Genomic DNA, 44,371 nt, shown 5'->3' with positions numbered 1-44,371 from the left:
AAAATTATATCTTATTTACGCCTAATCCCGCTTTATCGTCCTGCTGAATTTATTTCAGCATCTTTTTAGCGTGAAAGACCCTGAAATAAATTCAGGGTGACGACCGTCTTAACAGAAAACTTGATTAAAACGCCACAAAATGAGATTTAATAATCGAACTCAGGTTAATATTATCTGCAATAAAACAAAAGCAGTGATCAACTGTTATCATTTAAATAAAATATAGCTGTCATGAAAAGAAAATTAGTAATGGGTTTATTAACGCTGGCCTTATTTGGAGGTGCAGCCTTAACCGTAAATGCTCAAGAAAAGAAAAAAACTGAAGTAGGTAAAGCATTAGATCATACCGGAAAAGCAATTAGTAAAGGTGCTAAATCTGTAGGTAATAAAACTGCCGAAGTAGCAGTGAAAGGTAGTTCGAAAGTTGCTGATAAAACCTGGAAAGGTAAAATGGCACCAGATGGGTCTGATGTTTATATCAATGCAAAAAATGAAAAATATTATGTAAACTCGAAAGGAGCTAAAATCTGGTTAAAACCTAGTCAGATTAAAAACAGGCCTGAACCTAAGAAATAGAAGAATGTAATTTTAAGAAGTCAAAGTTTTCAAAACTTGACTTCTTTTTTATAAACAAAACGGGTGGTTTAATCTATACTATCGTTCCGTAAAGATCGAAATCTTCAGCCCTGTCTATCTTCACATTAACAAAGCTTCCGTTAGCGGCGTAACCTGTAGCTGCATCGATTAAAACTTCGTTATCAACCTCGGGCGAATCAAATTCGGTTCTTCCAACAAAGAAATCACCTTCTTTTTTATCTACCAGCACCTTGAAGGTTTTACCTACTTTTTCTTGATTAATATCGAACGAAATGCCTTGTTGAATTTCCATAATATCATCAACACGTTGTTGTTTTACTTCGTCAGGAATATCATCAACTAAGGTATGTGCATGTGTTTTTTCTTCATGCGAATAAGTAAAGCAACCCAAACGATCGAATTTGGTTTCTGCAACCCATTCCTTCATTTCTTCGAAATCATGTTCAGTTTCGCCAGGATAACCGCAGATTAGCGTGGTACGCATAGCGATGTTTGGCACTTTATCACGGATCTGATTGACTAAATCGATGGTTTTTTGTTTGGTGGTACCACGGCGCATCGATTTCAACATATTATCGGTAATGTGCTGTAATGGCATATCCAGGTATTTGCAGATGTTATCGCGCTCGTTCATGGCATCTAAAATTTCCATAGGGAAACCAGAAGGGTAGGCGTATTGCAAACGGATCCATTCGATTCCAGGAACATCTGATAAACGACGCATCAACTCATCTAACTTGCGCACACCATAAAGGTCTAAACCATAATAGGTAAGGTCCTGAGCAATTAAAATCAATTCTTTTGTGCCGTTTTTAGCTAGTATTTTAGCCTCGTTAACCAATTCTTCCATTGGTTTACTCAAGTGTTTACCACGCATTAATGGGATGGCACAGAAAGAACACGGACGGTTACAGCCTTCGGCAATTTTGAAATAAGCGAAATGAGAAGGAGTGGTAAGCAAACGCTCGCCAATAAGTTCATGCTTGTAATTCGCACCCAACTCATGTAAAATATTCTGCAGATCGTTAGTGCCGAAAAAGGCATCAACGTTGGTGATTTCTGATTCCAGTTCGGGTTTGTAGCGTTCAGATAAACAACCTGTAACCACTACTTTGCCAATTTTACCGGCTTCTTTTAGTTCACTGAACTGTAGAATGGTATCGATTGATTCTTGTTTAGCATTATCGATAAAACCGCAGGTATTAATTACAACGATATCATCTTTGCCCATCTTGTCTGATTCGTGCACAACATTTAAATTGTTGCCACGCAGCTGGCCCATCAATACTTCCGAATCGTATATGTTTTTTGAACAACCTAATGTAATTACATTAATTTTTGGTTGTTTAATTGCGCTTTTACTTCTTACTATTTTGGTATTCATATTAATTTTATTTACACCTTCCTTGTGGCTTGATTCCACAGATTTGGTGATTCCACTGATTCATTGTGGATATATTTAAAGGACTACACAGCTATTCTTTTCACCTCACAGCTTGTGTTGCCAAAGTTAATCAGTAATCCTATCTTAATTTTACTGGCTTTTAAATAAGATATAAGTTGGTTCTGAAATAATTTAGGTTGATACCCAGTTACAGATTTTAATTCAACAATTACCTTTTGCTCTACAACCAGGTCACATCTAAATTTACCAATAATTTGGTCTTCAAACATCACTACAAACTCCTTCTCAACATCAAATTTTAACCCAGCTTGCTGAAGTTTTATTTTAAGGGCATTAACATAAATCTTCTCTAAAAAACCTGGACCTAATTGCGTATGGACATTGTAGCAACAACCAATTATAATTTTGGTAAGCTCATGGTTTTCATATTCTTCCATTACTAAAATTACATAATAATCTGTGTAATCCTGTAATCTGTGTAATCAACCACGAAGTGAATTGTAGACTAAATCCTCAGTGTAATCAACCACAAAGTGCTATTTAAACAAACTATTCACAAACTCTTTCTTATCAAAAAGCTGTAAGTCGCCAATTTTTTCTCCTACGCCAATATATTTAACAGGAATCCTGAACTGATCTGAAATTCCGATTACTACACCACCTTTTGCTGTTCCGTCTAATTTTGTAATGGCCAATGCATTAACATCAGTAGCTTCGGTAAACTGTTTGCACTGTTCAAAAGCGTTTTGTCCCGTCGAGGCATCTAACACCAATAAAATTTCGTGCGGTGCACCTGGTACCACCTTTTGCATCACCTGTTTAATTTTACCCAACTCATTCATCAAACCGATTTTGTTGTGTAAACGTCCGGCAGTATCAATAATCACTACATCTTCGTTGTTAGCAACAGCCGATTGTAGGGTATCAAAAGCAACTGAAGCAGGATCAGAACCCATAGCCTGTGCCACAACCCTCACGCCAACACGTTCGCCCCAAAGTTTAATCTGGTCAACGGCCGCAGCTCTAAAGGTATCGGCTGCACCTAATACTACTTTAAGACCAGATTCTTTAAGTTTGTGGGCCAGCTTTCCGATGGTAGTGGTTTTACCAACACCATTTACGCCAACCACCATAATTACATAAGGTTTATGATCGCCGTATTCGAACTGGCGGAAATCGTTACTGTTGTTTTCGGATAAAAGTAACTGGATTTCATCACGAAGGATAAAATTTAGCTCTGAGGTATTGAGGTATTTATCTTTAGCAACACGTTCTTCGATGCGTTTGATGATTTTTAATGTAGTACTTACGCCAACATCAGAAGTAACCAAAACTTCTTCCAGATTATCGAGCACTTCATCATCAACAGAAGATTTTCCTGCTACAGCTTTGGTAATTTTATTAAAGAAACCGTCTTTAGTTTTCTCTAAACCTTTATCCAGTGCTTCCTGAGCTTCAGGTGCAGTTTCTTTCTTTTTGAAAAAATCGAATAAACCCATTAGTTATTTTTATGTTTTTTTAGGAAATCGGTAGGTGTTTGTGTAGGTATTTTACGACTGAACAATGTCAAGTATGAGTTTCATTAAATAAAAATATCATAAATTATGTTTCTCTTTAAGATATTCCCATTTTGCCTGATCGGCATCAATTCCAATTGCAATTCCTGAAAACTTGTCAAGAAATTCTTTAATGTTCTTTTTTGAAGCATTTTGAATCACTTCATCCAAAATAATTACTTCGACCTCCTTGTTTTTTACGTCAAATCCGCTTGGAACAACAATAGTTCCGTTTTCAGAAACTTTTGCTTTAAACTTATACGCTTCCATGGTTATGCTTTTTTCAAAGATAATCAATTATTTCCTAACGTAAATTTCACTAACAAAAAAAGCCCTTCCGGTTAAAACGGAACGGCCTTTAATATTTTTAATATTAAAAAATATTAACCTTATTTAGATGCAATAGCATCTTTTACGTGGTCGTTGTGTACGATAAGTTCTTTGAATGAGTAAGCACCAGTTTTTGGTGATTTTACCATTGTAATTACTTTCGAATATTCTTTACCTGTACCTGTTTTAAGGGTTGCAACTACTTTCTTTGCCATGTTCTTATAATTTTAATTATTAGATTTGAGATATCAGACATTAGATTTGAGACTTGCAAAATGCTTTAGTCTTTAAGCTTTGGTCTTTTATTCTTAACCTATTTAATTTCTTTATGTACGGTTACTTTTCTCAATACTGGATTGAATTTTTTCAATTCTAATCTTTCAGTAGTGTTTTTACGGTTTTTGGTAGAAATATATCTAGACATACCTGGCATGCCACTTTCTTTATGTTCAGTACATTCTAAAATAACCTGAACTCTGTTACCTTTTTTTGCCATTTTAATATAAATTGAAAACTGTTAATCTCAACAGTTAATGTTTTTTACAAAAATCCTTTTTTTACGAAACGGTTAATTGCTTCGCTAATGCCCACTTTATTGATGGTTTTAATCGCTGAAGTAGAAACTTTCAACGTAATCCAACGGTTTTCTTCAGGAATATAAAATTTCTGAAGTTGTAGGTTTGGGTAAAATTTGCGTTTGGTTTTAACGTTTGAGTGAGAAACGTTGTTACCTACCATTGCTTTTTTTCCTGTTAAATCACAAACTCTTGACATGACTTGTAAATATAGTTGTTAATATCGTCCGCTTAATTTTTTTAAGAGTGTGCAAATATCTGAATAATAATTGTAAACAGCAATAGCGTAGCTAATTATTTTTTGATAATTAATATTTATGAGCGGAAAAGGTTTGTGCAATGTTTGTTAATGCCAAATCTTAAATTCTTCCTATATTACATCTATTTAAAATAAATTATTTCTTATCAAACGTTTGATATTCATTTTGATACGATTAGACTATTTCTCCTTATTATTATTTATTTAAATTAGCCCCCACTAATCCAAAATATAGAACAAGCAATGCAAATTACATCTTTTAAGCAATACGAAGAAGATTATAAGAAAAGCGTAGAAAACCCAGAACAATTTTGGGGCGAAGTGGCGCAAAACTTTCAATGGCGCAAGCCTTGGTTCAAAGTATTATCATGGAACTTTAACGAACCAAATATCAAGTGGTTCGAAGGCGCTAAACTTAATATTACCGAAAATTGTTTAGATCGGCACTTAGCCACCAATGGAGATAAACCTGCTATTGTTTGGGAACCTAATAATCCAGAAGAAGAAAGTGTTACTTATACTTATAAAATGTTGCACGAACGCGTTTGCCGTTTTGCCAACGTTTTAAAACGTAATGGCGCAAAAAAGGGCGACCGTATTTGTATTTATATGCCTATGGTGCCTGAGCTGGCTATTGCTGTTTTGGCCTGTGCAAGAATTGGTGCCGTTCACTCGGTTATTTTTGGTGGATTTTCTGCTAAATCTATTGCCGACAGGATTAACGATTCGCAATGTAAAGTGGTTATTACGGCCGATGGTTCTTATCGTGGCAATAAACAGATTCCTTTAAAAGATGTAATTGACGATGCCTTAATTGGTTGCCCAACCGTAGCAAAATGTATCGTGTTAACCCATATCCGTACACCTGTTTCGATGCTGAAAGGCAGGGATGTGTGGTGGGAAGATGAAGTTAAACACGTAAATGATATTTGTGAAGCGGAAGAAATGGATGCAGAAGATATGCTGTTCATTCTCTACACATCGGGCTCTACCGGAAAACCCAAAGGTGTGGTGCATACCTGTGGTGGTTATATGGTTTATGCTGGTTATACTTTTTCGAATGTATTTAACTATCAGCCTGGTGAGGTTTATTTTTGTACAGCCGATATTGGCTGGATTACCGGTCACTCTTATATTGTTTACGGACCGCTTTCGCAAGGTGCTACTTCAGTTCTTTTCGAAGGGATTCCTACTTATCCAAGCCCATCTCGTTTTTGGGATATTGTAGAAAAACATAAAGTAAATACTTTATACACTGCGCCAACGGCTATCCGCTCATTAATGAGTTTTGGTGAAGAGCCATTAAACGGCAAAGATTTAAGCTCAATCCGCGTTTTAGGGTCGGTAGGGGAGCCGATCAACGAAGAAGCATGGCATTGGTTCGATGAGAAAATCGGACACGGTAAAGCGCCTATTGTTGATACCTGGTGGCAAACGGAAACGGGAGGCATTATGATTTCGCCTATTGCTACGGTAACGCCAACCAAACCAAGTTTTGCTACATTGCCTTTACCAGGAATTCAGCCAATTTTAGTTGATGAAAATGGTAATGAAATTGAAGGAAATGGGGTAATGGGAAATCTTTGTATCAAATTCCCATGGCCGGGCATGTTGCGTACCACTTACGGCGATCACGAACGTTGCAAACAGACTTATTTCTCTACTTACGAGAATTTATATTTTACGGGCGACGGTTGTTTACGTGATGAAGATGGTTATTATCGAATCACAGGTCGTGTTGATGATGTATTAAATGTTTCTGGACATAGAATTGGCACCGCAGAGGTAGAAAATGCCATTAATATGCACGCTGGTGTGGTAGAAAGTGCAGTTGTGGGTTATCCGCATGATGTAAAAGGCCAGGGCATTTATGCTTTTGTAATTTACCCTGAAATGCATGGCGAAGCAGAATTATCTAAAAAAGATATTTTACAAACGGTTACCCGTGTAATTGGGGCGATTGCCAAGCCTGATAAAATATTGTTTGTTTCTGGTTTACCCAAAACACGCTCGGGCAAAATTATGCGTAGAATTCTGCGTAAAATTGCCGAAGGGGATACCACTAATTTAGGCGATACTTCTACGCTGCTTGATCCAGGCGTGGTAGAAGAAATTATAGCGGCAGCCAAAAAGCTTTAAATTTAAGTGAAAGATAAAAAGAATGAGATTGTATCATAAAGGCGATTTCAGCCCAGATGCTGTCATGTTGTCCAAAGGACTCCTACGGAGAGCTTGTCGAAACACCTTAAAGCGTATTTAAACAGGTCCTTCGACAGGCTCAGGATGACAAATCTATATTTATGATACAACCTCATTTTTGTTGGTATGTAATTTTAATAACCTGGGTTTTGAACCAAGTTTTTGTTTGCATCAATTTCACGTTGTGGAATTGGGAAAACTAATCTGGTAGAGTTCCAGGGTAAACTACCAATGTTGGTTTGCGTTCTTTTCGCATCGTGCAGTGAAAATCCTTCAAAAGCAAATTCAAGTTTCCTTTCATTTAGAATATTTGCCAGGGTAGCGGTTAGTGTTGTTAAGCCAGCCCTGCTTCTAACGGTGGTTAAATCTTGAAGTGGTGTAACGCCTCCAATAGGAGCAGCCGGAGCTAAGCGTGCATTAGATTCTGCCCTGATTAAATACATTTCTGCCAGCCTGATTACGGGAACATTCCCGAATTGATTTCCAAATTTCGCCGTAAAAATATCGTCATCATCGTAAAAAGCATTAGCCCTATCGTCGCCTGCGCTATAAGTTGCGTCAATCCAATCTTGCGAAATTACCGCATCCCCACGGCCACCAAATGTTGATGAACCATAAAATTCATTAAAACCGTTAAATCCGGTTAAAGTTGTTACCTGCATAGCGAAAACATCTTCTGTCGAATTTTCTCCAGGTTTTGCAGGTTTTCCACTTTCTGGCATTTTAGGAAAAGCATCCAGGTAGGTCCCTGTTAACTGATAATTTCCTGAAGTAATTACCCGGTTTGCAGCAGAAGCGGCCGCACTATAATTGCCCATTTGTAAATATAACCTGGCTAACATCGCTGCAGCCGAAGATTTAGTGGCAAAGAAACTGTTGGTTGCAGGCAATTTAGCTTCAGCATCGGTTAAATCAGCTATGGCCTGATTATAAACCGCCGCTACTGTAGCCCTGCTTACATAACTTGATTCATTTACAATGCTGGTAGGGCTTAATACGATCGGTACACCCAGGTTTGCACTTGCCGAACCATCGTTGTAGGCTTTTCCAAATAACCTAACCAACTCAAAATAGGCTGCACCCCTAATAAATTTGGCTTCACCTTCAACTCTATTCTTTTTAGCAGCGTCTACTTTATCTATAGCTGCAATAACATTATTGGCATCATTAATTGCGGTATAGCCTGATGCCCAAACGTTATCAACAAAAGTATTTGTTTTTAGTAACGACTTGTTTATTGCCTGGGTTAGTTCTTCATACGTGCCGAACCATTCAATGGCATCAGTATTCGCTAAGAAATCAGTTATTAAAAACGAACGGCCACCGAAAAAATTACGGCTGCCAAGATCTGAATAGGCTCCAATTAGCGCTCCTTCAACATCTTTAGAGGTAAGCAAAGCATTTTTTTGCTCAATGGTATCAACAGGATTTACATCCAATGCCTTTTTGCATGATGATAAAGCCATCAAAAACATGCAAGCAAATATGATATTATTTATATATGTCTTTTTCATTTTGATTCTTTTTTAATTATAGGCCAATGTTAATACCCAATGAAATTACCCGTGGTTGTGGTGCTGAGTAAAAATCTACGCCCTGATTAATGTTTGTCGATTGATAATCTGCATTAACCTCCGGATCCCATCCTTTGTAACCAGTTATAGTAAGCAGGTTTTGCGCCGTAGCATATAACCTTAATTTGCTTAACTTAATTTTGGTTAACACCGAAACTGGAAAAGTATAGCCAAGCGTTAATGTTTTTAAGCGGACATAAGAACCATCAGATAAATATCTTGTTGAGTTTCCGATACCATTACCTGCAAACAGACGGGGCTCCGGAACAGATGTAACATCACCTGGTTTATCCCAATAGCTCATTTGATCTACAGTTTGGTTATCATAACCGTTTGATGCATTGGCGCTCATATACTGGCCGCCAGCATTGAAAATTTTATTGCCTTTTACACCTTGAAAAAATATACCTAAATCGAAATTCTTGTACGAAAAAGTGTTGTTTAAGCCAAATGTATATTTAGGATTAGGGTTGCCTGCAAAAATCCGTTGTGCATCGTTAATGTTATTTGTTGTACTCCTGTCTACATTGCCATTTGCATCAACTGTGTTTTTGTAATAAATCGCATCACCATTAGCCGGATTTACCCCAGCATATTCCGGGATGTAAAATACGCCGATCGGTTGCCCCGAAATAGCTGCATTTATTTCATTGCTATTTAAAATCTGCCCTCCTAAATTTGTAATCTTATTGTTGTTAATTGCTCCTGTTATCGCAGTTGACCATTTAAATGCGCCTACAAAGTTTTCAGTGTTAATGCCCAATTCAAACCCGGTATTTTTTAATGAACCTAAATTTTGGGTTTTAGTAGAGAAACCTGTTGTTTGCGGGATAGGCACATCTAATAACAAATCGGTGGTATTTTTTTGATAAAAATCAAAAATTCCTGTAATTCTATTCTTTAAAATACCAAAATCAAAGCCGATATCGAGTTGCTTCGTTTTTTCCCATGTTAAGTCCGGATTGGCTATTCGCGAAGGAATCTGCCCAGGCAAACCACCATATGCTCCTGTTCCGGCGAATAAACCACGGGCAGAATAATTACCAATTTCGGCATTACCTGTTAAACCATAACTTGCTCTAAATTTTAACAAACTGATGGTTTCACTTTGTTTTAAGAAATCTTCTTCAGATGCAATCCAAGCCACTGAACCTGCCGGGAAATACCCATATCTATTATTGGCTCCAAAACGTGATGAACCATCAGCCCTTACACTAAAACCCACTAAATAACGGTCGTTGTATTTATAATTGGCCCTAAAAAAATAAGACAGAAAGCTAAAAGCACCCTCATTACTGGTTGCAATCACTTTTGTTGCAGCAGAACCTAATTTAATGTAAGAATCACTTGGGAAATCCTGTCCTTCAATGGTGCTGTACTTGGTGGTTGATTTTTGATAACTTGTACCCAAAATAACATCAAAAGCACTTTTGCCGATAGTTGTATTATAACTGAAGAAATTATTGGTATTGGCATTAATTACAAAAGTTGAAATATTTTGCCCGTAGCCATTTGATGTGCCTGTATTTCTAAAAGTTAATGAACCATAATAACTTTCTTCGTTTTGATTTAAGTTATCAATAGAAAAATCAGTGCTGAATTTTAATCCCTTAGCAATGTTGATATTCGCAAAAGCTTTGCCAATTGTTCGGTACACTGTTGCTTTATAAAAAGCATTATCGACACTAATGAATGGATTGTAATATACCGGGTAATTTGAAGCGGCTCCAGGTAAAGTTCCGCTTATTAAACCCGACCTTGGGTCTATAAAAGGCGTAATAGGAGAGAGCGCTACAGATTGTAGCGGACTTGAAAAGGCATTATCATTTGATAGCCTGTTATTAATACTATTTGAAAAATTAAGGTTAATACCCACTTCTAAAAAATCAGTTACTTTATTGGTCAGGTTTAATCGGCCGCTATAGCGTTTATAACTGTTGCCTATCACAATTCCTTGTTGATCTAAGGCCTGGCCACCGATATAAAATTTCGTTTTTTCATTTCCCCCTGTTAAATTAAGGTCGTATTGTTGCGTAACAGGTTTATCTTGAAAAGAAGCAGCTTCCCAGTTAGAATTTACCTTGTATGTTTGATAATCGTTGTTGCCAGCTGAATACCGGTTTAAACGCGCCTCTACACTTGCGCTATAATCATCTAATGCTTTTTGCAGGGTTGCATAATCTCCATTGAGAAAATCCTGATTCGCCTGGCCTTGCCCAGCTCTACGCTCTATTTGAACATATTGCGCTGCGTTTAAAAAATCCCTATGGTTAGAAGGTGAGCTTACACCACCCAGTGCATTAAACTGGATAAGTGTTTTGCCTGCCTTACCCTGTTTGGTTGTGATCAATACCACGCCGTTTGAAGCTCTTGCGCCATAAATTGCCGATGCCGATGCATCCTTTAATACTTCTATAGATTCGATATCATTGGTGTTTATATCTGCCAGAGCACTCGTAGGCGCAGTAGTACTCGAAAAATCTCCCGAGGTAATTGGTATTCCATCAACGATGTACAGTGGCTCGCTACCTGCAGTTACTGATGCAGCGCCCCTTACCCTTACCGTTATTCCCTGCCCTAATTTTCCATTTTGAGCGGCAATCTGAACACCTGCTGCTTTTCCTTGTAAGGCCTGTTCAAAACTTGTTACAGGTAAGTTTTCCAGGTCTTTAGATTTAACAGAGGCCACAGATCCGGTCACATCGCGTTTATTCTGCGTTCCATAACCCACCACCACCACATCCGATAGCGTATTGTTTTCCTCATCAAGGTTTACATTGATGCTTTGCCCTGTAATAGGCACTTCTTTGGTTTTGTAACCGATAAAGCTAAAAACAAGTGTTTTGGCATCATCCGAAACGGTTAATTTAAAGGCGCCCGAGGCATCACTCTGTGTGCCATTAGCTGGTGAGCCTTTTACAAATACGCTAACGCCCGGAATTGGTCCGGAGGTAGACGTAACTTTCCCGGTAATCACTTTGCCTTGTGCGAAAGCAAATGAAATTGCACCGAGATACAAAAGCATACTTAAGAGTAGTTTTTTCATCAAATTGGTAGTTTAATTAGTAATGTTTAATAGTTCGTAGAAACGATTTTTTAATATAATTAAAATTTTTATAAAACCTGCTGTAGTTAAGCGAAATTGGATCGTTGTTTGGCTTTTTGAGCTTAAATCAAAACAAAAAGTGGTAAAAAATGTTGATAGATTTAAAAAAGTATATTATTTACCACAAAAAAACACGAGCATGGATAAGTTAGAATTAAAAGGGAAGTGGAATGAAATAAAAGGAAAGGTTAAACAAGCTTATGCCGATTTAACGGACGATGATTTAAAACACGAAGAGGGGCAAGACGATGAATTGTTGGGGAAGCTGCAACAAAAAACAGGAAAAGGAAGAGATGAGCTTGTAAAATGGATCAATTCATTATAATCTCAATTTAATTAATAATATACAGGCGGCCAATTTTGGTCGCCTGTTTGGTTTAAAACCTTATGCCATGAGTGATATTGCACAACGGTTTATTCAAAACCCAATACTTTGTCCAAAAGATTTAGTACCGAGTACAGCCGGCCTGGAAATTGCATGCCTTTTAAATCCTGGTGTTTTTACCTTTCAAAATAAAATATGGCTGCTGGTGCGGGTAGCAGAACGGCCGGGGCAAAAACAGGGCCTTATTTCTTTTCCGGTTTTAAGGAAAAACGGCATCGAAATTATCGAGATAGCGGAGGCCGATCCTGCTTTGGCAGATAATGATCCGCGGGTGATCAATTATCAGGGTGCTGATTATTTAACCACATTATCGCATTTAAGGCTCGTTTGCAGTGATGATGGTGTGCATTTTTATCAACCGGCCGGTTATCCTTTATTACAGGGTGAGGGAGAAGATGAAACTTTTGGCATTGAAGATTGCCGTGTATCCTTAATCGATAAAACCTACTATTTAACCTTTACTTCAGTATCTGCCCATGGGGTAGGGGTTGGATTAAGAACAACAAAAGATTGGAAGCGTTTTGAGAAACACGGCATGATTATCCCACCGCACAATAAAGACTGTGCCATATTTGAAGAGCGCATTAACGGTAAATTTTATGCCCTACACCGCCCCAGCAGTGTAGCTTTGGGTGGTAATTATATCTGGCTGGCCGAATCTCCGGATGGTATTCATTGGGGCAAACATAAATGTATCATCAAAACCAGGCCTAACCACTGGGATAGTGCACGTGTGGGCGCCGGGGCAGCACCCATAAAAACCGCAGAAGGATGGCTCGAAATCTATCACGGTGCAAATGGAAAACATCAATATTGTTTAGGTGCTTTTTTAATGGCGCTCGATGATCCATCGAAAGTACTGGCCAGAACCGATGAACCGATTATGGTGCCAACAGCAGATTACGAACTGCATGGTTTCTTTGGCGAAGTAGTATTTACAAATGGCCATATTGTTAACGGAGATGAATTAACCATTTACTATGGTGCCGCTGATGAGTTTGTTTGTGGGGCTAAGTTTTCGATAAAGGAGATTTTGGAGGCGTTGGTTTTTTACCACTAAGACACGATTTGATTTTTTTTTGTACATATAACTAATGAAGTTCTTAGCCACAGAAACACAGATTAACACGGAATTTGTTTTTTTACCACTAAGACACAATTTGTTTTTTCTGTACTTTGTAGTAATAATTTAATGAAATTTTATGCAGGCAGGGAGGAGTTTTTTTATACACTTAACAGCCCTGATAGTATCACAAAATTTCGTTTTTAAACCGGATTGAAGGGAAGATCCTTTTTTGCGGCCTGAGCAATTAGGTATTGGGCAAAAAAGATCGGATCGGAAAGCAGGAAGAAACACTGATCAAAACCTACAGGCTCTGCTTTCCCAGTCCAATGGAGGATTTCAAATCCACAGTTCAATGATCCGAAAAACATTTTTGGACCTAGCATTTGGCATTTAGCTAGCCGACTTAAACATTAACCCCTTAGGCAATCAACGAATTGCTAATGAACTATACCGCCTCAGCTACCTTCCTATCTAAGCAGGGAAGCATGGATTAACACCAAAGAAGTTTAATTTCTTTTTTACTGCCAAGAAATAATACCTAAAATAAAACAAATGTTCTAATTTAGTAAGCGAAATAGATAAAAAAGGCTATTTGCAAGATTTATTAACGTTTATGGGATACTCAAATCAATTAAAAAAATTCATAAAGGAATCAAAAACAAATAATTTAAAAACCAAACACTTTGATTCCTCCTACGAAGATTTAAAAGTTAAAGTGAGTTTTGGCGCAGGAGTTGTCGCCAGAATTCCTTGGGTATCTTTTCTCACAGAAGGACAAACAACAAGTGAAGGGATTTATCCAGCATACTTATTGTTTAAAAATGATAAAAAGTTAGTTTTAGCTTATGGTATTAGTGAGACTAAAGCCCCAATAGTTAAATGGAATCTTAAAAATGCAGTTAAGATATCTGATTTTTTTGCTAAAGAAGGACTTAATAAACCTGAAAGGTATGGTGATTCTCTGGTTTTTAAAGTTTATAATCTAAATGACCTTCCTAGTGATGAAGTTCTAGATGCTGATCTGTCTAAAATAATAGATGAATACAAATCTATCACTTTCAGCAAATCAGAAACTGAAAATAAAATTCAAATACAAGGAGAGAAATTTTCTTACAAATCTTTCTTAAATCAAATTGATTTGGCCAACCTCCAATTCTCTGAAGGCTTAATCACCCGTTTTATTTCCTCGTTACTTACCAAACCATTCGTAATTTTAACCGGTCTTTCGGGTTCGGGTAAAACTAAATTGGCACAGGCTTTTGCCAGTTGGATTTCCGAAAATGATAATCAATATTGCATTGTTCCAGTTGGTGCCGATTGGACAAATAGAGAGCCGCTTCTTGGTTTTCCTAATGCTTTAGATACCAATGAATATATTCAGCCACAAAATGGTGCATTAAATTTAATAATCAATGCAAATAAGAATCAGGATAAGCCTTATTTCTTAATTCTTGATGAAATGAACTTAAGCCATGTAGAACGCTATTTTGCAGACTTTTTAAGTGCTATGGAATCTAAATGTGGTATAGAGTTACATTCTAAAGATGATTTGGACAGTGTGCCACGTAAAATTGAATTGCCAAGCAATTTATTCATCATTGGTACGGTAAATATTGATGAAACTACCTATATGTTTAGTCCAAAAGTTTTAGATCGGGCAAATGTAATCGAGTTCAGGGTTACAACAGAAGAAATGAGTACCTATTTAAATCATGTAGGTGAAGTAAATCTTAAAACATTGGCCGCCCAAGGAAGTAATATGGCTGCGCAATTCGTTTCTCTAGCTAAACAAAAGGTTGCTTCTGCAGCTGGGCAAGATGAAATTAAGGAACCAATGCTGGCATTTTTCAAAGAACTAAAAAAAACAGGCTCTGAATTTGGCTATCGCAGTGCAGCCGAAATTTTGCGGTTTGTTTCAATAGCTCAAATGATAAAACCTGATTGGGATTTAAAAGAAATATTCGATGCCGCTATTATGCAGAAATTATTGCCCAAGGTGCATGGATCGCGTAAAAAGTTAGTGCCGGTTTTAGAAAGCCTAGGTAATTTGTGTTTAAAACAGGATATAAAAATTGCAGACGTTTTTGATCCTAAGATTGAAACAGATTATGCTGCAGTTTCACTTTATCCCATTTCATTGGAAAAAATTGCAAGAATGTATGGCAATTTAATGGACAATGGATTTACCAGTTATGCTGAAGCTTAAAAAACATGAGAAGTGATCTTCAATTTGAGATCCTATTGCAGGATAAATCGTTTATCACATGTAAACTATGGGGAGAGAAATATGGCGAACAAACAATTTTTAAAATTGATGATATTGAGGCGTTCGAAAATGGTGAGGCGAATATTCAGCTAATAGAAGGCCATTCTTACGAATATGAGCTTCCTGTGGGATATACTTTAGGCAACCATGAGCTGATTAAGAGATCTAATGCACATCCGAATATTGGAAGAATTGTACCTAATATTTATGTAGGAACTTTATCTCTTAATATTTATTCGAAAGGAAACCAATGCGGTACTTTAGTTTTAGAGGTTCAGTCGCAAAAAACAAGTTATCGTGACGACTATAGGGTAATGCTTGAAGATATTACTGAGCGTGCAACAGACTTGGTTTTGCTTCATTCTTCACCTGTTACTCAAAATTTAGTGAGTGATTTTGATAGCGATCCTAAAACACTTTATCAACGTTTTGCTTTTATAAAATCTATACTAGAATCAGACGAATTTGGTGATGCTTTGCATAAGGTGTTTTCGAGCCCAGTAACGAAATGGGTTGCTACAGAAATTGAAAAAGATATCAGAAGTTTTAGACGTTTTGATAGCAAAACAATTAGACAAATCTCATCTTGTTCCAATAGAATGAGTTTACCAAAAGAACATCATTTGTTTCGAAAGCAGATTCTGAAATCGGTGCCACAAAAAATATTAGGTTTTCATAATAAAGAATCGATTGATACGCCCGAGAATAGATTCATAAAATTTGCTTTAGATTCCTTCCTAGAATTGGTGAGTAAGATAAAATTGTTGGCTAGGAATAACTCAAGGTTGAAAACAGAAGCAACAGTTTTAGAGGGTAAATTAGAACAGTATCTTGGGCATGCCATATTCAAAGAAATATTTAATCTAGATACAATACCCTTTAATAGCCCTATTTTACAACGTAAAGAAGGATATAGAGAGGTTTTTAGATCCTGGCTGATGTTTGATCTTGCTGCGAAACTAATTTGGAGAGGTGGTGAAGACGTATATGCTGCAGGTAAAAGGGATATTGCAACACTCTATGAGTATTGGTTGTTTTTTAAGTTGTTAGATGTTATTAAAGACTTATTTAGAATTGAATCGAAAGAGCTGGAACAATTAATTAAGCCAACAAGTGACGATTTAGGATTACAGCTCAAACAAGGAAATCATATCGCTATTAGTGGTGTATATAAAAATGAAGTAAGGGATTTAAATATGCAATTCAATTTTAACCGTTCTTTTTCAGGTAAGAATGAGTATCCTAACAGTGGAAGTTGGACGAAAAGCATGAGACCGGATTATACACTTTCAATTTGGCCTGAAGGAATAGATCAAGGTAATGCGGAAACAGAAGAACTTATTGTTCATATTCATTTCGATGCTAAGTACAAAGTTGAAAGAATAGCAGATATACTTGGTGATGAGACAGATGAATACAGTGACGACTTAACCCAAGAAGTGCTAACAAGTGAAAAGACAGAGGAGTCAAAAGGCAATTTCAAAAGAGGCGACCTACTTAAAATGCATGCTTATAAAGATGCAATAAGAAGAACAGGAGGAGCATACGTTCTATATCCAGGAAAAAATGAAGATGCTTATCAAACAAAGGGATTTCATGAAGTACTTCCCGGCTTAGGCGCTTTTGCAATTAGGCCTGATAAATTTGATGATGGAACATTAGCACTAAAAGGCTTTTTAACTGAAGTAGTTAAACATTTTCTAAACAGGGCATCACAGAGAGAGAAAACAGCATTTAGAGCTTACGAAATTCATAAAAATAAACCAAATAATGAAGTTCGTGAGCGTTTGCCAGAAGCTTTTGGAATAAATAGAGATTTACAACCAGACGATACTTATGTGTTGATTGGCTATTATCAGGATAAACAACGTGAATGGATAAATGAACATCGGCTCTATAATACGCGTACAAGAGAATCGAAAGGTACACAGGTGTTAGATGTTAATTTAGCTTCTGTTAAATATCTCTTACTGCATGGACCTAACGAAACTATAACCAACCAGCTTTATAAAATTAAAACGCCAGGACTTAATATATTTTCTAAGCAAAATTTATTAGAGAAGGGATACCCAGATCCAAGTCAAGATTTTTATTTGGTTTATGATTTTGAAGAAGTTAGAGAGCAGGAGCTCAAAAATATTAAATGGGATATTACGCTTCTTAACGGCTATAAAACAAATAGAAATTCTGCATTACCATTTACCGCTTCTTTGTCAGAACTCATGACTGTAAAGGTTAAATAAGTCTTCTTCGCCGTGGATTACAAATCCAAGTTCAATGATACGAAAAACATTTCTGAGCCTAGCGTTTAGCATTAGCTAACCGACTTAAACATTAACCCCCTAGGCAATGAACCAATAGCCAATGAACTAATTAACCAAACAAAAAAGCGATCCCCATTTCCGGGAATCGCCAGTAATTTTGATATTAAAGCATCAGGCCTTTACCTTAAGCCTTCAACCTTTTACCTACAACCTTATTAGTATCCAAAAATCTGTTCCAGGCTTAATTTAGTTACCGGACCAAATTTTGCTAAATCGGCCATGTTGATTTTTTTCTCTGAGGCTACGATACAGTAACTGTAAGGTTTGCCCGAAAGATTGGTTTGGTGGAATGATTTTACATCATTAAAAGTTAATGGTTTTAAGTTGGCGTATTCATCAACTCTCGAGTCATGATCGAAACCTAATTTTTTATCTGCCAAATAGCTATAGATAATTCCATCTTTGGTAATACGGCTGGTTTCCAGGCCATTTAATGAGTTGGTTTTTGATAATGCAAATGATTTATCCGACTCTGGTAAAGTGGTTAATAACTCATTCATGCCGGCAACTGCTTCATTCATTTTATCTGCCTGTGTACCTACATAAGCGATAATGGTATTTTCTTTTTCTTTGGTATTTGGAGAAGAATATACTGCAAAAGTAGAATAAGCCAAAGCTTTAGATTCGCGGATGGTTTGGAATACTACTGAGCCCATGCCGCCGCCAAAATAGTTGTTAAACAAGGCGATTTTTGCAGCATTGGCAGGGTCGTACAGCCCAGCATTGCGTACCCAACGGATTTCTGCCTGCACCATATCGTAATCGGCAAAGTAAACTTTGTTCGAATCGGTTTTGGTGTATACAAATTTCTTAAGTGGCGCCGCATCAGTAAATTCTTTAGCCAATGGGTGTGCTTTTACAATATCAGCAGAAAATGCTGCTAAAGTTTTAGGGCCATAATAAGTAATGGTGTGTTTGTAATTGGTAAGGTTGTGTAAGATATAGATCAAATCTGCCGATTTCATATTTTTGATCTCATCATTGCTTAATCCGTAATTGAAAGGATTATCTGCACCGTACTGTGCATAGCTCATTAAACCACCAAGAATTGATGATTTGTTTAATTTTGCATTATCTCTCGATTTTAACAAACGGCCTTTTAAATCTTCTAAGGCTTTTTCGTTTGGTTTGCAATTTGCCAGTACATCTTCTACCAGGGCAACAGCTTTATCAAAGTTTTCTTGTAAACCACTGATGGAAACTGTAGTTACATCGGTGCCTACGTTTATGCTGTAGCTACAGGCAATGTTGTAAAAAGCTTTACTAATATCCTCTGCCGAGTATTTATCAGTACTTAAGAACGCTAAATATTGAGCAGCATAAGGCAATAACTTGTAGTTGTACGAGCCCATATCAAAACGGTAGCCTAAACGGAAAATTCCGTTTTCGGTGTTTTGAACCGAAATTACATCAGCAATGCCTGCTTTACCGAAATTAAGGTCTTTGGTATAATCTAAAAACTTAGGGGCGATGGGTTTTACCGGCGCAGCAATGATGTCTTTCGTAAATGGAGAAACCTCATTAACATTGGTTTTTACCGCGGTAATGGCTGGCTTTTCTACTTTGATGATGCTTTTATCTTCGCCTTTATGTTTTAAGATAGAAACGTAGTTGTTGACGAAAAATTTATTGGCAAAATCTACAATTTCCTTTTTGGTTACTTTAGCCATTGCATCGGTTGATGCCAGGGTTTTATCCCATTCCGTACCACGGTTTTGGATAAAGGCATTCATCGCGAAATCCGCACGCACATCGTTATTATCGAAGCTTTGTAACTCTGCTAATTTGATGTTTGCAACAGTTGCTTTAATCAAACTTTCGTCGAATTCGCCTTTTTTAAGCAGTTCTACCTGCTCTAACAATAATTTTTGCGCTTCTTCTAAACTTTGTCCGGCTTTAGGTGAGCCAGATAAAATGAAGATTCCATAATCTTTCATCGAGTTATAACCGGCGCTTGCCCTCAACATTTTTTGCTGTTTATTGATGTTGATATCCATTAAACCCGCTTTACCGTTTGCTAAAATGCTGCCGATTAAATCTAACAATAAACTTTGGTGTGTATTTTGGGCAAAACCCCTGTAAGCAACATATAAATTTTCGGCACTTGGACCATAAATATCAACTGTTTGAACCTGTGTTAATGGTTTTTCTGGTGCAGGGTTGTAAAGCGACAAAGGTTTAGGTGCCATATAAGCGAAATCCTTGTCGATTTTTTTAATTAAATCATCATAATTAATATCGCCACTCATAATTAAGGCCATATTATTAGGCACATAATATTTGTTGTAATATTTTCTGATTTCGATTAAGGATGGATTTTTTAAATGCTCGATGGTGCCAATGGTGGTTTGTTGTCCGTAGTTATGTGTTGGGAACAAAGCATACAGCATTTTCTCATACATTTTACGGCCATCATTATCCATACCGATGTTTTTCTCTTCGTAAACAGCTTCTAACTCTGTGTGGAAGATACGGAAAACAGGGGCGCGGAAACGTTCTGCCTGTACGGCTAAGAATTTATCAATGGCATTTGATGGAAGATCTTCCTCGTAAACGGTTTCTTCTACCGAGGTGTGGGCATTGGTAGAGTTGCTCCCGATCGATTTCATCATTTTATCGTATTCGTTTGCGATAGAATAATTAGAAGCTTCGCCCGAAGTTTTATCAATTTCCTTATAAATCTCTTTACGTTTAACCGGATCGGTAGTTTTGTTGTACGTTTCGTAAAGTGCCTCGATCTTATCTAAAAGTGGTTTTTCTTTGGCATAATTTAAGGTTCCGAATTTATCTGTTCCTTTAAACAAAAGGTGTTCCAAATAATGTGCCAGGCCGGTATTGGTACGCGGATCGGTATTACTGCCCGCTCTTACCGCCATTTTATAGGTAATATTTGGCTCTTTATTGTTCTGAGATAAAATTACTGTCAAACCGTTTTTTAGTGTATAAAAACGTGTTTTGGTCGGATCGTTGGTTACATACCTGTAGCTAAAGCCACCAGATGTTCCTGTTTTCCATTGATAGGTTGTTTGCGCCTTCGCTAAAGCACCTGTAATTAGAAAACAAGCCAAAGTAAATAGTTTGAATTTCATTGAATTGGTTTTGGTTTATGATAATGAGTGTGTACCTGTTGGTTTAAGCATGACCTCAAATACAGCCTTCATTTTTAATAAGTTATTTATCCAAATATATATGCTTTCTGGCAGGGAATGAAATAATTTTGATTTCAAAACTAAAAACCTAGGAATAAATGATTTTAGAATATAAATCATGGCTTATTGTGCCTTGAATTTATAATCTGTATTTTTACCGGCATGACAAAGCAGGGTACAAAACCAAATATTTTAGTTGTAAATGATGACGGGATTACAGCTACGGGCATAAAGAATTTAATGGAAGTAATGCAGGAGCTGGGCAATGTAGTGGTGGTTGCACCAGATAGTCCGCAGAGTGGAATGGGACATGCCATTACCATAGGTAAGCCGATCCGTTTTGATAAGGTTGATCTTTATGCAGGTGTAGAAATGTATAAATGCAGTGGAACCCCGGTTGATTGCGTTAAAATTGCTGTAAATAAGATTTTTAAAGGTAAAAAACCTGATTTATGCGTTTCAGGAATTAACCATGGACTAAATAATTCGATTAATGTACTTTATTCAGGTACCATGTCTGCTGCAGTAGAAGGCGCAATTGAAAAAATTCCATCTATTGGTTTCTCATTAGACGATTTTGCAGCTGATGCCGATTTTAGTCATACCAAAAAATACATTAAAAACATCTGTGAGCAGGTTTTGGTGAATGGTTTACCAGAAGGAACTCTTTTAAATGTGAATTTCCCAAAAGGTGATCACCTAAAAGGCGTTAAAGTTTGCCGTCAGGCCAATGCAAAGTGGATGGAAGAATTTGATGAAAGAACTGATCCTTACAAACGACCATACTATTGGCTAACCGGTGTTTTTGAAAATTTCGACAAGGGAGAAGATACCGATGTTTGGGCATTGGAAAACAATTATATTTCTATTGTTCCGGTCCAGTTTGATTTAACGGCACATCACGCGATACAAGCAATAAACAGTTGGGATTTTATTGGCAACAATGCTGCTAGAGCTACAAGTGCCAGCACTAAAGTTTCAGCGCCAGATGGCATTAATTTAGGTTAAGCGCTTGCCATTATGATTGATCGATTGAAAAGATTAAATAATTCTGTATGGATAGGTTTGGGCATTGGTTTGCTTGTGCCAGCAATATTTTGTTCCATTGCCTGGTACATTATTACTCATGTTGCTTCCCTCGCCAAAGCAGATTTGTTATATATTGGTGGTATTGCAATAAATGCTTATACCATGCAATACTTTTTTAAATACAATAAAGAAAATATTGGCAGGGGCATACTGGCCGCAACATTTTTGTGTGCTTTTGTATTTTTTGCTTACAAAGTTTTTTGAAAAAAACAGGCGTCATTGCGAACTGAAGAAGAGGGTTGTGAGCTGGGGTGAAGCAATCTTTTCAGGGCAACCGAGATTAAGGGATAAACAATAACATAAAAGATTGCCTCGTCGTGCCTCCTCGCAATGACGATTTTGTTATAACATAATAAAAATGAAATACTACCTCGTAGCCGGAGAAGCCTCAGGCGACTTACATGGCGCCAACTTAATGAAAGCCTTAAAAACTGAGGACGGCGAAGCTGTGTTCAGGTATTTCGGGGGTGATAAAATGCAGGCCGAAGGTGGCGAGTTGGTTAAACACTATGCCGATATGGCTTTTATGGGCTTTACCGAGGTAATTCTAAATTTAAGGACCATTTTCAGAAATCTTAAAGCCTGCAAGAACGATATTTTACAATGGAAGCCTGATGTGCTGATCCTGATCGATTTTCCGGGGTTTAATTTAAAAATTGCGGAGTTTGCAAAGGCCAATGGTATAAAAGTATGTTATTATATTTCGCCTAAAGTTTGGGCATGGAACCAGAAACGGGTGTTGAAAATCAAAAAGGTTGTCGACCATATGTTCTGCATCTTACCTTTCGAAGTAGATTTCTACAAAGAATGGGGCATGCAGGTAGATTATGTAGGCAACCCATTATTAGACGAAATTGCACAATTTACGCCAGATCTAAATTTTCGCGAAAACCATCAATTGGGAGATGGAAAAATTATCGCCTTGTTGCCAGGCAGCCGCAAGCAGGAAATAGAACGTTTATTGCCGGTGATGTTGAGCGTTACCGAAAACCATCCCAATTATATTTTCGCCATAGCAGCCGCACCAACCTTTACCGAAAGTTATTATCGCCAGTTTACGGGAGACAAAAAAGTTCATCTGCTTTTTAATAGTACCTATAATTTATTGCACCATGCCCATGCTGCAATTGTAGCTTCAGGAACAGCTACGCTAGAAACTGCTTTGTTTAAAGTGCCACAAGTGGTGGTTTATAAGGGCGGAACCATTTCAATTGCCATTGCACGGATGTTGGTGAAAATTAAGTTTATTTCATTGGTTAATCTTATTGTAAACAAGAAGATTGTAACCGAACTTATCCAGGAAGATTGTAACACCCAAAAAGTGAATGAAGAATTCAAAATTATCTTAACAGGAGCTGGCAGGAGTGAGATGTTAAAACATTATGATGAGTTGCTTTTACTCATGGGAAAACCCGGCGCTTCGGCAAAAACCGCCAGATTAATTATAACCTATTTGCACAAAACAATTCAACAGGATAGAGGGGCCTAATGATGAACTTTATTTACTTATACAGGATATTAATTTTGATACAAAAGACGCTTTAATGGCGCCTTTTGTTGTTTTAAGCTTTCATATTTACATTGCACCATCCTTTAACAAGTCTTTCTAAAACGATTAACATAAAAAATGTTAAATTGCGTCTTTATAATGGGCAAAAATTTAAAAGCTGCAATTTTTATTTAGCTTTGAATTGATTAACTTAAAGAAATCCAACCAGATGAAATCGCTTTCTATTAAAGATATAGCCGTAAAAGCAAATGTATCCATTACCACAGTTTCATTCATTATTAACGGTAAAGCAAAAGAGAAATCGATAAGCGAAGCAGTAATAGAGAAAGTTGAAAAAATTATCGAAGAAAGCGGTTATAAGCCTAATCAGATTGCAAGAAGCTTAAGAACTGGTAACTCCAATATCATCGGCTTAATTATCGAAGACATCTCCAATTCATTCTTCTCCAGGATTGCAAGGTTAATTGAAGATAAAGCCTATAAAAAAGGTTATAAAATTATTTATTCCAGTACAGAAAACAGCATCGACAAAGCAAAGGAACTGATCAACATGTTCAAATCGCGAAAAGTTGATGCCTATATCATTTCTCCAATAAAAGGAATAGAAGAAGATATTCAGATGCTTCTCGATGATGGAAACCCGGTAATCCTGTTCGATAGAAATTTACCGGAAATTAGTGCCAGCTACGTTGGAGCCGATCATTTTAATGCTTCATACGAATCAATACAGCATTTTATCGATCAAGGTAAAAAGAACATTGCCTTGGTTACTACTGATATCAATGTAGAGCAGATAATAGAACGTTATGATGGCTATAAAAAAGCATTAGAAGACAACGGAATCAAGTATGATGAGAACCTGGTTTTAAAGATCCATTTTAATCAGGAAGAAAGCGAAACCATTGCTCAGATTAAAGAACTCTTCGAAAATAAAAAAATTGACGCAGTATTATTTGCAACCAATTATTTGGCAATTAGTGGCTTAAAAGTGTTGAAAAAGATCAATAAGAAAATAGGCGACGACTTTGCTGTTATTGCATACGATGATCATGAAGCTTTCGAACTGCACACGCCTCGTATTTCAACAGTTCAACAACCACTCGAAGAAATTGCAGAAAATGTAATTAAGCTAATTCTTAAACAGCTATCGACCAAAACTAAAGTGGAGAACCAAGAGATCATTATTCCAGCTAAATTAATTATCAGGAATTAAATTAGGTAACTTAAATGTTACGTTAGGCTGTTTTAATATGGTTTTTATTTCTCTATTATTGAGCTAGTAAAACGTTTTACTAGTTCAGCCTTTTACAACTATAAAACTCAATTTAAACCAGCATAATCTTTCGCAGCTTATTTAAGCCAGGCATAAGATATTTAGCCGATAAATGGTAAAACGTTTTATGAACTGCAATGAAAACCAAATATTAATTATGAGAAAATTTTCTTTAGTAGCACTTTGTCTTTTTTTTAATTTAATTACAAAAGCACAAGATAAGGCACCCGCATATCCGTTAATTACACATGATGCATATTTTAGTATTTGGTCTTTCAACGATGGGCTTAACCAATCGGTAACTAAACATTGGACGGGCAAGGAGCAATCTTTACTGGGCATTATAAAAGTAGATGGTAAGTTTTATCGGTTTTTAGGCGAAGAAAGCAAAACCTTTAAAGAAATACTCCCGGCTGCCGATGTTTTAAAATACCAGGCCAGCTACAGTTTCGATACACCTGCAGCAGGTTGGGAAAATAACAGTTATAACAATAATAGCTGGAAAAAAGCCGAAGCCCCTTTTGGAGACGATAATTCTGCCAAAACAAAATGGAATAGCGACGATCTTTATTTTAGAAGGACCTTCGATGTAGACAATGTATCGGCCTCAAAAAAATACCTTAAACTCAATCATGACGATAATGTAATTGTTTATTTAAACGGTAAAATAATTTACAAAAAGAATGGATGGGTTTCTGATTATATTTATGTGCCAATTGAAGACGGAATCTTAAAAACAGGAAAAAATGTATTGGCCATACATTGTAAAAATACAGCTGGTGGCAGGCATTTAGATGCCGGGATTGTAGAAGAAGATGCAGACAATGTAAAAATTGCTCCCGTCACTCAAACCAATGTATCCATTCAAGCTACCACTACCAAATATACTTTTAGCTGTGGCCATGTAGAACTACAGGTAGCTTTTACCTCTCCATTATTACTCAATGATATTAAATTAACCGCCAGGCCAATCAGTTATATCAATTATACCGTAAAATCTACTGATGCCAAGCCGCATAGTGTTGATATTTTCTTTGGCGCATCATCAAATCTAGCTGTAAATACACCAAACCAAAGTGTATCGGCGTGGAAGCGTTCGAAAAACAATCTCTCCATCTTAAAAACAGGGACTGTAGAACAGCCAGTATTAAAGAAACGGGGCGATGATTTGCGTATCGATTGGGGCTATTTATACGTAGCCGTACCCGCCAGGTTTAATGCCACTCAATTTATTAGTACGCAGAACGAAAGCTTAAAAAGTTTCGTCGATTCCAAATACCCTATACAAACAGAGGTTTTAAATTCGAAAAGCCTGAACCTAAGCAGTATTATTCCTTTTGGTTCGGTTTCTTCAAGCCCGGTAGATAAATATATGATGTTGGGCTACGATGACCTAAAATCAGTTGAATACTTTGGCGAAAAGCTACAGCCCGTTTGGCGACAGACTGGTTCACAGCAATTCGAAGATCAGCTTGCCGAGGCGAATGCTCAATACCCTTCATTAAAAACCAAGTGTGCCATTTTTGATGCCAAACTATACACCGATGCCGAAAAAGCAGGTGGTAAAGAATATGCAGATATGTGTAAATTCGCTTATAGACAGGCTATTGCGGCGCACAAAATTGTATACGCACCAAATGGCGATATCCTGTTCCTATCGAAAGAAAATTTTAGTAATGGATCAATCAATACAGTGGATGTAACTTATCCATCAGCACCACAATTTTTAGTGTACAATCCCGAATTGCTAAAAGGAATGTTGAATGGCATTTTCTATTACTCAGAAAGCGGAAAATGGAAGAAACCATTTGCAGCACACGATTTAGGTACTTATCCTTTAGCCAACGGCCAAACCTATGGCGAAGATATGCCTGTAGAAGAAGCCGGCAATATGATCATCTTAACAGCTGCCATAACCAAAGCAGAAGGAAATGCAAAGTATGCCGAGAAACATTGGGAGGTAATGTCTGTATGGGCAAACTACCTGCTAAGGGAAGGTTTCGATCCGGCCAATCAATTATGTACGGACGATTTTGCTGGCCATTTGGCCCGGAATGCGAATTTATCGGTAAAAGCCATTGTAGCTTTAGGCGCTTACGCACAAATGGCCCAATTATTAGGCAAGGCCGATATAGCTACAAAATATAGAACAGCGGCCTTACAGATGGCCCAGAACTGGATGAAACTTGCCGATGATGGCGATCATTACGCTTTAACTTTTAATGATAAAAATACCTGGAGCCAGAAGTACAACCTCGTTTGGGACAAACTTTTAAAACTTGATCTTTTTCCTAAAGAAGTGTACAAAAAGGAAATTAACTTTTATTTAACCAAACAAAAAGATTTCGGATTACCATTGGACAGCCGTAGAACTTACACCAAATCTGACTGGATTATGTGGACAGCTACCTTGGCTGATAACCAAGCCGATTTTCAAAAATTTGTAAGTCCGATATATCGTTTTGCAACCGAAACGGAGAGTAAGGTGCCATTGAGCGACTGGCATGAAACTACCAATGGGAAAATGACAGGCTTTCAGGCGAGAAGTGTTGTTGGCGGTTATTTCATCAAAATGTTAGCCGATAAATGGAATATTAAATAACCATATCATCAGCGTTTGTAAGCTCAAAACTGCGCTCGCAAATGCTGCTTTTTTTAATACACAGCCTGGTTTTGGTTATATCAGCCGGAAAGAATAAACACACAAACAAATGAAATTTAAATTAATCGCATCCATTTTATGCTGCCTTGCTGCCAAAAGTTTACTGGCGCAGCAGAAAGATTGGGTTCACTACGTTAACACACTTCAGGGCACAAATTCTAAGCACGAACTTACCAGGGGGAATACCTATCCAACAACGGCACTGCCATTTGGCATGCACACCTGGACACCCCAAACCGGTAGAAATGGCGATGGTTGGAAATATCAATATTTTAAAGATAAAATCAGAGGCTTTCAGCAAGCGCATCAATGCAGTTCGTGGACGAGAGACTATGCGGTATTTTCTTTAATGCCAATGGTTGATGAACTGATAGTAAATGAAGATAAACGCGAAACTAAATTTAGTCATCAGGACGAGATTGCTAAACCAAACTATTATAAGGTAACATTCGAAAATGATATTATCACCGAAATTTCACCATCAGCACGTGGCGCACACCTCAGGTTCAGCTATCCAAAAGGCAAAAGAAGCTTTTTAGTTTTAGACGGATACAACAGATTAAGTGGTGTTCAGATCTATCCTAAAGAAAATAAAATAACGGGCTGGGTAAACAATGGCGAAGGTTTTAAAAGAGGTTGGAAAAGTTATTTCGTTATCCAGTTCGATCAACCGATTAAGTCTTACGGTACTTGGGAGAATAAACGTAATACCATTGCAAAAGATTCTATTTCAGCTGAAGGATTGGGAAAAGGTGCATTTGTACAGTTCGAATCTGGGACAAAAGTACAGGTAAAAACAGCTTCGTCTTATATCAGTTTACAACAGGCCGAACTCAATTTAAAAAGAGAGCTGGGCAATGATAAGACTTTAGAAGATACCAAAGCCCATGCTGCTGCAGTGTGGAATAAATCGCTTGGTAAGATAGAAGTAGAAGGCGGATCTAAAGCAGATATGGAAACTTTTTATTCTTGCTTTTTTAGGGCAAGCCTGTTCTCCAGAAAGTTTTATGAAATAAATGAAGCCGGAAAACCATATTACTTTAGTCCGTATGACGGTAAAGTGCATGATGGATATATGTTTACCGATACGGGTTTCTGGGATACCTTCCGTGCGCAATTTCCACTAAACACACTGGTGCAGCCAGAAATGCACGGTCGTTATATGCAGGCCATGCTCGATGCCTATGAGCAATGTGGTTGGTTGCCATCGTGGTCTTTTCCCAGCGAAGCTGGAAGTATGATTGGTAACCACGCTATTTCTTTGTTAACCGATGCCTGGGCAAAAGGAATCAGAACGTTTGATCCGAAAAAGGCGTTGGAGGCTTATTATCACGAAGCAATGAACAAGGGGCCTTGGGGCCCTGCAAATGGTAGGGATGGTGTAACAGAATATAATCAATTGGGTTATGTGCCTTACCCAAAATACAGAGAAGCTACAGCCAAAACACTAGAGTATGCGTACGATGACTATTGCGCTTACCATTTGGCAGAAATGATTGGAGATAAGCATTATATGAAGGTTTTTGAGAAACCCATGTTCAATTATAAAAATGTTTATGATCCTTCTACCCGTTTTATGAGGGGTAGGAACGCAGAGGGAAAATGGTCGCCAAATTTCGACCCAACGGAATGGGGAGGCCCGTTCACCGAAGGAAATGCCTGGCATTGGCAATGGTCAGTTTTTCAAGATACCAAAGGTTTAATTAATCTGATGGGAGGGAAGAACAATTTTATCGCCAAGCTCGATTCTGTTTTCAGCGAACCTAATAAAGTAAATGTGGGTTCGTATGGCGGGATGATCCATGAAATGACCGAAATGGTAATGGCCAACATGGGACAATATGCACACGGAAATCAACCCATACAGCATATGGTTTATTTATATAATTACGCCAACCAGCCCTGGAAAGCACAATTTTACGCCCGTAAGGTGATGCATAAACTGTACGATGCAACAGAAAATGGTTATCCTGGAGATGAAGACCAGGGGCAAACTTCTTCGTGGTATGTTTTAAGCGCACTAGGGTTTTACAGCGTAACGCCAGGTACTGGGGAGTACGTTTTAGGAAGCCCAATGTTTAAAAAAACGACTATTAATTTAGAAAACGGCAAAAAATTCGTGATTGAGGCACCCGCCAATAATGCTGCCAATGTTTATATAAAATCGGCAAGCTTAAATGGTAAAAATTATACCAAAAATTTTATAAACCATAGCGATTTGTTAAAAGGAGGGGTGTTAAAATTAGAGATGAATGTTAAACCTTCGTTAAATAGAGGGTTACTAGAAGAAGATAAACCATTTTCAATCAGTAAATAAATATTGAATTGCTACTTTTGGCGAATTAATTCAGAATAATAAAGAATAGATAAAATATATATATATAGAATGGAAAAGCCTGTTGCATTAGGTGTAGATATTGGCGGCTCGCATATTACGGCCGCATTGGTGGATTTGGAAACAAGAACTTTGGTGAAGGATTCTATCAAACGTAGCCCTGTGAATTCGCAGGAGAGTAAAGAAGTGATTTTATCGGCATGGTGCGCTATCATCAACAAGGCTTTTAAAAATATTAAAAACGGTGCCCGGAATGTTGGAATTGCCATGCCAGGCCCTTTTAATTATAGTGAAGGCATTTCATTAATTAAAGACCAGGATAAGTTTAAATCACTTTACCAGATCAATGTAAAAGAAGAATTGTCTAAAAGGTTGGATATCCCTGCAGAGAATATTCATTTTATAAACGATGCAGCAGGTTTTTTACAAGGTGAGGTTTTTGCTGGCGCTGCCAAAGGAAATGCCAGTGTGCTGGGCTTAACGCTCGGTACGGGCCTCGGCTCATCGCTTTGTCTCAATTATAAAGCTTTTGATGCTGACCTTTGGAACTCCGAATTTTTAGACGGAATTGCTGAAGATTACTTATCTACGCGCTGGTTCGTAAAACGTTTTAACCAGCTTAGCGGCAAAACGGTAGATGGCGTGAAAGAATTGGTGGAAATGGTAGAAACCGATCATTTTGCCACCCGGGTATTTATGGAATTTGGTTATAACCTCGCGCATTTCTTGATCCCTATTATTAAGAAACATAAAATAAATACTGTAATTGTTGGTGGTAATATTGCGCAATCTTTTAATGCTTTTGCACCCGAGTTGATCGCAACCTTAAAAGGTAACAACATCGACACGGAAATAAAAATATCCGAACTTAAAGAACATGCAGCGTTGATTGGTGCTGCAAGTTGCTGCGATTTAAGCTTAACCTAGTTTTACTATGACTGCAGGAACCTGTTTTAACAGATCAATCCTGCAGTTTCTTTATCTTGTTTTCTGATCCCCAAGATGGTTGATTTTAAAAGAATAATCAGAAAGATTATAATGTGTTTCAACTGTTCGCTTTCGCGCATAGTTTGCGAAAAAAGAAGAAATTAATTTTTCATCTCCCAGAATATACTTATTATTGTTTAATAAAACGTTTTAGTTTGTTTTTAAATGCCTTTTAGTTATTAAAGATCAAATACGTAGTGTAATCGTCACTTAAGTAAAATTTTTGATCATTTACTAAATCGTTTTACATATTATATTTAATTTGCAGAACTAAACACGCTAACCAAAATAAAATCCATCACAATAAAAATATAATCAGATGAAAAAAATATTTACTTTTTCAATCTTCCTAATGTTTGTTTCGGCTTTTTCAGCTCATTTAAAAGCACAGGAAATCACAAAGAAAAGTGGTTATACATTATCGTTCGAGAGCAATTTTAAGGAATTAGACCCTCAATTGAAGAAACGGTTAATCAAAACTTTTTTAGAAGTTTACCCAAAACTGGCCAAAGCGTATAATCCAGCTACCATAAAAGAAGTGAAATTTTTTGTAGATACAGCTTACAAAGGCGTGGCGGCAACTGCTGATGGTAAAGTAACTTTCAGTTCGATCTGGATGGTGAAACATCCTGAAGATATTGATGTAGTAACCCACGAGGTGATGCACATTGTACAGGATTATGGCCGGAGTGTTGGCCCTGGTTGGTTAACAGAAGGTATTGCCGATTATGCGCGCTATAAATTTGGCGTAGATAATGAAGGTGCCAAATGGTCGCTACCTGCTTTAAAGCCGGAACATAGTTATAAAAATAGCTACCGCATTACTGCAGGTTTTTTTGCCTGGATGGAGAAAAGTGTAAAACCGGGTATAATCAAAACGGTTGATGCTTCTTTAAGAGATCACACTTATACCAAAGATATCTGGACAAAATTAACGGGTAAAGATTTAGATGCGCTTTGGGCAGATTACGTTAAAAATTCTGAAGTTTAAAATAAATACCAGCATATAAAACACAAACACAACAAATGAAAAGATTATTTATCGCTTTATTGAGTGTTGCGGCATCAACCAGCTTCGCGCAAACAATAGGCAAAATTACAGATCCGGTAGATTGGATAAACCCATTGATGGGAACTGTATCCAAGCCATCATTATCTAACGGAAACACCTATCCGGCAATTGGTTTGCCATGGGGAATGAATATGTGGTCGCCACAAACCGGTAAAAACGGCGATGGATGGGCTTATGTTTACGATGCCGACAAAATCCGTGGCTTTAAACAAACACATCAGCCTTCGCCCTGGATGAACGATTACGGCGCTTTTTCTATTATGCCCGTTACTGGCAAATTAAAATTCACAGATGACGACCGTGCAAGCTGGTTCAGCCATAAAGCAGAGGTTTCTAAGCCATACTATTACAGTGTTTATTTAGCAGATGCTGATGTAACCACCGAAATTACCCCAACAGAACGCGCTGCCCAGTTCAGGTTTACCTTCCCTAAAACGGATAGCGCTTATGTGGTAGTAGATGCACAGGATAAAGGTTCTTACATTAAAATTATACCGGCAGAAAGAAAAATTATCGGTTATACCACTAAATATGCCCGTGGCCCACTGCCTAAAAATTTCAAAAATTACTTTGTAATCTATTTCAATAAAGATTTCAAGTTGGCTAAAACCTGGGATGATAAAAAACTTAACGATAAAGATTTAGAATTAACTGTAGATCATGCCGGTGCCGTTATTGGTTTTGCCACACAAAAAGGCGAGCAGGTAATTGCAAAAGTGGCTTCTTCATTTATCAGTTTTGAGCAGGCCGATTTGAACCTAAAAAGAGAATTGGCTAACGATGGTTTCGATGCTACGAAAGCAAAAGGTAGAGCAACCTGGAACAAAACCTTAAGTAAAATTTCGGTTGAAGGGGGTACAATTGATCAAACCCGTACTTTCTACTCAGCGATGTACCGTACTTTGTTCTTCCCCAATAAATTATATGAGATTGATGCGCAAAACCAGATTGTACACTGGAGTCCTTACAACGGACAGGTTTTACCAGGGTACATGTTCGCTGGAACAGGTTTCTGGGACACTTTTAGGGCATTATATCCTTTCTTAAACCTGGTTTATCCTTCAATCAACAAGGAAATGCAACAAGGCTTAATTAACGATTACAAAGAAGGCGGCTGGTTGCCAGAGTGGAGCAGTCCGGGTTATGCAAACATTATGGTGGGTAACAACTCTGCTTCGGTAGTTTCCGATGCTTATATTAAAGGTATGCGTGGTTACGATATTGAAACGTTATGGCAGGCCTTAAAACATGGCGCAAACAACGAGGGGCCTATGGAAGCCGTTGGCCGCGATGGTGTTAAATATTACAATGAACTGGGTTATGTGCCTTTCGATGTGAAAAAGAATGAAAATGCCGCTAAAACATTAGAGTATGCTTACGATGACTTTACCATTTATCAATTGGGAAGAGCTTTAGGCAAACCGGCTTCGGAGATCGATATTTATAAGAAAAGAGCAATGAACTACAAGAATCTTTTCGATCCGGCTTCGGGTTTAATGCGTGGCAAAAATCAGGATGGAACTTTCCAAAGCCCATTCAGCCCATTTAAATGGGGTGGTGCATTTACCGAAGGCAACAGCTGGCACTATACCTGGTCTGTTTTTCAGGATGTTGATGGCTTAGCCAAATTAATGGGTGGCCATAGTCAATTTGTAACCAAATTAGATTCTGTGTTCTCTATGCCTCCGGTATTTGATGAGAGTGCCTACGGTGGTGTAATTCACGAAATCCGCGAAATGCAGATTGCAAACATGGGTCAATACGCACATGGTAACCAACCGATCCAGCACATGATTTACCTGTATAACTACGGTGGTGCGCCTTATAAAACACAATATTGGGTAAGAGAAACCATGAACAGAATGTATAAACCTACTCCTGATGGATATTGCGGTGACGAAGATAACGGACAAACTTCTGCCTGGTACGTTTTTTCGGCAATGGGCTTCTATCCGGTAACACCAGCGGTTGATCAGTATGTTTTAGGTGCTCCTTTGTTTAAAAAGGTAACCATTACTTTAGAAAGTGGTAAAACCGTGGTGATTAATGCGGCAGCCAATAGCGATAACAACCGTTATGTTCAGTCGTTACAGATAAACGGTAAACCATATTCTAAAAACTGGATCAGCCACAGTGGTTTGCAAAAGGGTGCGGTGTTAAATTTCAATATGACAGCAACGCCGAATAAAACCAGAGGTTCAAATCCAGCTGATTTCCCTTATTCATTATCAACAGAAAAATAGAGAAAATAATTATCCATCGGGTAACGCAATTTATCCGATGGATTTTAAACGAAATTTTTAGCTTTAGGGTTAAAACTAATAAACTAAATATATGAACATCTCAAAGACGGGTTTTACAGCCATTTTCTGGCTTTGCGGAACCCTGTTGGCATTTGGCCAGCGTATTGATCTCAAAGATCTTTCAGCCTTTAAAAACCCTTCAAACTCATGGTCGCTCGCCCAAAATGTGGTGGCCGACCTAAACGTCGAAAATGTTTTAAAAACAACCAAAGGTGAAGGGATATTGATTAATCAATCTACAGCAAAAAAAGCGGGTTCTGATTTATATACCGTAAACGAATACGGTGATGTAGCAATAGAATTAGATTATTTAACTGCAAAAGGGACAAATTCTGGTATTTATCTTCAGGGTAATTACGAAATTCAGATAGATGATGCATGGGGGCTGAAAAATCCAAGTTCATCAAACAATGGTGGTATTTACCAACGTTGGGATGATAGCAAACCTGAAGCCGAAAAAGGGTTTGGAGGTGTTGCTCCCCGTCAAAATGCAAGTAAAGCGCCAGGTTTATGGCAGCACATTAAAATTATCTTCCAGGCACCAAAATTTGATGCATCAGGAAAGAAAACGCAAAATGCTAAAATCATCAGTGCAGAACTAAACGGTGTGTTGATTCACGAAAATGTGGAGCTATTTGGTGCAACCAGAGGAGCTGCAGGAGCTGAAAAAGCAAAAGGCCCCTTACGTTTACAGGGCGATCACGGTTCGGTAGCGTTCAGAAATATCCAGATTAACGAACTATCAGAAATCCCAAAACCAAACCAAAACGGTGGGGCAGATCCAATCTACATTGAAGCAGCAAGCAACAACATGATCAGAAGTTTTGTTGATGTTGCGCCAAGAGTACGTTCGGTACATGCTATCTCTGTAGGCGGACCAGAAAAAGTTGCTTATAGCTACGATTTAGATAATGGTACATTATTACAAGGATGGCATGGCGATTTTATCGATGCTACACCAATGTGGGATGGCCGTGGAAATGGTACCTCGCGTGCTTTGGGCAGTGTTACCCGTTTTACTAAAAAGCCAATTTTAGCCATTGCAAAATTAGCGAACGATCAGGATAAATGGATTGCTGATACTGCTGGTACTGGTTTCAGAACCAAAGGTTATATAATGGATAAACAAGACCGTCCGGAGTTTAAGTACATCATTAATGGAACAAATGTTACCGATGCCGTTAAGGTGATGGAAAATGGACAAGGTTTAACCAGAGAGATTGCTGTTGATAAGCCATCAAAAGGGCTATATTTCCTATTGGCCACCGCTTCTGATATAGAGGAAGTAGCCAAAGGTTTATACCTGATTGATGATAAATCTTACTATATACAACTTGCTGAAGGTTCTGCTAAACCAGTAATCAGAGCGGTTGATGGCAAGAAAGAAATTATCGTAGCTATTGGAACTAAGTTAAATTATACCATTTTGTTTTAATTGGAATGACAATGAGAAATACATTTAAAAAATTAGCAATACTGGCATTAAGTTTTAGCTTTACTACAGTTTTTGCACAAGAAACACCGAAAGAAGAAGATTTTTTCAAGATAAATAAAGTACGCGTACCCGAGGGCCCCATTTTAGAAGTTGGTGGTCTGATTACTTTGCCAAATGGCGACTTAGGCATTTCTACCCGTAGAGGAGAAGTGTACATTGTAGAAAACCCTACAAGTGCCAAGCCTTACTGGCGCAGATTTGCTTATGGTTTGCACGAAATCTTGGGCATCGCCTATAAAAATGGTGCATTATATGTGGCACAACGTGGCGAGCTGACCAAACTGGTTGATAAAGACCAGGATGGCAAAGCCGATGTGTACGAAACCATTTATGCGTGGCCGTTAAGTGGTCATTACCACGAATATAGTTTCGGACCGAAGTTAATGCCAGATGGTACTTTTATGGTTACCGCAAACGTGGCCTTTGGCGATGAAGAATGGTGGCGGGCCGAAAGCCGTGTACCAATGCGTGGTTGGGCCATGAACATTACTGAAGATGGTAAAATGAGTCCTTATGCTGCGGGTTTCCGTTCGCCGGCAGGGATTGGCAGTATTGATGGTCAGTTTTATTATACCGAAAACCAGGGTGACTGGGTAGGTTCAGGTGGTTTATGGAAAGTAAATAAAGGTGATTTTATGGGGCATCCAGCCAGTTTAAGATGGACCAATTTACCAAACTCTCCGGTTAAACTGCAGTCAGATTTCTTTTACTCGCAAATAGACGAGCGTAGAACCAAAAACGAACAAGGAAGATACATTAAACCAGAGAATAGGGTAAACGAAACATTCAAAACCTTATTCGAAATGAAGAAAGTATTCCCTGAATTACGTTTGCCATCGGTTTGGTTGCCTTATGGTATTTTGGGTATCTCTTCTGCAGAACCCGTTAAAATTCCTGCAAACACATTCGGCCCGTTTGCTGGTCAGATTTTAGTTGGCGATCAGGGAATGAGTATCATTTCGAGGATTTTTATGGAGACGGTGAAAGGTGAGGAACAAGGCGCTGCCTTCCTTTTCCGTAAAGGTTTCCGTTCAGGCGTATTGCGATTAGAGTGGGGTACTGATGGTTCGCTATTTGTTGGTGAAACCAACCGCGGTTGGGGATCGGCAGGTGATGCCAACGAGGGTTTAGAAAGACTGGTATACAATAATAAAACCCCTTTCGAAATGAAAGCCGTTAGGGCAATGTCTGATGGTTTTGAAGTGGAGTTTACCATGCCTGTTGATCGTAAATCGGCTGAAGATTTAGCTTCATATGATGCAGAAAGCTTTATTTACAAATATCACCCTGTGTATGGTTCACCTCCTGTAAACACAGAGAAATTAAAAATCTCTGGCGTTAAAGTTTCGGCAGATGGTTTAAAAGCCAGAATTATTGTACAAAACCTTCGTCAATATTATATTCATACCTTAACATTAGATGGTTTAAGATCTCAAGATGGTTTTTATTCTTTAGTTCATCCGGTAGCTTATTACACCTTGAACCAGATTCCTGATGGAAATAAACTTTCTGCCAGTGAAGTAAGTACCAAAAACTCGGCGGCACCAGTAAATGTCCCCGCTAAGAAAACAGCTGCACCAAAGGCAACAACTGGAAAAGCACCTGAAGCAAAAGGAGCGGCTACTCCGGCGAAGCCTACAACTACGGCTAAAGCACCTACCTTTAAAGAAGTTGAGGGTTTATTAACAAAAAATACTTGTCTGGCCTGCCACAATCAAACCAAAAGACAGATTGGCCCGCCATTCGTAGAAATTGCAAAACGTAAGTATTCAGCAGAGAAAATATTTCAGTTGATCCACAACCCACAACCACAAAATTGGCCGGGTTACTCCACAGAAATGCCTCCAATGCCGCAAGTAACTAAAGCAGAAGCTTTAAAAATTGCAGGATGGATAAATTCGTTAAATAAATAAGTGAGTTTAATTGTTAGGAAACGGTTGGTAGAAATACCAACCGTTTTTTTGTTATAAAAGAAATGGGGATTCCACTATTGCAGAATCCCCATCATCTAAATTAACGCTCTCATATACATAAACGCTATAAAAACGATTTATTGCATCAGTAGTGAATTTTTTTTCGTTTTTGCGATGTTTATCATTTAAACCTATTTTTACTTTATGGCTACTATAGATAAAACTCAACAAGATGCAGAAAAACTGACGGCTGCCGTGGCTGCAGTAAAATTTGTTAATGATGGTGATGTAGTAGGTTTAGGTACGGGATCTACCACGACTTTTGCCATTAAAGAATTAGGTAAACGTGTAAAAGATGGGCTAAAGATAAAAGCTGCTGCAAGTTCCATCCGAACAGAAGAACTCGCAAAATCTCTGGGCATCGAAATTCTTGATCTCGGGCATTTAAGCAAAATTGATATCAGTATCGATGGAGCCGACGAATTTACAGAATCACTCGATCTGATTAAAGGCGGAGGCGGGGCATTGTTTAGAGAAAAGATAATTGCCTCACTGAGTAGAAATGCCATTATCATTACCGATGCTTCTAAAAAAGTTAAAAAATTGGGTGCTTTTACTGTTCCTGTTGAGGTAATTCCATTGGCCTATCAATATGTTTTCGATCAGATTAATAAGCTTGGTGGAAAGGGTATATTAAGGTCTGTAGCTAACAAAACATTTATTACCGACAATGGTAACCTGATTATCGACGCCGATTTTGGCCTCATTGATGATCCTGCAAAACTATCTGCTAACCTGAACCAGATTAACGGATTATTGGCTCATGGATTATTCATTAACGTCACGTCAAAAGTAATTATGAGCGAAGGAACTGATATTATCATTTTCGAATGATAGCTGGTTCACTGGTTTATTAGTCATTGGTTTATTTGTGCCCCTCATTTCGTCATTGCTAGCAGGAATGATGACACAATCTTAAGAATTGAGATCATTTCTCTTAATTATCTTAACTTCTTCATGGTGATCCAAATTTTTAACATTAAGGAGCTAAGAAAATTAAGTTTTAATTCCGTCTTCTTAGTGTTTACGCAGCAAAACTGACATTTTCACCGATAAATCCCCCTTCCCTTAAATTCTCATAATTTTTTTACCGACAGTTTTATTTCACTCACCGATAAAACATCGCAACTGAGGGAAAAGCCATTCCCCGGCATTGGTATTCGTGATACATTTGAATCATAAAAACAAACAGTCATGGAAAATTTAATCAAAAAAAATCACGCAGATAAACAATTTGGTTTAGGTGTTTTAATCATAGCAATCGGTTCAGTGTTCTTGTTAAGAAACTCTGGTATAGATGTTCCATACTGGATATTGAAATGGCACACCATCATGTTAGGCGTAGGTTTGTGGATAGGTTACCGCAAAAACTTCCAGGGCAGCAGTTGGTTAGCCTTAACTATAATAGGTGGTTTATTCACCCTTAAAGCGATCACTATTTTTGATTTCGATCTGTCAAGAATCAGTACAGCTTTAATACTAATCGGATTAGGATTGTATGTAATTCTAAAACCTAAAAAAGTGCAAAACTTCGATCAGTATTTTGAAAAGAAACCAGTTGATTTTACTGATAAAGAAAACTAAAATTCTTAACTCCATCATATATCTTAAAAAGGGACATTTTTTAACAATGCCCCTTTTTTTATTTGAAACAAATGTGTCTAAAATGCATGATAGATTATTTAGCTACTTTACCTTCATTTCGACTGAAGTGAAGCGGAACGGAGAAATCTGTTCAAGAGATCCTTCGACTACTACCATTGATAGACTTTCAATAAAAAGCATCGTCATCTCCTGGAGCGCAGCGAAATGGAGAGATCTATCTAGGCAGATTTCTCCATTTCGCTGCGCTCCGCTACCATTGACAGACTCCAATAGGATGGTCGTCATTGCGAGAAACGAAGCAATCTTAATGCGCACGCTGGTAGCGATCGTTGTAAGATTGCTTCGTCGGCTGAAAGAGCCTTCTCGTAATGACGATTCTTCGCAGCCTACCACTGCAAAAAAAAAGCTTCTGTGTCATTTATATTGATTTTTATACAATTAATTATCCCTCAGAATGACAAACAAAAAAGAAACGGGGATTCCACCCTTAGGCAGTATCCCCGTCATCTAAATTAACGCTCTCACATACATAAACGCTGTAAATAAAATATATTGTGTGCAGCTTATTTTTTTTCTATAAATGAGTTAAACCTGCAAAACAGATACGGCTTTATGGTATTTGTTCCGGTACTCAATCGGTGTTAAACCTGTAATTTTTTTGAAAACATCTCTAAACGATTTTGTGTCTGTATAACCTACATCAAACATCACCTCAGTTATGTTTTTTCTGCTCGATTCGAAACTTCGCTTGGCAGCCTCAATTTTAACCCTTTGAATGTATTCGATTACTGTATTTTTGGTTGCACTTTTAAATCTCCGCTCAAAACTTCTTCTACCCAATGCCAGCATATCGGCCAGTTGATCTACCGTAATCCGATCCTGGTAATTGCCATCAATAAATTCCTGCGCCTTTTTGATTTTTGCATCTTCATGCCCCTTCTGTCCTTGAAACATCATAAAAGCCAGCTGACTCTCGCGGTCGATATCAATAGCGAAGTATTTTGCCGCTAAAATGGCGGTATCCCTATCTGTATGTTTTTCAACCAGGTATAAAAGCAAGTTCCAGTAAGAGTTTGCACCACCGCTAGAATATAAACCCTGTGCATCGGTAATAATACTACCATCAACCAGCTCTACTTCAGGAAACATCTCTCTAAACTGGTTGGCAAAAAGCCAATGCGTAGAACATTTCCGTCCATCTAACAAGCCGGTTGCAGCCAGTAAAAAAGCACCCATGCAGAGCGAAGCTACTTCTGCACCTTTAGCATGATGTTTTATAATCCAGGGTAGTAGATCCTGGTTAGCTTCCATCGCATAACCTATATTGCCGCTAATGGCTGGTACAAATATAAGATCGGTATGCTCAACCTCATGCAACAACTTATCAGCATGCACCGAAAAAAGGCTATTGTTCAACCTCACCTCTTTCGTCATCCCTATAAGCTCAACTTTAAAAAGCGGGAGTTTGCCCGATGCCTGTAAAAACTCGTTAACAGCGGTAAATAGATAGCGGGGATCTGCAATGGCTTCAATCACGGCAGTCTCTGGAATTAAGATAGATACATGTTTCATAATTCAAATATAACGAGGTTATTTGTCGTAAACAACCCCCGCAATTGTCGTTTCCACATATTTAGCTTGTTAATTTCTGCCCGTATGTTTGTGTTGTTAATCGTTTACAGTTGAATCTTTAAAGCGGTAATGCCGATAATGACAATGGAAGAGTATATTTTAAATGAGGATATTAAGGTAATGTGTATTACTGCCGAATCTTTCCCAAACGGAGTTTTAGCGGCACATCAAAAACTTCATGCCCTGTTTCCACTTGATAAGCAACGCAGGTATTTTGGAATAAGCAGGCCTAACGAAAAACGGGAGATCATTTATAAGGCTGCCGTCGAAGAAATAACAGCTGGCGAGGCTGAGAAATTTGATGTCGAAGCCTTTACCATAAAGAAAGGAACATTTATTAGTGAATTGATTCCCGATTTTATGAAAGATGTTAGCCAGATTGGGAAGACCTTTGAAAAATTGCTCAAACAGCCTAACATCGACCCAAACGGCTATTGCCTTGAAATGTATATTAATGAAACCGATGTGCGCTTAATGGTAGGCATCAAAAAATAAAATCAATTGGCAAGTATAAATTCATATCTCACTTTTAACGGCAACTGCCGTGAAGCAATGACTTTTTATCAGGATTGTTTGGGGGGAGAATTGACCCTCGAAACCATTGGAGGATCGGTTATTGTTGATAAAATGCCCAATATAATGAGGCGGAGTATTATGCATGCTGTTTTGGCTAAAGATGATTTGGTGATTATGGCAACAGATATGGTAGAAGAACGCGGATTAATTAAGGGAAATTCGATTGCTATGATGCTGAATTGTAATTCGGAAGAAGAGGCCCAGGCTTTTTACCGTAAACTTTCAGCAGGAGGGAAGGCCTCGCATCCATTACAGGAAACATTTTGGGGAGCACTTTTTGGCGATTTAACAGATCGCTTTGGGAATAACTGGTTAATAAACTACGATAAAAACAAATAAATATGAAGAAGCTAAAAACATGGTATTGGATTGCCACCATTATTTTTGCATTAATGATGATTATGGATGGCGTTGGCGGAATTACTCAACAGGAAGCAGGGAAAGAAGTGCTTAAACACCTCGGTTACCCGATGTATCTGCTCATCATTGTTGGCATTGCAAAACTGCTTGGGGCGGCATCCATCCTTCAAAATAAATTTAAAACCATTAAAGAATGGGCCTATGCAGGTTTTGCTATTAATTTTATTGGCGCCTTTGCCTCCAGGGCATTTGTTGGCGATGGCATATCGCTTTTAATCCCGCCACTTATTGCCCTGGTAATTATGTTTATCCCATACATTTTGTGGAAGAAACTGGCATCAAATGTTAAAATTAGTTAAAACTAAACGGCTAGTTTAGGTTGCGGCTTTTCAGAACCAAATATTGTTAACTTTGGGTATTGTAAACAACCAAACACAATACATGAACCATCATGATTTTTTAGATCCAGAAAAGGATTAATCATGAAGTCTCATTACCATTAAAACAAAACACGGATGAAAAAAAGCCTTTTATTTATAATTGCTTTATTATTTACAACTACAGCATTTTCTCAAAATGTGATCCAGCTGTTCAACGGTGCAAACGACTTTTTTAAACTGTTGCAGGAAGAGAAATTTAAAGATGCCCACGCTTTCTTTGATGATACTTTAAAAACGAAGTTAACGGAAGAAAGTTTAAAGAAACTTTGGGGAGATATTGGAACAAAATATGGAAAGGCAGAATCGTTAGATGCCGTTCAAAGTAAAGCTCAGGGCGAGTTTTTCGCAGTAACGGTAGAAGGTAAATTTGCCAACGGTGATCAGAACTTTATTTTAGGTTTTAATAAACAACAGAAAATTGTCGGAATCTTCCTCGCGCCATCTCGAAAAGCGGCCGCTTATTTAAAACCAACCTATGTTGATACCAGTTTATATAAAGAAAAGTCGGTATATATTGGTCCGGCAGGAAAACAATTGGCAGCAATTATCACCACGCCAAAAAATGCCAAAAATTTCCCTATAGTGGTTTTTGTACATGGCTCTGGTCCGGCAGATATGGATGAAACAGTTGGTGCGAATAAACCCTTTAAAGATTTGGCTGGTGGTTTAGCCTCCAAAGGCATTGCTTCTGTTCGTTATGTAAAACGGACCTTAATCTACCCTAATGAATTTAATAAAGCGTTTACAGTAAAAGAAGAGGTATTGGATGATGCAACTGCAGCTATTGCACTCGCAAAAACTGTTGTTGGCGCTAATCCTAAAGCTGTTTATGTATTCGGCCATAGTTTAGGCGGAATGCTGGCACCTAAAATGGCTACCATTACACCTGATTTAGCAGGAATTATTTTGGCAGCAACACCTGCCAGAAAACTAACAGATATTATTGTTGATCAGAATAAGTATATGTTCGATCAGGTTAACGATACAACAGCTGCCTTTAAAAAACAACTGGCAGATGCTTACGTGGAAATTGATAAAAGCAGAATTTCGCAGTTGGGAACTACCATAAAGCCTGATTCTTTAATTTTAGGACTGCCTGCAAAATATTGGACAGATTTAAATACCTACAATCAGGTTGCTGTAGCAAAAAGCCTTTCGAAACCGAAAATATACGTATTGCAGGGCGGTAATGATTTTCAGGTGGGCAAAGTAGATTTTGATTTATGGAATGCTGCCTTAAGTAAAAAGAAAAATGTGGTGCTTAAATTTTACCCAGACTTAAACCACCTGCTAAGTTCTCAAACCGAAAAGGGTACAATGGCCCAGTATCAAGCAGCGGTAAGCGTATCCGAAACTTTAGTTAACGATATTGCCTCATGGATTAAGGCCAAATAATACAAATTATCTAATCGATAAAGAATGAAGCTCCGATAAAAATTCGGAGCTTTTTTTTGTGCATTTGGTTTCTTTACATCCTGTATTCGCCTCATTAATTAACAAACAATTCAAAATATGAGCGGTTTAAGTTTAGAGCATTTCATCTTAAATCGTTTGTTATGGCAAAGAATAAAATCACTTTAAAAGGAATATGGGGCATTTTAAAAGCATCGTTTACAGGATTTAATGATCATAAAGTAACGAAACTTAGTGGCTCATTAGCCTATTATACGGTGTTTTCCATGGCGCCACTGCTCGTGGTTATTATTTCTTTGTGCGGTATATTTTTAGGGAGAGAAATAGCCGAAGGACAGGTTTATGCCCAGCTTGAGGGATTTTTAGGTAGAGAATCGGCCGTTTCCTTACAGCAGTTAATCAAGAATGCTTATTTGGATGGAAAAAGTACCATCGCTTTAATTATCGGTATCATAACCCTATTAATTGGGCCAACTACCGTTTTTGGCGATATTCAGGATTCTATTAATACCATATGGGGTTTAAAACCGAAGCCGAAAAGAGGGTGGGTGAAGCTGTTGCAAAACCGTTTCCTATCGTTTTCTGTAATTATCAGTTTAGGTTTTGTACTGCTGGTTTCGCTAGCGGTTACATCTGTACTCGATGCCTTTAGTGATCGCTTGCAGGCCCGTTTTGCCGAAATATCTGTTATAACCTGAGTTCGATAATTATTTGCTGAAAATTATATCTTATTTACGCCTAATCCCGCTTTATCGTCCTGCTGAATTTATTTCAGCATCTTTTTAGCGTGAAAGACCCTGAAATAAATTCAGGGTGACGACCGTCTTAACAGAAAACTTGATTAAAACGCCACAA

General features: G+C 37.9%; 36 protein-coding genes. 24 read left to right on the top strand and 12 right to left on the bottom strand.

The window, feature by feature from the left end:
• Positions 1-231: 231 nt before the first annotated feature.
• A complete protein-coding gene (locus AW17_RS10680; protein WP_029276211.1) occupies positions 232-576 on the top strand; it encodes a hypothetical protein in 345 nt (114 codons plus the stop codon).
• Between the two features lie 73 nt (positions 577-649).
• On the opposite strand, the gene rimO is transcribed toward AW17_RS10680, so the two are convergent.
• The 7 genes from rimO to rpmB form a co-directional block, all read right to left on the bottom strand.
• Positions 650-1,981, bottom strand: a complete 1,332-nt coding sequence (gene rimO, locus AW17_RS10675) for a 30S ribosomal protein S12 methylthiotransferase RimO (protein ID WP_029276209.1) — start codon at positions 1,979-1,981, stop codon at positions 650-652.
• An 83-nt stretch (positions 1,982-2,064) separates the two neighbouring features.
• Positions 2,065-2,439 (bottom strand): GxxExxY protein, encoded by a 375-nt coding sequence (locus tag AW17_RS10670; RefSeq protein ID WP_029276208.1) that lies wholly within the window; start codon positions 2,437-2,439, stop codon positions 2,065-2,067.
• A gap of 99 nt (positions 2,440-2,538) precedes the next feature.
• On the bottom strand, positions 2,539-3,501 hold the full coding sequence (gene ftsY, locus AW17_RS10665) for a signal recognition particle-docking protein FtsY (protein WP_029276206.1): 963 nt from the start codon (positions 3,499-3,501) through the stop codon (positions 2,539-2,541).
• A 96-nt stretch (positions 3,502-3,597) separates the two neighbouring features.
• Entirely contained in the window at positions 3,598-3,855 is a 258-nt protein-coding gene (locus AW17_RS10660) for a hypothetical protein (RefSeq protein WP_055726093.1), read from the bottom strand.
• Positions 3,856-3,947: 92 nt separating this feature from the next.
• Positions 3,948-4,103, bottom strand: coding sequence for a DUF4295 domain-containing protein (locus tag AW17_RS23590; RefSeq protein ID WP_010599808.1), 156 nt, complete (start codon positions 4,101-4,103; stop codon positions 3,948-3,950).
• A 98-nt stretch (positions 4,104-4,201) separates the two neighbouring features.
• Positions 4,202-4,384, bottom strand: coding sequence for a 50S ribosomal protein L33 (gene rpmG / locus AW17_RS10655; RefSeq protein ID WP_010599807.1), 183 nt, complete (start codon positions 4,382-4,384; stop codon positions 4,202-4,204).
• 44 nt (positions 4,385-4,428) lie between these two features.
• Positions 4,429-4,662, bottom strand: coding sequence for a 50S ribosomal protein L28 (rpmB, locus tag AW17_RS10650; protein ID WP_025145121.1), 234 nt, complete (start codon positions 4,660-4,662; stop codon positions 4,429-4,431).
• A gap of 291 nt (positions 4,663-4,953) precedes the next feature.
• On the opposite strand from rpmB, the gene acs reads away from it, so the two are divergent.
• Positions 4,954-6,861: an acetate--CoA ligase gene (gene acs / locus AW17_RS10645; RefSeq protein WP_280739965.1), complete on the top strand. Its 1,908-nt coding sequence runs from the start codon at positions 4,954-4,956 to the stop codon at positions 6,859-6,861.
• A gap of 194 nt (positions 6,862-7,055) precedes the next feature.
• Here acs and AW17_RS10640 read toward each other — a convergent pair whose 3' ends face one another.
• On the bottom strand, positions 7,056-8,435 hold the full coding sequence (locus tag AW17_RS10640; protein WP_029276199.1) for a RagB/SusD family nutrient uptake outer membrane protein: 1,380 nt from the start codon (positions 8,433-8,435) through the stop codon (positions 7,056-7,058).
• Positions 8,436-8,451: 16 nt separating this feature from the next.
• Positions 8,452-11,541 (bottom strand): SusC/RagA family TonB-linked outer membrane protein, encoded by a 3,090-nt coding sequence (locus AW17_RS10635; RefSeq protein WP_029276198.1) that lies wholly within the window; start codon positions 11,539-11,541, stop codon positions 8,452-8,454.
• A 199-nt stretch (positions 11,542-11,740) separates the two neighbouring features.
• Between AW17_RS10635 and AW17_RS10630 the strand changes: the two genes are divergently transcribed.
• Together AW17_RS10630 and AW17_RS10625 are read left to right on the top strand one after the other, a co-directional pair.
• Entirely contained in the window at positions 11,741-11,926 is a 186-nt protein-coding gene (locus AW17_RS10630) for a CsbD family protein (RefSeq protein WP_029276197.1), read from the top strand.
• A gap of 67 nt (positions 11,927-11,993) precedes the next feature.
• Positions 11,994-13,046, top strand: a complete 1,053-nt coding sequence (locus tag AW17_RS10625; RefSeq protein WP_029276196.1) for a glycoside hydrolase family 130 protein — start codon at positions 11,994-11,996, stop codon at positions 13,044-13,046.
• Between the two features lie 206 nt (positions 13,047-13,252).
• Here the strand turns inward: AW17_RS10625 and AW17_RS10620 are convergent, their stop codons facing one another.
• Positions 13,253-13,435, bottom strand: a complete 183-nt coding sequence (locus AW17_RS10620; protein WP_029276195.1) for a hypothetical protein — start codon at positions 13,433-13,435, stop codon at positions 13,253-13,255.
• 230 nt (positions 13,436-13,665) lie between these two features.
• On the opposite strand from AW17_RS10620, the gene AW17_RS10615 reads away from it, so the two are divergent.
• Positions 13,666-15,258 carry an MrcB family domain-containing protein gene (locus AW17_RS10615; RefSeq protein ID WP_051691760.1) on the top strand — a complete coding sequence of 531 codons (1,593 nt, stop codon included), beginning with the start codon at positions 13,666-13,668 and terminating at the stop codon, positions 15,256-15,258.
• A 5-nt stretch (positions 15,259-15,263) separates the two neighbouring features.
• Positions 15,264-17,561 carry a DUF2357 domain-containing protein gene (locus AW17_RS10610; RefSeq protein ID WP_029276192.1) on the top strand — a complete coding sequence of 766 codons (2,298 nt, stop codon included), beginning with the start codon at positions 15,264-15,266 and terminating at the stop codon, positions 17,559-17,561.
• Between the two features lie 236 nt (positions 17,562-17,797).
• On the opposite strand, the gene AW17_RS10605 is transcribed toward AW17_RS10610, so the two are convergent.
• Entirely contained in the window at positions 17,798-20,731 is a 2,934-nt protein-coding gene (locus AW17_RS10605; protein ID WP_029276191.1) for a M16 family metallopeptidase, read from the bottom strand.
• Between the two features lie 222 nt (positions 20,732-20,953).
• Here AW17_RS10605 and surE point away from each other — a divergent pair, with 222 nt between their 5' ends.
• The 13 genes from surE to AW17_RS10540 all read left to right on the top strand — a co-directional run bounded on the left by surE (position 20,954) and on the right by AW17_RS10540 (position 39,074).
• The gene (gene surE, locus AW17_RS10600) at positions 20,954-21,799 is read left to right on the top strand and encodes a 5'/3'-nucleotidase SurE (RefSeq protein WP_029276190.1); all 846 of its coding nucleotides are present in this window, start codon (positions 20,954-20,956) and stop codon (positions 21,797-21,799) included.
• 24 nt (positions 21,800-21,823) lie between these two features.
• Positions 21,824-22,084 (top strand): stationary phase survival protein SurE, encoded by a 261-nt coding sequence (locus tag AW17_RS10595; RefSeq protein WP_245235043.1) that lies wholly within the window; start codon positions 21,824-21,826, stop codon positions 22,082-22,084.
• Positions 22,085-22,238: 154 nt separating this feature from the next.
• Positions 22,239-23,369, top strand: coding sequence for a lipid-A-disaccharide synthase (gene lpxB / locus AW17_RS10590; RefSeq protein WP_029276188.1), 1,131 nt, complete (start codon positions 22,239-22,241; stop codon positions 23,367-23,369).
• Between the two features lie 229 nt (positions 23,370-23,598).
• Complete coding sequence (locus tag AW17_RS10585) at positions 23,599-24,603, top strand: LacI family DNA-binding transcriptional regulator (protein ID WP_029276187.1); 1,005 nt, start codon at positions 23,599-23,601, stop codon at positions 24,601-24,603.
• A gap of 217 nt (positions 24,604-24,820) precedes the next feature.
• Positions 24,821-27,265, top strand: coding sequence for a glutaminase family protein (locus tag AW17_RS10580; protein WP_029276186.1), 2,445 nt, complete (start codon positions 24,821-24,823; stop codon positions 27,263-27,265).
• A 109-nt stretch (positions 27,266-27,374) separates the two neighbouring features.
• On the top strand, positions 27,375-29,642 hold the full coding sequence (locus AW17_RS10575; RefSeq protein ID WP_029276185.1) for a GH92 family glycosyl hydrolase: 2,268 nt from the start codon (positions 27,375-27,377) through the stop codon (positions 29,640-29,642).
• 69 nt (positions 29,643-29,711) lie between these two features.
• Positions 29,712-30,587: an ROK family protein gene (locus AW17_RS10570; protein WP_029276184.1), complete on the top strand. Its 876-nt coding sequence runs from the start codon at positions 29,712-29,714 to the stop codon at positions 30,585-30,587.
• A gap of 379 nt (positions 30,588-30,966) precedes the next feature.
• Complete coding sequence (locus AW17_RS10565) at positions 30,967-31,638, top strand: basic secretory protein-like protein (RefSeq protein WP_029276183.1); 672 nt, start codon at positions 30,967-30,969, stop codon at positions 31,636-31,638.
• A 35-nt stretch (positions 31,639-31,673) separates the two neighbouring features.
• Complete coding sequence (locus AW17_RS10560; protein WP_029276182.1) at positions 31,674-33,962, top strand: GH92 family glycosyl hydrolase; 2,289 nt, start codon at positions 31,674-31,676, stop codon at positions 33,960-33,962.
• 91 nt (positions 33,963-34,053) lie between these two features.
• On the top strand, positions 34,054-35,457 hold the full coding sequence (locus tag AW17_RS10555; RefSeq protein ID WP_029276181.1) for a 3-keto-disaccharide hydrolase: 1,404 nt from the start codon (positions 34,054-34,056) through the stop codon (positions 35,455-35,457).
• Positions 35,458-35,468: 11 nt separating this feature from the next.
• Complete coding sequence (locus AW17_RS10550) at positions 35,469-37,430, top strand: membrane protein (protein ID WP_029276180.1); 1,962 nt, start codon at positions 35,469-35,471, stop codon at positions 37,428-37,430.
• A gap of 204 nt (positions 37,431-37,634) precedes the next feature.
• Entirely contained in the window at positions 37,635-38,324 is a 690-nt protein-coding gene (rpiA, locus tag AW17_RS10545) for a ribose-5-phosphate isomerase RpiA (RefSeq protein WP_029276179.1), read from the top strand.
• Between the two features lie 360 nt (positions 38,325-38,684).
• The gene (locus AW17_RS10540; protein ID WP_029276178.1) at positions 38,685-39,074 is read left to right on the top strand and encodes a LiaF transmembrane domain-containing protein; all 390 of its coding nucleotides are present in this window, start codon (positions 38,685-38,687) and stop codon (positions 39,072-39,074) included.
• A gap of 606 nt (positions 39,075-39,680) precedes the next feature.
• Here AW17_RS10540 and AW17_RS10530 read toward each other — a convergent pair.
• Positions 39,681-40,667 (bottom strand): GlxA family transcriptional regulator, encoded by a 987-nt coding sequence (locus AW17_RS10530; protein ID WP_029276175.1) that lies wholly within the window; start codon positions 40,665-40,667, stop codon positions 39,681-39,683.
• A 144-nt stretch (positions 40,668-40,811) separates the two neighbouring features.
• On the opposite strand from AW17_RS10530, the gene AW17_RS10525 reads away from it, so the two are divergent.
• From AW17_RS10525 to AW17_RS10505, 5 genes are all read left to right on the top strand, one after another.
• Entirely contained in the window at positions 40,812-41,222 is a 411-nt protein-coding gene (locus tag AW17_RS10525; protein ID WP_029276173.1) for a hypothetical protein, read from the top strand.
• Between the two features lie 6 nt (positions 41,223-41,228).
• Complete coding sequence (locus tag AW17_RS10520; RefSeq protein ID WP_029276171.1) at positions 41,229-41,642, top strand: VOC family protein; 414 nt, start codon at positions 41,229-41,231, stop codon at positions 41,640-41,642.
• Positions 41,643-41,644: 2 nt separating this feature from the next.
• Positions 41,645-42,022: a DoxX family protein gene (locus AW17_RS10515; protein WP_029276169.1), complete on the top strand. Its 378-nt coding sequence runs from the start codon at positions 41,645-41,647 to the stop codon at positions 42,020-42,022.
• Positions 42,023-42,178: 156 nt separating this feature from the next.
• Positions 42,179-43,498, top strand: coding sequence for an alpha/beta hydrolase (locus AW17_RS10510; RefSeq protein WP_029276168.1), 1,320 nt, complete (start codon positions 42,179-42,181; stop codon positions 43,496-43,498).
• Positions 43,499-43,659: 161 nt separating this feature from the next.
• Positions 43,660-44,214 carry a YihY/virulence factor BrkB family protein gene (locus AW17_RS10505; RefSeq protein WP_083488679.1) on the top strand — a complete coding sequence of 185 codons (555 nt, stop codon included), beginning with the start codon at positions 43,660-43,662 and terminating at the stop codon, positions 44,212-44,214.
• Positions 44,215-44,371: the final 157 nt, after the last annotated feature.

It is taken from the genome of Pedobacter borealis DSM 19626, assembly GCF_000708285.2.
In the GTDB taxonomy this organism is placed as follows: domain Bacteria; phylum Bacteroidota; class Bacteroidia; order Sphingobacteriales; family Sphingobacteriaceae; genus Pedobacter; species Pedobacter borealis.
The sequence above is the reverse complement of the archived record's forward strand: the minus strand, read 5'-3'. Positions and strand labels throughout refer to the sequence as shown.

Excerpts from the sequence above, each read along its gene's own strand:
- AW17_RS10680 (WP_029276211.1), top strand. The coding sequence starts at position 232 with ATGAAAAGAAAATTAGTAATGGGTTTATTAACGCTGGCCTTATTTGGA.
- rimO (WP_029276209.1), bottom strand. The coding sequence starts at position 1,981 with ATGAATACCAAAATAGTAAGAAGTAAAAGCGCAATTAAACAACCAAAA.
- AW17_RS10670 (WP_029276208.1), bottom strand. The coding sequence starts at position 2,439 with ATGGAAGAATATGAAAACCATGAGCTTACCAAAATTATAATTGGTTGT.
- ftsY (WP_029276206.1), bottom strand. The coding sequence starts at position 3,501 with ATGGGTTTATTCGATTTTTTCAAAAAGAAAGAAACTGCACCTGAAGCT.
- AW17_RS23590 (WP_010599808.1), bottom strand. The coding sequence starts at position 4,103 with ATGGCAAAGAAAGTAGTTGCAACCCTTAAAACAGGTACAGGTAAAGAA.
- rpmG (WP_010599807.1), bottom strand. The coding sequence starts at position 4,384 with ATGGCAAAAAAAGGTAACAGAGTTCAGGTTATTTTAGAATGTACTGAA.
- rpmB (WP_025145121.1), bottom strand. The coding sequence starts at position 4,662 with ATGTCAAGAGTTTGTGATTTAACAGGAAAAAAAGCAATGGTAGGTAAC.
- AW17_RS10640 (WP_029276199.1), bottom strand. The coding sequence starts at position 8,435 with ATGAAAAAGACATATATAAATAATATCATATTTGCTTGCATGTTTTTG.
- AW17_RS10635 (WP_029276198.1), bottom strand. The coding sequence starts at position 11,541 with ATGAAAAAACTACTCTTAAGTATGCTTTTGTATCTCGGTGCAATTTCA.
- AW17_RS10630 (WP_029276197.1), top strand. The coding sequence starts at position 11,741 with ATGGATAAGTTAGAATTAAAAGGGAAGTGGAATGAAATAAAAGGAAAG.
- AW17_RS10625 (WP_029276196.1), top strand. The coding sequence starts at position 11,994 with ATGAGTGATATTGCACAACGGTTTATTCAAAACCCAATACTTTGTCCA.
- AW17_RS10620 (WP_029276195.1), bottom strand. The coding sequence starts at position 13,435 with ATGCTAGGTCCAAAAATGTTTTTCGGATCATTGAACTGTGGATTTGAA.
- AW17_RS10615 (WP_051691760.1), top strand. The coding sequence starts at position 13,666 with ATGGGATACTCAAATCAATTAAAAAAATTCATAAAGGAATCAAAAACA.
- AW17_RS10610 (WP_029276192.1), top strand. The coding sequence starts at position 15,264 with ATGAGAAGTGATCTTCAATTTGAGATCCTATTGCAGGATAAATCGTTT.
- AW17_RS10605 (WP_029276191.1), bottom strand. The coding sequence starts at position 20,731 with ATGAAATTCAAACTATTTACTTTGGCTTGTTTTCTAATTACAGGTGCT.
- surE (WP_029276190.1), top strand. The coding sequence starts at position 20,954 with ATGACAAAGCAGGGTACAAAACCAAATATTTTAGTTGTAAATGATGAC.
- lpxB (WP_029276188.1), top strand. The coding sequence starts at position 22,239 with ATGAAATACTACCTCGTAGCCGGAGAAGCCTCAGGCGACTTACATGGC.
- AW17_RS10585 (WP_029276187.1), top strand. The coding sequence starts at position 23,599 with ATGAAATCGCTTTCTATTAAAGATATAGCCGTAAAAGCAAATGTATCC.
- AW17_RS10580 (WP_029276186.1), top strand. The coding sequence starts at position 24,821 with ATGAGAAAATTTTCTTTAGTAGCACTTTGTCTTTTTTTTAATTTAATT.
- AW17_RS10575 (WP_029276185.1), top strand. The coding sequence starts at position 27,375 with ATGAAATTTAAATTAATCGCATCCATTTTATGCTGCCTTGCTGCCAAA.
- AW17_RS10570 (WP_029276184.1), top strand. The coding sequence starts at position 29,712 with ATGGAAAAGCCTGTTGCATTAGGTGTAGATATTGGCGGCTCGCATATT.
- AW17_RS10565 (WP_029276183.1), top strand. The coding sequence starts at position 30,967 with ATGAAAAAAATATTTACTTTTTCAATCTTCCTAATGTTTGTTTCGGCT.
- AW17_RS10560 (WP_029276182.1), top strand. The coding sequence starts at position 31,674 with ATGAAAAGATTATTTATCGCTTTATTGAGTGTTGCGGCATCAACCAGC.
- AW17_RS10555 (WP_029276181.1), top strand. The coding sequence starts at position 34,054 with ATGAACATCTCAAAGACGGGTTTTACAGCCATTTTCTGGCTTTGCGGA.
- AW17_RS10550 (WP_029276180.1), top strand. The coding sequence starts at position 35,469 with ATGAGAAATACATTTAAAAAATTAGCAATACTGGCATTAAGTTTTAGC.
- rpiA (WP_029276179.1), top strand. The coding sequence starts at position 37,635 with ATGGCTACTATAGATAAAACTCAACAAGATGCAGAAAAACTGACGGCT.
- AW17_RS10540 (WP_029276178.1), top strand. The coding sequence starts at position 38,685 with ATGGAAAATTTAATCAAAAAAAATCACGCAGATAAACAATTTGGTTTA.
- AW17_RS10530 (WP_029276175.1), bottom strand. The coding sequence starts at position 40,667 with ATGAAACATGTATCTATCTTAATTCCAGAGACTGCCGTGATTGAAGCC.
- AW17_RS10525 (WP_029276173.1), top strand. The coding sequence starts at position 40,812 with ATGGAAGAGTATATTTTAAATGAGGATATTAAGGTAATGTGTATTACT.
- AW17_RS10515 (WP_029276169.1), top strand. The coding sequence starts at position 41,645 with ATGAAGAAGCTAAAAACATGGTATTGGATTGCCACCATTATTTTTGCA.
- AW17_RS10510 (WP_029276168.1), top strand. The coding sequence starts at position 42,179 with ATGAAAAAAAGCCTTTTATTTATAATTGCTTTATTATTTACAACTACA.
- AW17_RS10505 (WP_083488679.1), top strand. The coding sequence starts at position 43,660 with ATGGCAAAGAATAAAATCACTTTAAAAGGAATATGGGGCATTTTAAAA.